This is a genomic window from Amorphoplanes friuliensis DSM 7358 (assembly GCF_000494755.1).
In the GTDB taxonomy this organism is placed as follows: Bacteria; Actinomycetota; Actinomycetes; order Mycobacteriales; family Micromonosporaceae; genus Actinoplanes; species Actinoplanes friuliensis.
The window spans coordinates 6,877,543-6,934,983 of record NC_022657.1 but is presented as its reverse complement, the minus strand read 5'-3'; the positions used below and the strand labels follow the sequence as shown (position 1 = coordinate 6,934,983).

Below are 57,441 nucleotides of genomic sequence, written 5' to 3'. Positions count from 1 at the left end.
GTCCAGCTCCACGACCTGCGCGACGCGGTCACCGTCTGGGCCAAGCGGTACGGCCAGCGCGGCTGGCTCCGGCAGCTGGAACCGCCCGCCACCGCCGCCATGGAGGACAAGGCGCTCAAGACGGTCGCCCGGCTGGACGGCACACCGTTCCCGTCCAGCGCGCAGCTCGCCTGGCGCTGGGCCCGCGGCCGGGTCCCGCAGATCCGCCTCCCCTGGCAGGAGAAGGCGGAAGCCGACGCCGACCTCGAGACGGCGTACTGCGCCGAGGTCGTCGCCGTGACCTACGAAGACATGGGGCTGCTGCCGCGGGGGAAGCAGCCCAGCTGGTACGACCCGGGCCGTTTCTGGAGCGGCGACACCCTGGAGCTGACCGACGGCTACAGCCTCGGCGCGGAGATCGCAGTCCGCACGACCTAGGGTGATGCCGTGGGCTTGGTCGGACGGGTGCCCGAGGTGGTCGCCCTCGACCGGCTGCGTGCTGCCGCCGCTGCCGGGGAGGGCGGTGCCGCGCTGCTCGTCGGCGAGGCCGGCATGGGCAAGACCACGGTGGTCGAGGAGGCGGTGGCCCGGGCTACGGCGGCCGGCGCCACCGTGGCCACCGGTCGGGCGGTGCCCGACGAGGGCGCACCCGCGTACTGGCCGTGGTTGCGGCTGATCGAGGACCTTCCCGGTCTGCCGCCCGAGCTGCTCACCGCGGCCACGGCGGCGGGGGAGTCCCCGGCGGCGGCACGCTTCCGGGTGGCGCAGCGGACCGTGCGCGCGCTCCGCGAAACCGGCCACCTCGTGCTGGTGCTCGAGGACCTCCACTGGGCCGACGCGGGGTCGCTGGCGTTGCTGCGGCTGCTCAGCCGTGAGCTGCCCGGCTCCCGCCTGCTGGTGATCGCCACGGCCCGGCCGCCGTTCCCGCTCGACGACGTGCCGGGTGCGGAGGTGCTGCGCCTCGAGCCGTGGGAGCCCGCGGCCGTGGGTGCGTACCTCGGTCCCGCCGCGCACGCCTCCTGGACGCCGGTCGTGCACCGCCTCAGCGGCGGAAACCCTCTCTACGTCAGGGAACTGACCCGGCAACTGTCCCGTGAGGACAGACTGCGCCGCCCGGCCGGTGGTGTCGGCGTGCCCACCGAGCTGCGCCGCCTCGTCGGCCGGCGGACGGCCCAGCTCGGCGCCGCCTGCCGTGACCTGCTCGGCGGCGCCGCGGCTCTCGGCGCCGAGATCGACGTCGCCGTGCTGCGGGCGGCCGCCCCGGAGCCGGCCGCCGTCGACGACCTGCTCACGGAAGCCCTGGACGCCGGGGTCCTGACCGACGACCCGTGGCGGCCGGCACTGCTGCGTTTTGCGCACGACCTCGTCCGCCAGGCCCGCTACGACGACCTGGCCCGCGCCGAACGCATCGCCTGGCACCACCGCCTGGCCGATGCCCTCGCCGACGCCGGTGCCGCACCCGCCGAGATCGCCCGGCACCGGGTGCGCTGCGCCGTGGACGCCGAGTCGCGGCAGGCCGCCGTGGCGGCCTGCCGTGCTGCCGCCGCGGCCGCGCTGGACTTCGCCGAGGCGATCCGCTGGCACGACCACACGATCGACCTCGCCGACTCACCCGCCGACCGGCTGGCGCGGGCGCTCGCCTCTTATGCGGACGGCCGCCTCGATCACGCCATCGCCGACTGCACCGCCGTGCAACGCGCGGGTGTCCCCACCCTGGCCGTCGAGGCTGCGCTCGTGGTGCGTGGTGTCGCCGGCGCGCACGGCCCGGCGCTCGAGGTCCTGTGTGAACGCGCCCTGGCCCTCGCCGGACGTCATCCGCGGGTGCTCGCGCAGTACGCGTACCTGCTGGCCGAGCGTGGTGACGTGCGCCGGGCCGGCGAGATCAGCGCCGAGGCCATGACCCTGGCCGAGGAGTCCGGTGACCCCGACGACGTGGCCGCGGCCGTTCACGCCCGGCACCAGATCGTCGACCCGTTCGACCAGCCCGAGGTTGTCCTGGCCCTCGCCGACCGCAGCTGCTCCCTCGACCGCCCGGACGCCGAGCTGTGGGGCCGCACGTGGCGCATCGACATGTTCCTGATGCGCGGCGACACCACGGCCGTCGAACAGGAGACCGCGCGGCTGTCCACGCTCGCGGACCGGCTCGGCTGGCCGCTCGCCCGCTGGCACCTGCTGCGCGCCCGGGCCGCCCGCAGCCTCCTCGCGGGCCGGTTCACCGAGGCCGAACAGCTCGCCCTGGAAGCCCGCGACCTGGCCGTACGCACCCAGGACGGCGCCGGCGCCCAGCTCTTCTACGCGTTCGGCGGCGGGCTGGCCCTGCACACCGGCCGGTCGGAGCAGTACCTGGGCCGGGCCGCGGAATGGCTGACCTCGCTCCTGACGGTCCCGATCGCGGCCGCCCAGCTGGGCCGGACAGCGATGGACGCGGGCGACACCACCACCGTCGAACTGTGCTGGCAGAACCTCCGCCCGATCCTCGCCGGCCTGCCCCCGGACGGCCGCCGCACCTACGTGCTGATCACCTCCGGCGAACTGGCCGCCTGGCTGGGCGACCTCGAATCAGCCCGCAAGTGCTACGACCGCACGGTCCGCTACGAACACATCCACCTGAACAACACCACCAGCTGCTACGGCGCGACCGCCCGCTCCCTCGGCACGATCGCCTCCGCCCTGGGCGACCACGACGCCGCGGTCCGCCACCTCACCACCGCGGTCACGATGGACGCGTCCTCACCACCCTTCGAAGCCCACGCCAAACTCGGCCTCGCCCAAGCCCTTATCTCCCGTGCCGCACCGGGCGACCGCCGCCGAGCGCAAGACCTCGCGACCGAGGCAGCCACCGCTGCCCGCCGCCTCGGTATGCCCCCGGTAGCCACCGCCGCCCAAACCCTCGCCGACAAAACCTCCGGCGCCGGCGCCCTCACCACCCGCGAACGCGAAATCGCCCACCTGGTCGCCGAAGGCCACCCGAACCGCACCATCGCCGCCGACCTGGTCCTCTCCGAACGCACCGTCGAAACCCACGTCCGCAACCTGCTCGCCAAGCTGGGTCTGACCAACCGCACCCAGATCGCCACCTGGATACGTACCACCTCTCAGCGGTAGCACTGAGGCCTTTCCCGCCGCGGCCGACCAGGCTTCCCACCATGACACCCGATGTGACCACCACAGCCCGCCCCGGCACTTACCGCATCGACCCGCGCCGCACGACCGTCCACCTCACGGCCACGCACTTCCTCGGCCTGAAACCGGTCGACGCCACCCTGACGGTCCGCTCCGGCACCCTGATGATCGCCGCCGACCCCGAACACTCCACGGTCTCCGCCGAACTCGACGCCACCAGCTTCACCACCGACGACAAACGCCGCGACAAAGACGTCCTCGGCCACCGCTTCCTCGCCACCGACAGCCACCCGGTGATCAGCTTCCGCAGCACCGCCGTGACCCGCACCCCCGAAGGCTGGCAGCTGACCGGCATCCTCGCCCTGCGCGGCGGCTCCGCCCCGATCAACCTGCACCTCACCGAAGCGGTTCCGGTCGCGGACGGCTACCGCTTCACCGCAACGACCACGATCGACCGCATCGCCGCCGGCGTGACAGCAGGCCGCGGCCTGATCGCCCGCCACGTAAAGGTAAGGATCGAGTGCGTCGCGACAGCGGGCTGATCGCAGCCTCGTAGTTGCGACCATCGCTTCCGCCGAGACGGTTTCCGGCTCAGGGCGAAGTTCAAAGTCATGTCGTGCGTGGTTGCATGGCGCCGGCCGTCGCTCCCGCCGAGACCGGGCGGGGGTGGCCAATCGCCTGGCGGCTCATGAGCAGCCACCCCCACCCTGCCAGCTCCGTGCTTCCCAAAACCCGCGCCAGGCAAGGCATCGCAGCACGATGGCCTTTGAGCAGCTGTCCGCTTTGGACACTGTGGGGCCCGTCGTTTCTCGGATTAAAGGCCTTTCTCTACCTCGCCCACCGGGACTTCTGGGGCTCGGAGGCGAGGGCGAGAGGTGGTCCGGCGGCATGGTTGCTGCAGCTTGCTGTCCAGGTCCGCGGGTGCCCGATCCTGCCGCGCCCGATCCTGTCGCGCCCGATCCTGTCGCGCCCGATCGTGCCGCGCCCGATCCTGTCGCGCCCGATCGTGCCGCGCCCGATCCTGTCGCGCCCGATCGTGTCGCGCCCGATCCTGTCGCGCCCGACCCGGCCAGTGCCAGACCCCGTCGCGCCCGGCCCGGCCGGTGCCCGACCTAGCCGATGCGCGTGACCCCGGGCCGGTTATCCAAACCCGGCCGGTGCCGGATTCGGCTGCGCCCGCCCGGCCGGTCCGTGATTCGCACGGCGCGTGACCCCGTCGCGCCCGATCCGGCCGGTGCCCGATCCATCTGGCGCCCGATCCAGCCGGTTGTGCAACCTGGCCAAGCCCGATTCGGCCAGCTGGCCATCCGATCCGGCCGGTGCCCGATCTGGGCGCATCCGATTTGGGCGTTGCCCGATCTAATCGTTGCTGGATCTGGGCGTTACCCGACCCAGCCGACGCGCGCGACCCAAGGGGGCAATACAACGGGGCCGGTGCCCGATCTCGTCGCGCCACCCCGGCCGTTGCCCGACCTGGTCGTTGCTCGATCCGGCCGCGTTTGATCTGGCCGGACATCTGACCCGGCCCGTGCCGGATCCGGCTGCCCGCCCGGCTGGTGCCCGCCCTGGCCGTTGCGCGATCTGGCCGCTCATCCGACCCGGCTGCGCCCGTTCCGGCTGGTGTGGCGCTACTTGGCCGGGTTCTCGACCCGCCCGGTGCCCGACCCGCCCGGCGCGCGACCCAGCCGCGCCGGGTCCAGTCGGTCATCCAATCCTGCTGTTGGTCGGTCTGGTCGCCGGGCCCGGTTCGGCCGTGGCCGCCCCGGCTGGAGCGACCCGCCTGGTGCTCGATCCGGCCGTCGCCGAACCGGCTGGCTGATCGGGCATCGCTGGGCGGATGAGTGTGGGTCTGTGGAGTGGCTGGGCGGTGGGTGGAGGGGGTTTGGTTACGGTGGGTTGGTGGGGCGGAGTGAGGTGGTTTTTCTTGGTGGGCGGTCCGGGGTGGGGAAGAGCAGCGTGGGCAACGAGATCCACGAGCAGCTGTCCGAGGCCCGGATCCACCATTGCCTGATCGAGGGTGACAACCTCGATCTCGCCTATCCGCCGCCGTGGGAGCACAACCTGGGTGCGCGGAACCTGGGCGCGATGTGGGCCAACTACCGGGAGCTCGGTTATCGGCGGATGGTCTACACCAACACGGTGAGCGTCCGGTTTGTCGACGAGCTGACCGCGGCCATGGGTGACGATCCGCGGGTTGTGGCGGTGCTGCTCACGGCCAGTGACGCCACGGCGAGGGTGCGGCTGGCGCGGCGTGAGATCGGGTCGGCGTTGGAGCGGCATGTCGAGCGTAGCGACGTGGCTGCTCGGGAGCTTGATGAGTTCAGCCCGGGGTGGGTGCATCGGGTTGCCACCGACGGGCGGCCGGTCGCCGACATTGCCGCTGAGGTCATCGGGTTGGCGGGCTGGACGTCACAGTCCTGAGGGGATGACAACGGGCGCCCGTCTGCGGCTGCTGGGAGGCAGTCGCGGACGGGCGCCCGGTTGACGATCTAGCGGGCGGCCCGGCTCCGGGAGGAGAAGGCCGCGGCGCCGCCGCTGGAGGACTGGCTGGTGTGGACGGCCGTGGAGCCCGTGCCGCCGCGACGGCCGCGGGAGGCGCCGCCCTGGGAGCGGGTGCCCTGGGTGTGGCCGCTCTGGGAGCGACCGCCGCCTTGGCCGCCGCGGGTCGGCTGGTCGCCGCCCGTGCGGGGCGCACCGGCACCGCGGGCCGCACCGGAGCCGCGAGCGGCTCCCGTGCCGCGGGCTGCGCCGGCACCGCGGCCACCGCCCGTGCCTGCCGGGCGGGGGCGACGGGTGCGACCGCCGGCGTTGTCGGTCTCCGGCTCGGGGACCGGGGAGACCGGCGCGCTGTAGGTGCGCTCGCCCGGTGCCAGCTGGGCGAGGAGGGCGTCACCCGGGCGGGCCTTGGTGGTGGTCGGCTTGATGCCGGCCTTGCGGGTGAGGTCGCGGACCTCACTCTGCTGGTCGTCGGTCATCAGCGTGATGACCGTGCCCTGCGCGCCGGCCCGGGCCGTACGCCCGGAGCGGTGCAGGTAGGCCTTGTGCTCGACCGGCGGGTCGGCGTGGATCACGATGGCGACGTCGTCGACGTGGATGCCGCGGGCGGCGATGTCCGTGGCGACGAGGGTCTGCGCGGTGCCGTCCGAGAACGCCGCCATGTTGCGGTTGCGGGCGTTCTGGGCGAGGTTGCCGTGGAGTTCGACCGCGGGGACGCCGGCCTGGACCAGCTGGCGGGTCAGGGTCTTCGCCCGGCGCTTGGTGCGGGTGAAGACGACCGTGCGGCCCGGCGCCGCGGTCAGGTCGACCAGGACCGGGAAGCGGTCGTCGTGGCGCACGTGCAGGACGTGGTGGGCCATCTCGATCGGGGCTTCGGCGGCCGAGTCGACGTGGTGGGTGACCGGCTTGTGCATGAAGCGCTTGACCAGGACGTCCACGCCGCCGTCGAGGGTGGCGGAGAAGAGCATGCGCTGGCCGTCGCGGGGTGTGCCGTCCATCAGGCGGCGGACCACCGGGAGGAAGCCGAGGTCGGCCATGTGGTCGGCCTCGTCGAGCACGGTGATCTGGACCGCGTCCAGGCTGGCGTAACCCTGCTGGATGTGGTCGGCGAGCCGGCCGGGGCAGGCGACGAGCACGTCGACGCCGGCCTTGAGACCGCGGATCTGCGGGTTGGCGCCGACACCGCCGAAGACGGTGAGGGTGCGCAGGCCCAGCAGCTCGGCCAGGGGTGCCAGCGTCGCCTCGATCTGGGTGGCGAGCTCGCGGGTCGGCGCCAGGATCAGCGCGCGGGGCCGCATCGGGCGGCGCGGGGCCTTGCTCTCCGCGAGGCGGGCCAGGACGGGCAGCACGAAGGCGTACGTCTTGCCGGAGCCGGTGCGGCCGCGGCCGAGGACGTCACGGCCGGCGAGCGAGTCGGGCAGCGTGGCGGCCTGGATCGGGAAAGGAGAAGTGATGCCGAGGTCGGCAAGGGCCGCGGCGAGCTTGGTGGGCACGCCGAGGTCAATGAACGAGGACATGTAGGTGTTGACTCCGAAGTTTGAAGGGGTCGTCCTGCCCGGCGCAGACCTACACGGGTCGCGGCGCGTGGTGGTCGATCCAAAGGCGGCCCGAGGCAGAACTGGGCGGGCCGCGAGATCAAGTGTACGCGCCGATCGACTGCAACCCCCCTGCACCCGTGTGTGACCTGTCCTGCACCCGCTGACGATCACCGTTTCTCCTCAGTGCCGGTCTCCCCCCGCCGGCCGGTACCCGAGGAGTGACCCCCCATGAACGGTGTTGTTGTCTTCGACCGCCGTCGCGAGGACGTCGTACGCGCGCACATGCCGCTCGTCGGCCACCTGGTGCGGGAGATGCTGGCCCGGGTACCGGCCCATGTGAACCGGGACGATCTGCTGTCCGCCGGGTACGCGGCCCTGGTGGCGGCGGCCCGTGGTTTCGACGACGAGCGTGGTGTGCCGTTCGCGCGGTTCGCCGCTGCTCGCGTACGCGGGGCTCTGCTGGATGAGTTGCGCGGCCTGGACTGGGCGTCGCGGTCTGTGCGGCAGCGGGCCCGGCGCACCGACACGGCCCGGCAGGAACTGACGGCCGAGCTGGGGCGGACGCCGACGATCGCCGAGGTGGCGGGGCATCTGGGGTGTTCGGTGGAGGACATCGAGTCCGCCGACGACGACGTGCAGCGGGCCGTGGTGTTCAGCCTGCAGGGTTTTGCGACGGCCGGCGCCGACGACATGGTGACCGAGCCGAGTGCCGGCCCGGAGGAGATGCTGATCCGCCGGGAGCGCCTCGGTTATCTGAAGCACGCCATCGACGTGCTGCCGGAGCGGCTGCGGGCGGTCATCACCGGGTACTTCTTCGAGGAGCGTCCGATGGCGCAGATCGCAGTGGAGCTCGGGGTGACGGAGTCGCGGGTCTCGCAGTTGCGGGCGGAGGCGCTGGCTCTGCTGAAGGACGGCCTCAACACGCACCTCGACCCGGCGCTGGCCGCCCAGAGCCCGGCCAAGGAGGGGTGTGTCGCCCGTCGCCGGGCGGCGTACTACGACCAGATCGCCACCCGTGGTGGCCTGCGTGACCGCCTCGCGGTGACCGGCCTCGACGGCCTCCCGGTAGCGGCCTGAGGCCGGCCCGAACGAAAACGGCGGCCTGAAGCCGGCCCCGAACGAAAGCGGCGGCCTGAGGCCGGCCCCGAACGGGACCGGCCTCAGCAAGAACGGGGGATCACGCGTTGGCGCAGGTCCCGGCCTTCTTCTGGGCCGCGATGGCCTTGTCGGCGCCCTTGGCGTAGAGGGCCAGGCCCTCCTTGGCGGGCTCGAGGCGCCAGCCCTCGGCCTCGTAGACCATGGTGTACGACTGCGCCGCGACCAGCTGCTTCGCGATCACGACGGCGCGGTCGGCGCCCTCCATGCGGGCGCTGCTGAGCTGGATCGCGAGACCCTTGCGGGAGCAGGCGGTGTTGAGCTTTACGTAGTCTTCCTTGGTGATGGCCTTCTTGCCGGCTGCGGTGTACATGTCCCAGGCGCCGGCGAAGTCACCTCCGCTGAAACGGTCGAACGTGATCTGAGCGGCGGCCTTCGCGCCCTCGATGGTCTTGGCTTCGGGCCCGGCTGCTGCCGCGGCGGCCGCGTTGCCGGCGGGGGCGTCGGCCTCGTCGTCGGTGCAGGCGGAGGTGAAGGTGAGTGCGGCGGCGGCGATGAGCGCCAGCGCGCCGAGGCGTCGGAACGGGTGGCTGTGGTTCATGCACCGCTTAATGTCGATGGGCCGCCCGGCGTAACGGGCAAGGCCTTGCGGTGACGGATTCCTTACACTTGCCCGTCCGGCCGTAACCCGGGCAACAGAGGTCGCCGCCCGACACGAGCGTGGGCTATTCTGGCCGTTTCCAGGAAACGAAAAAAGCGACCACAAATGGTCGCTGACCTCGGAATGCTACCACAACAGGGAGTAGCTTTGTCAAGCTCCGCCGCCGGTACGGAAACATTGCGGAACGACGACATCGAGTCCGAAAAGGCCTACCTCGCGACGCTCTACGACCGCCTCGACCTGCTGCGTGACCAGGCCGACGAGCGGCTGCGGGCGATTCTGCTCGAGGCGGGCGGCACGCCGCAGGGCCGCTCCCAGCGGGAGGCGACCCGGAGTCACTGGGCCGAGCAGCTCGCCCAGATGAATGCGGTCGAGAACGGTCTGGCCTTCGGCCGGCTCGATTTTTCGGCCGACAATCCCCGCTACATCGGCCGGATCGGGCTCTTCGCCGAGGACCGTGATCAGGATCCGCTCCTCGTCGACTGGCGCGCGCCCGCGGCGCGGGCCTTTTATCTGGCCACCGCGGTGTCCCCCGAGGGGGTGACCCGCCGGCGCCATCTGCGGACCCGGGGCCGCGAGCTGACCGGCATCGACGACGAGGTGCTCGACCTGGCCGCCGGCACCGACGGCGGTCGTGAGGATGTGACCGGTGAGGCGGCGCTGCTCTCCGCGCTGACCGCCAACCGCACCGGCCGCATGCGCGACATCGTCGAGACGATCCAGACCGAGCAGGACGAGGTGATCCGGGCCGGCTTGCCGGGGGTCATGGTCGTTCAGGGCGGACCGGGTACGGGCAAGACGGCCGTGGCGCTGCACCGAGCCGCGTACCTGCTCTACACGTATCGCGCGCAGCTCACCAAGCAGGGTGTGCTGATCCTCGGTCCGAACGCGACGTTCCTGCGCTACATCTCCCAGGTGCTGCCCTCACTGGCCGAGACGGGCGTGCTGCTCGCCACCCTGGGGGATATGTTTCCCGGCGTGACGGCCCGGGCCGACGAGGCGCCGGCCGCCGCGGCGCTCAAGGGCCGGACGGACATGCTCGACGTGCTCGCGGCGGCGGTCGCCGACCGGCAGACCGTGCCGGACGACTACGTCGAGGTCGATCACGACGGCTTCCCGCTGCGCATCGACCGTGAGGTGTGCGAGGACGCGCGTGCCGAGGCCCGCAACTCGGGGCGCCCGCACAACCTGGCCCGGTCGATCTTCGTCACGTCGGTGATCCACACGCTGTCGCTGCAGATCGCCGAGCGCATCGGCGCCGACCCGCTCGGCGGTGACAACCTGCTGGAGGAGGCCGATCTGGCCGAGACCCGGCGGGAGCTGCGCGAGGACATCGACGTCCAGGCCGCGCTCTTCGACCTGTGGCCGGTCCTCACCCCGCGGCAGGTGCTGCGTGACCTGCTCAGCGACGCCGACCGGCTGGCCTCGGCGGCGCCGGAGCTGACCGGCGACGAGCGGGCGCTGCTGCTGCGCGGTCACCGCGACCGCTGGACCCCGGCCGACGTGCCGCTGCTGGACGAGCTGGCCGAGCTGCTCGGCGTGGACGACACACTGCGGTCCCGGGCGGTGGCCCGCGAACGCGAGCAGGCCATCGAGTACGCCGAGGGTGTGCTCGAGATCGTCGAGGGCTCGCGCTCGCTGGACTTCGAGGACGAGGAAGAAGAGGTGCTGTCCGCGATCGACGTCGTGGACGCGAGCTCCTTCGTCGAGCGGCACGAGGTGATCGACACGCGGACCGCGGCCGAGCGTGCGGCGGCCGACCGCAACTGGGTCTTCGGGCACGTGATCGTCGACGAGGCGCAGGAGCTGTCGCCGATGGCCTGGCGTCTGCTCATGCGCCGCTGCCCGAGCCGGTCGATGACCGTCGTCGGCGATGTGGCGCAGACCGGTGAGCTGGCCGGCACGACCACCTGGGAGCAGGTGTTCGAGCCCTACGTCGCGCAGCGCTGGCGTCTCGCCGAGCTGACCGTGAACTACCGCACCCCGGCCGAGGTGATGGCGGTGGCCGCGGACGTGCTCGCCGCGGTCGACCCGTCGCTGCAGCCGCCCCGGTCGGTCCGGACCGCCGGCGTCGAGCCGTGGGCGGCCCGCGTGCGGCCCGGCGCGCTCGCCGAGGAGCTGATCACCACGGTACGCAGGGAAGCGTCCGAGGTCGGGGACGGTCGTGTGGGCGTACTGGTGCCGGCCGGGCTGGAGGAGTCGCTCGGCCGTGAGCTGACCGCGGCGATCCCGGAGGCGGCCGTGGGGGAGCAGCCCGACCTGCTCAACCAGATCGTGCTGCTGACCGTGCGGCAGGCGAAGGGTCTGGAGTTCGACAGCGTGATCGTCGTCGAGCCGGACCGGATCGTCGCGGAGAGCCCGCGCGGGCTGAGTGACCTCTACGTCGCGGTCACGCGGGCGACCCGCGGGCTCGGTGTGCTGCACACCGCCGACCTGCCGAAGGTGCTGAACGCCCTGGCCTGACAACGGAAGAGGGCCGGCGCGTGTGCGCCGGCCCTCACCGTTGTCGCCCTGGTCAGGCAGCCGTCCGGACCGGGGTGGCCAGGGGCGTGAAGCCCTGCGCGTTGGTCATGGCCAGACGCGAGTGCAGGTTGGTGTTGCCGGCGATGTTGGCGTAGTAGCTGGCGCGGCGGCGCGCGGTGATGCTCTCCGGGTTCTCCGGTGCCGGCGCCAGCTCCGGGTCGAGGTGCGTGTTGAGGCCGTCCTTGAGCAGCGAGAGCGCCTCGGCGCGCAGCTGGCTGATCCGGCTCTCGGTCACGCCCAGGTCGGCGGCGATGTCGGCCATCGGCCGCTCCTTGAGGAAGTACTCGGTGATGACGACCTGGAGCCGCTCCGGCAGCGCGGCGATGGCGTGGTGCAGGTAACCGATCTGCTCGCGGCGGATCAGCATGTCCTCCGGGCCCGGGGTGCGCTCGGTGACCAGGTCGTCCGCGCTGCTGGTGGTGAAGCCCTGCAGCGACAGCACGGTGGCGCGCTGCACGTCGTTGTCCGTCTGGTGCAGGTCCGTCGTCGTGGTGCCGAGCGCCTGCGCCAGCTCCTCGTTGGTCGGGGTGCGGCCCAGCGTCGTCGTCAGCTGCTGACGCGTCGTGTCCGTGGCGCGGGCCTTGGTGCGCACCGAGCGGGTCGCCCAGTCCAGCGAGCGGAGCTCGTCGAGGATGGCGCCGCGGATGCGGGTCGTCGCGAAGCGGTGGAACGGGATGCCGCGGGTCTGGTCCCAGCCGCGGGCGGCGGTCACCAGGGCGTGCAGGCCGGCGCTGGTGAGGTCGTCGCGGTGGATGTGGTTCGGGATGCGGGAGAGCATGTCACGCACCAGGTGGCCGACGAGCGGCATGTGGGTGCGGATCAGCTCTTCCTGCTCGCGGGCGGACAGGGCCGGCACGGCGGTCGCGGTGTCGGCGGCAAGGTCGGCAGCGGTCGTCATGGTGCTGGTCATGTGAATCCCCCGTGTGTTGTCGGTGGCCCGCGGCTGGTGGGCACCGGCTGACAAGGGAGAACTTTGCGTGACGCTGGGTACACCTTCCGGTCGCAATCAGTTGCGTACCGGTTGCACCGGATCTTTTCCTCAAGTGCTCCGGGCGAGGAGGTCGGCGGTCGCCAGGTCCCACACGAAACGGGCCGGGGCGAAGGCCTCGGCGTACCGGACCCGGGCCTGGGCGCCGAAGTGGCGGGCTGTCCCGGTCGGCAGCTCCGGGTCGATCGGGTGCGGCGCCTCGGCCAGCGCGGCCAGCTTGCGCTCCAGGTAGGGCGAGATGTCGACGAACAGCGCCGGGGCGAAACTCAGGGTCGAGTCGCCGGCGTAGTGCAGGATGCGGCCGCTGTGCCGGGCGGCGGCGAGCGTGGCCACCGCGGCGGCCCGGTGCTCGGCGTTCGCGTCGTCGGGCGCGTGCACGTAGACGACGTCGGCGTCGACCCCGGTGAGCACGTTCTCGATGGCGGCGACCGTCATCGCGTCGGAGGCGACCGGGCCGGTGCCCCAGGGCAGCTCGGAACGGTTGTGGCGGGCACGGCGGTCGCCCGGCCCGCGGGTGTTCGCCCGGCGGTCACCGGAACGGCGTTCGGCGGCCTGCGGACCCCAGACGAGCAGGCAGTCGAGGGCGCGGGCGGCGGCTTCGGCCTGCCGGCTGCGTACCGTGTCGGGCCCGTCGCAGGTCAGGACCAGCATGGTGACGGAGTCGCCGGCGGCCCGGTGGGCCGCCAGGGTGCCGGCGCACCCGAACTCGATGTCGCCGGGGTGGGTGCCCACGGCCAGGACGCTGCGGGTCATGCCGGGTTCCTTTTCCGTACGGCGAAGGCGCCGGCGGCGAAGACGATGCTGACCACGAGTGCGCCCACCTGGCCACCGGAGCCGGCACCCAGCGCGACCAGCATCGTGATCACGGCCAGGACAGCCGCCGTGGCACCGGTGACGAGGGCTATCCGTCCGGTCCACGAGGAGAAGACACGAGCCACAGCGGCCTCCGGGGGGACTGCCGCCGCCGAGGGGGTTCGGCGGCGCTGAGTGTCCATCGGCCGCCGGGTCCCCGGGTTGAGGGTTGTGGCGCGGCTACGGCAGGCTGATCGGTATGGATCTGACCGACAGCGGCACCACCGTCAGTCTGATCACCGCCGTGGTCCTGCTCGCCGGGATCCTCGGCGTGGTGATCCCGGTGCTCCCGGGGCTGCTGTTGTGCTGGCTCGCGGTGCTCTTCTGGGCGCTCCTGGGTGACGCCGGCACCGGCCGCTGGGTGGTGCTCGCGCTGGCCACGGTGGTCGCCGCCGGTGGCACGGTCGTCAAGTACCTGTGGCCGGGCAAGCGCCTGAAGAGCACCGGGGTGCCGACCTCGTCGATGCTCGCGGGCGGGGTGCTCGGAGTTGTCGGCTTCTTCGTGGTGCCGGTGGTGGGCCTGGTGCTCGGCTTCATCCTGGGGCTGTGGCTGGCCGAGCGCGTCCGGCTCGGACCCGGCCAGGCGTGGCCGTCGACCCGGGAGGCCCTCGGTGCCGTGGGCCTGTCACTGCTGGTCGAGTTCGCCGCCGCGCTCGCCGTCGCCGTGATCTGGGTCTTCGGTCTCCTCGCGACCTGACCGGATCTCTCAGCGGGGCAGGACCACCGGGTCGCGCCCGGGCCGGCGGCGGAGGCGGCGCCGGCGTCGCTGGGTGAGCAGGAGCAGCAGCGGGGTGGCGGCCAGGATCACCGCGAGCGCCGCGGCCAGGCCGAGTGACAGCCCACGCCCTCCGGCCGCGCGGGCCGCGGCCGGGGCCGGTGCTGACGGGGCCGGCGCGGGCGGAGCCACACTCGCGTCGGCGGCCGTGCCCTTGACGTCGGCGCCGTCGGGCTCGACCAGCTTGCCGACCGAGGCGTCCTTGGGCAGCGAGAAGCCCCAGTCCAGCAGGGCGGCGCCCTGTTGCCAGCCGCGCAGCGGTGCGGCCTCGGCGCCGAGCACGGTCGCGACCAGGCGCCGGCCGTTGCGCTCGGCCCCGCCGACATAACTGTGCCGGGCCAGCGTGGTGAAGCCCGTCTTGCCGCCGAGCGCGCCCTTGTAGTTGTAGATGAGCTTGTTCTCGTTCTGGATCTGGAACCCGCCCTTCTTCAACTTCTTCTGGGCCGGGATCTGCGTCCTCTCCGTCAGCGCGTACTTGCGGAAGTCCGGTTTCTCGAAACACTGCCGCGCGATCAGCGCCAGGTCGTACGCGCTGGTGAACTGCCCGGGCCCGTCGAGGCCGGACGGCGTCTCGGCGTGCGTCTGGTACGCACCCAGCCGCTTCGCCTCGGCGTTCATCGCGGCGACGGTGGCCGGCTGCCCGCCCTTGCCCCCGCCCAGGCGGGCCAGGGCGTTCGCGGCGTCGTTGCCGGACTGCAGCAGCAGGCCGAGCCAGAGCGTGCGGATGTCGTACTTCCCGCCCTTGAGCAGGCCCACCGCGGAACTGTTGACCTCGATGTCGAGGTCGCCCTCGGTGACGGTCATGGTCTGCTTCGGGTCGAGCTTGTCCATGACGGTGGCGACCAGCAGGAGCTTCTGCACGCTGGCCGGGGTGCCGTAGACGTGCGGGCCGCAGCTGCCGAGCACCTCGCCGGTGTCCAGGTCGGCGACCAGCCAGCTGGTGGCGGTCAGGGCGGGTGGCTTTTTCGAGCCCGGCGGCACGATCAGCCCGTCGGTGTCGAGGGCGTCGCCGCCGACAGCCCGCAGCACGGGGTCGTCCGGCGGCGGGACCGGTCGCGGCGGGCGCCCCTTGGGCGGCTTCACCTTCGGCCGCGGACACGGAATGTCGGCCTTGGCCGCGGCGGCCTTGGTAGTGGAGGCCTTGGCCGCGGCGGCCTTGGCAGTGGCCGCTTTGGCGGTGGCGGCCTGGGCCGGGGTGATCCCGGCGGGCAGCACGGCAGCGGCGGCGAACGTGGTCACGGCGGCGGCGAAGGCCGCCACGACACGTCGGCGGGTCGTGGAAGGGGTGTCGCCACTTTTCACGGCCAGACGGCTCCCGCATCGAGTCGGCGCTGCAGCAACTGCGCCAAGGGCATGGTCTCACCGTCGCCGCCGCCCGCGCCGACGATCAGCCGGGGCGTGCTGGGGGACACCTCGGCACCCGTGAAACGGGCCCGCAGCGACGAGGGCACGGTCAGAACGTAGAAACAGCCGTCGTCGCCGACGGCCACCGAACGGTTCGCCTTCAGGTACCACCCGCGCAGGCGGGTGCGGTAGGTCGCGCCGCCGTCGAACGACCGGGCGCTCAGCGGGCCGGGCGGCAGGCCGCGCTCGGCGGCCGCACGGACGAAGCCGGTGAGCAGCTCGCCCGCCTGAGCGGCCTCGGCGGCCCGGCCGGCCTCGAGGGCGGCGGCGTGGCCCGCGACGGCCTGCCGGCGCTGCTCGTGCCAGGCGGCACGGTCGTCGTCGGCTTCCATGGCGACGACCCTAACGGCATCCGGGCGCTGTCAGCCACCCGGGTTTTGCGGGCCCGCGACTCCTCCGATCTCCGCCGGTGGCGATTCCCCGGAATAGGACGGTTGCAATTAGTGAAGGTCACACCACTGATAATTGCCCGCGTCGCCGATATTCTGTGAAATCCCGCAGAACTGTTGCGCGCGGAGTGCGTCACAGGCGAGACTGAGCGCGGTTCTTCGGATTACGTCAGGAGTCGTTATGGCGCGGCAGGTAATCACCACCCTCATCGACGACCTGGACGGAAAGCCGGCCGACCGGACGGTCGAGTTCAGCCTCGACGGGACGAGCTACACCATCGACCTTTCCGAGGCCAATGCCGGCAAGCTCCGCAAGGCGCTGGATCCGTTCATCACCGCCGGAACGCGTATCGGCCGCAGCGGTTCCGGCCGGGGCCCGGGCCGGCCCGCGAGCGTTACACGCACGGCGGGCAGCCGCGACGAAAATCGCCTGATCCGGGAATGGGCGGCCGAGCAGGGCCACCAGATCTCCGAGCGCGGCCGCATCCCGCAGAGCATCAGCAGCGCCTACCGGGCGGCACACGGCCGCTGACCGGGCCACCGGCCGGACACGATCGGACCACATCGACCGCGGCAATGCCCGCGGTCGATGTGTCTGTGTCCATTGCCGGGCCACCGGATCCGTTGCGGCCGGACCGCGGCCCCCGATCCGCTAAACGCCCGGCAGTCGTCGCCGGACCACAGCTTGCGATCCGGTAAAGGCTCGGGCCGCCGCGGGGAAACACGGCCCGGAAAGCCGTCCGGTGTGTTAAGACCGGGTGCTGCGATGCCTTAACGGCAGGGGTGGGCCGGGAAAGGCCCGGCCGCGGCCGAAAGCTCCGCCGGGTCCCCCGGGTGAGCCGGTCGGTGACGGTCATCTAAGTGTGGCCCGGTAAAGGCCGCCGGTGGCGCGAATGGCTGCGGCGCAACGATCCCGGCCGGTATAGGGCCACCCGGAGACGGAATGGCCCGGCCCCGCAAAGATTCCGGTACAGCGGTCCCGCGGGCTCAGGAAGCGCGGAGTTCCGGCAGCATCGGCGCGATCGTTTCCAGCACCTTCTCGTCGCCGGCGTACCAGCTCGTGGCCCGCGGCCAGTGCGTCATGACGTCGGTGAAGCCGAGCCGTGCCGCGCGGCCCACGGCGTCCGTGAAAGCGTCCGGGCTGCTCAGGGAGAGAACCGGCGACGAGTCCAGGTTGAGATAGCGGTCGAGCTTGCGGCCCGCCTGGGCCTCGGCCTCACCGAAACGCTCGCTGACCTCGGCGACCGAGCGCCACCAGGCCTCCTCGTCGTCGACGGCCTGCGCACCCGTGGTCACCCAGCCGTCGCCGAAACGCGCTGCCAGCCGCAGGGCCCGGGGGCCGTTGGCGGCGACCACGAACGGCGGCCGTGGGCGCTGGACCGGCCCGGGAATGCTGCGGGCGTCGACCGCCCGGTAGAACTCGCCCTCGAAGTCGGCCCGGTCGTTGCGCATGAGCAGGTCGAGCACGGTCAGGAACTCCGTGAAGCGGTCGACCCGCCGGCGCGGGGTCAGCTCCGGCTGCCCCAGCACGGCCGAGTCGAAGCCGGTGCCGCCCGCGCCCACACCCAGCAGCAGCCGGCCCTCGGAGATGTCGTCGAGCGCGGTGATCTCCCGGGTGAAGTGCACCGGGTGGCGGAAGTTCGGCGACGCGACGAACGTGCCGAGACGGATCCGGCGGGTCACCATCGCCGCGGCGGTCAGCGTCGGCACCGCGTCGAACCACGGGCCGTCGACCAGGTCACGCCAGCCGAGGTGGTCGTACGTCCAGGCGTGGTCGAAGCCGTACTCCTCGGCCCGGCGCCAGCGGCGGCCCGCCACGGACCAGCGTTCGTCGGGAAGGATCACGATGCCGATGCGCACGCGAGGACGATAGCTCAAGCCGAACGGAGACCGTCCGCGTCACCGTCCGCCTCGGTGCCGGCCGCGATGTCGAAGGCCTCGAGGGCCAGCACCAGATCGGCGCGGCGGGCCGGGCTCATGCGTTCCAGCACCTCGGCGAGGGCCGCACGGCGGCGTTCGCGCAGCTCGTCGAGGAGACGCCCGGCCGCGGGGGTGAGCAGCAGCCGCACCTCGCGCCGGTCGCGGGGGTCCGGCACCCGGCGCAGCAGACCGGTGGCCTCCAGACGGTCGCAGAGCCGGCTCGCCGACGACGGCACCACGTCGAGGGCCTCGGCCAGGCGGCTCATGTTGGTGTGCTGGGAACGCGAGATGATCGTGAGGACGCGCAGCTGGGCCGGAGGGACCGCCGGTGACTGCGCGAGCCGGGCCGTCTCGAAGACGCCGAGCAGCGACTCGACCGTCGACTCCACCGCCGCGGCGACGTCTGTGACGCGCTCCATGCCGGTCCTCTGTGTGCTGGAACTGGGAATGCTGGAACTGGGGGCGGGCTGGCGTACCAGGTTCATCGGATTCCTCAAGCCTGGACCACGATGGTCATCGCCGCCAGTCGAGGCACACGGTGACGGCGTCGTCCTCCGGTTCGGTGCCGGCGTGATATTCGCGGAGGCCACGCATCACCGTACCGACTGCCTCGGTGGCGGGCTGCAGGCGCGTCCGGCGCAAAGCAGTCAACAGGGCAGATTCACCGTAGGGAGCCCGGCCGCCGGGTGACGCCGCGTGCACGCCGTCGCTCACCACCAGCAGCCGGTCGGCCGGTTCGAGCAGGAAGCGCTGCGTCTCGTACCGCGTCTCGCCGAACATGCCCAGCGGCAGCTGCTGTTCCAGGGTCACCGGCCGGATCTCGCGTTCGCGGGCCAGCACGGCCCGCGGCGAGCCGGCGTCCACGGCCTCGACCCGGCCGCCGACCAGGTCGATCTCGAGCAGCAGGGTGGCGGCGTGCGCGGCTCCGCCGTACCGGGAGTAGAGGGCGTCGGAGGCGAGCTCGGCCTGCTCGACGATGTTGGCACCGGAGCGGCGGGCGTTCCGCATGGCGTTGACCGCCACGGTGGTCAGCACCGCGGCGTCGAGACCGTCGCCGTGACCGTTGAGCACGGTCAGCGTCAGCCGGTCACCGATCAGCGACCAGTCGTAGTGGTCGCCGAACACGGCGTACGCGGGCTGCAGCTGACCGGCGACCAGGAAGCGGTCGTCGCCCAGTGAGCGGCCCGGGAGCATCTCCCATTGCAGCTCGGCCGCCATGGTGAGGCGCTCGCGCCGCGTGACCTGCCTGTACCGGTCGGTGACGACGTCGGCGGCGCGCAGGGCGACGGCGAACTCGTCCGCGATCACGGACAACTCGTCGGTCAGTCCCGTGCCGGACGGCAGAGTGGTCTGCACGACCAGGACGCCGAGGCGTTCGCCCCACGCGGTCAAGGGCAGATAGACCCGGTTGGCGTCGTGGGCGATGTCCACGACGGGCCGCTGGCTGCCGAAGCAGCGCAGCGCGAGGGTGTTGCCGGAGGGCCCGTCGCGGTCCAGCACGGGCCACAGGCTGGAGAGCATGAGGTCACCGAGCAGCACCTCGGTCCGGCCCGCGGCATAGTGCCGGCGCAGATGGTCCGCCACCACCTCGGGAAGCCGATCGGGCGGCGCCGCGCGCAGCAGCGCGCCGACTGGCGTCGGACGGTCGGACAAGGTCGGGTCTCCCTCCGGCATTGGTCGTACGGCAATATTTGCTGTACGGCAAGAATGATAGGGGTGGGCGCGTCTCAGCGCGGTGAGGGGCAGCGAGGTGCCCCGGGGGTGATGACGACTCAGAGTGAGCCGGGGCCTCCGGCCAGTGCGAACGTCTTCTCGAAGTGGATGAGGCTCCCGTTGCGCGGGGTCGACTGCATCCGGACGTTGTCGCTCAGGGCCTTGATCAGGAACAGCCCGCGCCCGTGCTCACCGGTCTCGTCCGGCTCGGCCACCGCGAGGGCGTCGAAGCCCGACCCGTTGTCGGACACGTCGATGGCGCAGCGGTCCGCACCGACGTCGAGGCTGACCTCGATGGCGTCGGCACCGGAAGCGTGCTTGACGACGTTGGCGCAGGCCTCGGTCAGCGCGATCTCCAGGTCCTCGCCGTCCTGGCGGGGCACGTGGAAAACCGCCAGCGCACAGCGGAGCAGGCGGCGTACGGCAGGGACGCTGTCGACCTCGCGGGGCAGATTGAGCTTCAACGAGATGCGCATGAGATCCTGCCCCCCTCCGAAGCTGATGTCGTCCGTGCTGATGCCTTGGTGTTCCCTCTGCGGGCCGGGGCTAACCCCGGGTGTGGTGCGGAACGCGCTGAGGAGTCCCGGAACCGGCCGTCCGAACTTCTTGTTATCGCAGGCCGTTCGGTCCGTCTCCCTATCCGTGGTCGGCAAAAGGCCGGACGCGAGCAATGATCGATGCTCCACGGAGAGGTCACGACACCCATGGCGTTTCAACCGGACACCGCGACGGTCGTCGCCGCCCGCGCCGGCGACCCGGCCGCGGTCGATCGCCTCGTCGCGGGGTACCTGCCGCTCGTCTACACGATCGTCGGCCGGGCCCTGGACGGGCACGCCGACGTCGACGACGTCGTGCAGGACACCATGCTCCGGGTGCTGCGCAACCTAGGTGACCTGCGTGAACCCGAGGCGTTCCGGTCCTGGCTGGTGGCGATCACCGTGCGCCAGGTGCGCGAGCGGTACCGCGTCCGCCGGGCCTCACCCGACGCGCTGCTGCCCGACGACGTCCGCGACCCGGGTGCCGATTTCACCGATCTGGCGATCACCCGCCTCGAGCTGGCCGGCCAGCGCCGCGAGACCGCCGAGGCCACCCGCTGGCTCGACGAGGACAACCGCGAGCTGCTCTCGCTCTGGTGGCTGGAGGCCTCCGGTGAGCTCACCCGCGACGAGATCGTCTCCGCGATCGAGGTGACCCGCCAGCACGCCGCGGTCCGCATCCAGCGCATGAAGGGCCAGCTGGAGACCGCCCGGGTGGTCGTCCGGGCGCTCGCCGCCTCGCCGCCCTGCGCCGATCTGGGCCTGCTCACCGCCGACTGGGACGGGCGGCCCGGCGCGCTCTGGCGCAAGCGCATCGCCCGGCACACCCGCGACTGCCGGCAGTGCTCGCCGGCCTGGTCAGGGCTGGTCGCCGCCGAGAAACTCCTGGTCGGCATGGCCCTCGTCCCGCTGCCGCACTCCCTCGGCGGTGGCGGCCTGGCCGCACTCGGCGGGGCACACACCGCGGCCCACGCGGCGGGTTCGCACGTTGCCCACGCGGTCTCCGGCAAGGCCCTGGCGGCCAAGATCGCGGTCAAGGGCGGCGTCGGTGTCGGCCGCCGCGTGCTGACCGCCATGCTGGCGACGGGCGCCGTGGCCGGTGGTGGCGCCGCTGCGGTGGTCTACACCAACGACGACAAGCCGGCCGCCAACGCGGCCGTCGTGTCGACGGCGGCACCCGCCCCGAAGCTCTCCCTGCCGGCACCGACCCCGAGCGCAACCTCGGTGTCACCGTCCGCGAAGCCGTCACCGACCAAGAAGAAGACCAAGGCGCCCGTCGTACCCGTGCCGCCGACCGAGACCTCGGCCAAGAAGGGCGTCGGCACCTGGCAGTTCGCGGGGATCAAGGGCGCGCTCGACGACGTCGGCGCCGGTTGGTACTACAACTGGGCACCGGACAACGACTCCATGCCGGCCCCGTCGGACGTCGAGTTCGTGCCGATGATCTGGGGCAAGGCGAACGTCACCTCCGCCACCTTCGCCAAGGCGAAGAAGGAGGGCGACGTGCTGCTCGGCTTCAACGAGCCGGACATGGGCGGGCAGGCGAACATGAGCGTCGAGGACGCCCTCGCCGACTGGCCGAAGCTCCAGGACACCGGGATGCGCCTGGGCAGTCCGGCGGTGGCGTACGGCGGTGACACGGACGGCGGCTGGCTCGACCGCTTCATGAAGGGCGCCAAGGCGAAGAACCTGCGCGTCGACTTCATCACCCTGCACTGGTACGGCTCCGACTTCAGCGACGCCGCGGTCGGGCAGTTCCTGGGTTACGTCGACGCGGTGCACAAGAAGTACGACCTGCCGATCTGGGTCACCGAGTACGGCCTGATGAACTTCACCGGCTCGCCGAAGTACCCGACGGGCGCCCAGGAAGCGGCGTTCATCAAGGGCACCACGGCCGGCATGGAGAAGCGCTCGTTCGTCGAGCGGTACGCCTGGTTCGGCCTGCCCGCCGTGGGTGACAGCGTCGACTTCGGGCTCTACAAGGACTCGTCGACTCCGACCGAGGCGGGTAAGGCGTACAAGGCCGCGGGATAGGGTCGGATCATGATTCGGTTCGGCTACAAGGCATCGGCGGAGCAGTTCGCGCCGCGTGAACTCCTCGGGTACGGCATCGAGGCGGAGCGCCAGGGCTTCGACTCGGTGTTCGTCAGCGACCACTTCCAGCCGTGGCGGCACGACGGCGGGCACGCGCCCGCCGCGCTGCCCTGGCTCGGCGCGCTCGCGACGAGCACCGAGCGGGTGCTGATCGGCACCAGCGTGCTCACCCCGACCTTCCGGTACCACCCGGCAGTCGTGGCGCAGGCCTTCGCGACCCTCGGCTGCCTCGCGCCCGGTCGTGTCATCCTCGGCGTCGGCTCGGGGGAGTCGCTCAACGAGGTGCCGCTCGGCCTCCACTGGCCGGACGGCAAGGAGCGTTTCGCCCGCCTCAAGGAGGCGGTGACCCTGATCCGGCAGCTCTGGACCGAGGACCGGGTCACCTTCGACGGCACGTTCTACCGCACCGAGCTCGCCACGATCTACGACAAGCCCGAGCAGCCGGTGCCGATCTACATCGGCGCGTCCGGCCCGGCGGCGACCCGGCTCGCCGGCCGCATCGCCGACGGCTTCATCACCACCAGCGGCAAGGGGAGCGAGCTCTACACGGACACGTTGCTCCCCGCCGTGCGCGAGGGGGCGGAGAAGGCGAACCGCTCGCTGGACGACGTCGACCTGATGATCGAGGTCAAGGTCTCCTTCGACCCCGACCTGGAGAAGGCGCGCAACGACACGCAGTACTGGGGTGCGCTGGCGCTGTCGCCGGACGAGAAGACCGGCGTCGAGGACCCGGTCGAGATGCAGCGGCTGGCCGACGAGCTCCCGGTCGACCGCACCGTGACCCGGTGGATCGTCTCCTCCGACCCGGAGGAGCACGCCGCCAAGGTGACCGAGTACCTCGACATGGGTTTCAAGCACCTGGTCTTCCACGCGCCCGGCCCCGACCAGGACAGGTTCCTGCGCGTTTACGGCGAGGAGATCCTGCCCCGCCTCCGCGATCGCGTTCAGTAGTTCCGGAAGTTCTCCCCCGGGACGGCGCGCAGGTGCGTCGTGCCGTCCCAGCGGTCGTCCCGGCCCTCGCCCTGAATGACGGTGAGGTCGGGACGTCGCCGTCCGCGCCGGCCACCGTCACGGTCGCGCGGGGGCGGCGGCACCGAGTGGCGGGCGGCATGACGGCCCGTGGGCTCGTTCTCGTGAAGCGGCCGGAGCGGCTCGGACAGGCGGCGTTGCGGCGCCGGGCGGCGGCCGATCTTCCAGCGGCGTACGTATTCGGAGTAGGCGGTCCGCACCGCCCGCACCGCGGCCGGCAGCACCCGGCGCGGCCGGTCGCCGTCCAGGCGCGGGTATCCGACCGTGGCCACCTCGACCACCCGGAGTCCCTGCGCGGCCATCCGGATCGTGGCCAGCGTGTCGATCTCCGGGCCCTCGCCCCAGGCCAGGCCGCGTTTCGGGCCGCGGACGTCGGGTGCGGGCAGGTCGAGCGCCGGGACCAGCGCACGCCAGTAGGCGTTGTAGCCGCAGCTGAGGTCGGTGAACCGTGTCCCGAAGAAGAGGTTGACCAGACGGCTCAGCGCCTGGTGCCCGGTGCGCTCGAGGGCTCCGGCGTCACGGTGGTCACCGCCGGGGCGGAAACGGGAACCGTGCGCGACCTCGGCGCCGGAGAGCAGCGCGTCGACGAAGCGGGGGATCTCCTGCGGGTCCGCCGAGCCGTCGGCGTTGAGCGTGACGATGATGTCGCTGGTGCTCGCGGCGAAACCGCAGACGAGCGCGTTGCCCTTGCCGGTACGGGTCTGGCGGATCACGACCACGTCGGGGCGTACCTCGCGGGCGACCGCGACGGTGTCGTCGTGCGACCGGCCGTCGACCACGATCACCTCGTCGACCGGCGGGAGGTTCTCGAGGATGAGGGGCAGGTTGTGCTCCTCGTTGAGCGCGGGGATCACCACGGTCACGGAGGGGGTCGACCACTGGTCGTGGCGCGGCGCGGGAGGCATGGCGGTGGCTCCTCGGCGGGTTACGGGGGTCTGCGGGGTGGGACCGGTCAACAACTTACCAATCGATTACGGTGCGTCAACTCGGCAGATCGGTGACCATGGCGAACCGACCGGCCCATCGGGTATTTGCAGCTCCTGTGCGCCTTAAACGGTTGAGTGTCCATCCTGTGGACCTGAATAAAACTACGGAGAGTTACAAAGCGGCCGTCGATAAAGGGCAATCCGGGCGCGAATGCAGCAGGATAGTGTTCTTCGCGGGGATCACCCCACCGTCCGAGAGGAACCGTCGCAGTGAAACTGGGTCTGCACATCGCCGATTTCACCTGGCCGGAAGGCGCGCCCCGGCTCGGGCCCGTGCTGGCCGACGTGGCCTCGGCCGCCGACGAGGCCGGCTTCGACCGCATCAGCGTCATGGACCACCTCTGGCAGATCTTCGGTACGCCGGAGAACGAGATGCTCGAGGCGTACACGACGCTCGGTTTTCTCGCTGCGCACACCAGCCGGGCCAAGCTGCTGACCTTGGTGACCGGTGTCGTCTACCGTGACCCCGGCCTGCTGGCCAAGGCGGTGACCACCCTGGACGTGCTCTCCGGTGGCCGGGCGATGCTCGGCATCGGCGCCGCCTGGAACGAGGAGGAGTCCCAGGGTCTGGGTCTGCTCTTCCCGCCCACCGCCGAGCGTTTCGAGCGCCTCGAGGAGGCTCTGCAGATCTGCCTGCAGATGTTCCACGGCGACGAGACCGCCTTCCACGGCAAGCACTACCAGCTGGGCCGGCTGCTGAACTCGCCGCTGCCGCTGTCCCGGCCGCACCCGCCGATCCTGATCGGTGGTGGCGGTGAGAAGAAGACGCTGCGCTTCGTCGCGAAGTACGCCGACTCGTGCAACCTCTTCGACAGCCACGAGGTCGCGCACAAGCTCGACGTCCTGCGGGAGCACTGCACCGCCGAGGGCCGCGACTACGACACCATCGAGAAGACCGCGATCCTCAACCTGGACCCGGGCGCCAAGGGTGAGCGGGTCGGCGAGGTGATCGCCGATCTGACCCGGCTGGCCGCTCTCGGCATCACCGTCGGACACGGCATGGTCGCCGGCGTCCACGATCTCGGCAAGATCGAGACGCTGCGGACCGAGGTCATGCCCGCGATCGAGGCGCTGTGACGGTGCGGGCGGTCGTTTTCGACCTCGACGGCGTCATCATCGACACCGAGGAGGTCTGGGAAGAGGTACGCCGCGGTTACGTCCTCGAGCACGGCAAGGCGTTCCTCCCGGACAGCCAGAGCCGGATGATGGGCATGAGCACGCCGGAGTGGTCCACCCACCTGAGCGCCGAGGTGGGCGTGCCCCGCAGTCCCGAGCAGGTCGCCGCGGACGTCCTGGGCCGGATGGCCGAGCGCTACCGCGCGGACCTGCCGCTGATCCCGGGCTCGGTCGACGCGGTCCGGCGCCTGGCCGCGCACTTCCCGGTGGCGCTGGCCAGCTCGTCCGCACGGATCCTCATCGACCAGGTCCTCGAGACGGCCGGACTGACCGGCACGTTCCGGGTGACTCTGTCCACCGAGGAGGTTCCGCGCGGCAAGCCGGCGCCGGACGTCTACGTGGCCGCCTGTGAGCAGCTGGGCTTCGCTCCGGAGGCCTGCGCGGCGGTCGAGGACTCGAGCAACGGCCTGCGCTCGGCCGGTGCCGCCGGGCTCGCGGTCATCGCCGTTCCGCACGGTGTCTACCCGCCCGCCGACGACGCGCTCGCGCTGGCGAGCCTGGTCATCGACGGCCTGGACGAGCTGACGATCGAAGTGGTCGAGAAGCTGCGCTGAGGCGACCGGCGGCGGTGTCGTAATCCGGAAGGTCGATGCCGCCGCTGCGGTCGCCCGCGATCCGGTAGGTCAGCTTCAGGAACCAGCCCTGGTTGTGCAGCCAGTTGCGGATCCGCAGACCACGGGCCGTGCGCGGCGCCAGGAAGTGTCCCGCGCCTGACCCGCCCCGCTGGGCCCGCCGGGCGAAGGGCTTGATGCGGGCCTCGTACCGGGCGAAGGCGACGGTGTGGTCACCGCCCGCGGCGGCCAGCTCACCGGCCAGGGTGTACGCCGCCACGACCGCCGTCCCGTTCCCCATGCCCCCGATCGTCGCGCCGCACGCCGCGTCACCGACCAGCACGATCCGCCCGCGCGACCACGGGTTGATGTCGACCCGGCAGATCTGGTCGAAGTAGAGGTCGCCGGCGTGGTCGAGGGCGTCGAGCAGCTCGGGCACCCGCCAGCCCAGCCCCGCGAAGTGCTCGCGCACGATCTGCTTCTGCGCGTCGCGGTCGTGCCGGTCGTAGGTGAGCTCCGGCGCCGAGAACGCGACGAAGGCCTGGTCGTCGCCGAGTGACGCGAGCCGTCCCGGAACGTTGTAGCCGACGGCTTCACGACCGGGAGCTTCCGGCACCTTCCACCCGGCGACGTAGTACCCGAGGTGCCGCACGAACTGCCGTTCCGGCCCGAAGGTCAGCCGCCGGACGTTCGAGTGCACTCCGTCTGCCCCGACGACCAGGTCGAACGTCCTGCGCAGCCCGCTGGCGAAGGTGACGTCGACACCGTCCGGGGTCTCGTCCAGCGCCGTGATGCTGTCGCCGAAGAGGTATTCCGTGCGGTCACCCGCAGCGGCGCAGAGGATCCGGGACAGGTCGCCGCGCAGGATCTCGATGTCCCCGCCGGCGAAGTCGGCCGGCATCTCCATCACCCGGTTGCCGTTCTCGTCGACAAAACGCATCACCGTGCCCCCGGTCTGCACCGCGCGCAGATCGTCGAGGACACCCATCTTGTCCAGCAGGCCCAGGTGCACCGGACCGCGGAAGTCGACCGCGTTGCCGCCCGTCCGCAGCTCCGGGGCGATCTCGACGATGGTCGGCCGGTAGCCGTGCCGGCCCAGCCAGTAAGCCAGCGCGGGCCCGGCGATGCTCGCACCGGAAATCAGGACGTCCATGGTTTCCCCAAACTGTGTCCGTCGGTATCAGTAATTTCTGTGTACGGTAGAGACAGTTGTCGCACAAGCGCAAGAGGGTGACCGGATGTCGGTGGAATTCCTGTGGGGTGACCGCGCTCGGCCCACCCGCGGCCCGAAGCCGACCATGAGCCTGGAGAGCATCGCCGACGCCGCGATCGTGCTGGCCGACGCCGAGGGTCTGGCCGCGCTCTCGATGCAGCGGGTCGCCGCCGACCTGGGCTTCACGAAGATGTCGCTCTACCGCTATCTGCCGGGCAAGGCCGAGCTGGTCGCGCTGATGGTCGAGCGGGCCATCGGCGAGCCGCCCGAGCTGCCGGCCAGTGGCTGGCGCGAGGGTCTGGTCGCCTGGTCGGAGCTGCTCTTCGCGGCCTACCTGCGGCACCCGTGGACGGTCGAGGCCACCGTGGGCCGCCGCCATCTGGGCCCGAACGAGCTCGGCTGGATGGAGTGCGCGCTGGCCCGGTTCGGTGCGGACTCACAGCTGACCGGGGCGGAGCGGCTCGACGCCATCGCGGTGCTGGCCGGTCACGCCCGGATGCTCGCCCAGCAGTCGGCCGCGCAGCTGGGGGAGGCGGAGATGACGCGCGCGATGGGTGAGGTCATGCAGGTGCACGGCGACCGCTTCCCGCACCTGACCGCCGCGATGCTGCAGACGGCCGCCGAGGGCGGGCAGAACCAGGCTTTCACCTTCGGCCTGCACCGCATCCTCGACGGCCTGGAAACCCTGCTCAGCCGGCGCAGCTGACCTTCGCGTCGGCCCAGTCGGCGTGGTCGAAGTTCTTGCCGTCGCCGCCGTCCGTCGCCCGCAGGGTCAGAATCTGCACGCCGGTGACGTCGGCCGCCAGGGTCGCGGCGGGGTCGGCGCTGCGCCGCACACCACTCGCGGCCAGCGCCCGACCATCGCCCAGGACCTGGAAGTCGGCCGAGCCCGACTGTGTCACCTCGTCGTCGATGCCGACCAGCGCGGAGAAAGCCGTGCAGGCGCCCCCGAGCCAGATCGTCACCTCGCCGGGTGAGTGCATCCCGAGGCCCTTCGCGTACGCGGTCCCGCGCAGCGTCAGGGGCCGGCCGTCGCCGCTGTCGGCCTCGCCGTTGGACTGGTCGCGCTCGACGGGTCCGTAACCGTTGCTCTCGGTCAGGAACGGCAGGTCGCTGACGGCTGCGGTCCCGGCCGGGTTCGCGGGGGGCACGAGCACGCGGACTGCCTGCTCCACGTGCACCGGGCGCTTCCCCGGGGTGTCCGGTGAGCCCGGATCGCCGGTGAAGGTGAACTCGGCGGCCACGGGCAGGTCGGTGAAGCCGGTCGCGAGGTCCGCCGGAGCGGTGAGCCGCCAGCTGCCGCGGAGCGAGTCACCGCCTCGCATGGACGAGTCGCGGACGGTCGCACCCGACACGGTCCAGCCCGCGGGCGGTGCGGGCGCCAGCGTCACACCGGTGATCGGACCGCCGGCCGGCAGGGTGAAGGTGGCCGCCACGGTGACGGTCCCACCTGGACGGACGTCGGCCGAGGCGGGGTCCACGGTGAGCGTGGTGGCGGGCACCCGCCGCACGGGCCGGTCGCACGTCGCCGATCCCGTGTAGGCGCACAGCACGGTCACGAAGCCGCCGTTGGCCCGCTCGGGGACCGAGAGGGTGTCGGTGCGGCGCACGATCCGGCTCTCCCGGACCAGCCCGTCGTCACCGTCGCGCAGGGTCTCCGCGAGGAAACGACCGTTGCCGAGGAAGTCGAGCTCGGTCGAGTACGTCTTGGCGGCGACCGCCGAGATGCCGCCGACGTACCAGCGGTCGTCGTGCCGCCGGGCGAACACCGTCTCCTGCCCCGGTGCTCCCGAGAGGAGCTTGCTCTCGTCCCACACGGTCGGCAACTGGCTCAGCGTGCGCAGTGCCTCGGGATGCGCCTCGTAGGTCTCCGGCCGGTCGGCGAGGTGCTGCCAGCCCGACTCGTAGACCAGCGCCAGGGCGACCTCGTGCGCGTCGGTGGTGTCGCGGTCGGTGACGGCCCAGGTCACCGGGGTGTAGTCCATGCCGCCGACCACGTTGCGGGTGAACGGGAAGATCGTGTTCTGCGCCGCCCGCGTCCGGAACTGCTCGGCGCCGCGGATCGCCTCGAGCGTCATGACGTGCGGCCAGGTGCGCTGCAGCCCGCGCGGGATCGTCGCACCGTGGAAGTTGATCATCAGGTGCTGCGCGGCGGTCGCGGCGAGGATGTCGTCGTACCAGCGGAAGCGGGCCTGGGAGTCGGAGTCCATGAAGTCGACCTTGACGCCGGCGACTCCCCAGGACTTGAGCAGCGGCAGCATCCGGTCGCGTTCCTGCACGGTGTCGAGTGAGGTCCAGTGGAACCAGAGCAGCACGTCGACGCCGCGGGCCCGGGCGTACCGGACGACGCTCGGCACCCACTCGGCGTTCCAGCCCTCGTCGATGAGCACGTAGGGCCAGCCGTTGCGGGCGGCGAAGTCGATGTACTGCCGCTGCCGCGCCGGGTCCGACGGGCTGCTGTGCTCGGACAGCCAGGACCAGGCGACCATGCCGGGACGCACCCACGAGGTGTCGGTGAGCTTCGACGGCGGCGCCAGGTCGTCGGTCAGCATCGACCCGGTCACCGTGGCGAGATCACCGACCGCGGCCGTCCGCCAGGGGGTCGCCAGCCGGCCGGTCGCGGTGATCTGCGCGTCGTCCAGCCTGATCCTGTACGCGCTCTCGCCGGCCACGTGGCTCAGCCGCGCCCCGTCGTAGCGTCCGTCCACGTCGGACTCGCTGAGCAGCACGTAGTCGGCTCCCACCTGCGCCAGCAGCGGGAACCCGTAGTCGCCGGTGGCGGCCGCACCCGCGGTGGTCTGCACCCGCGCGTTCTCGTAGTTGCTGTTGTACGGCAACACCCACGCCGGTGCCGCCACCGGCAGCGTGAACGAGGACGTCTCCCCGGTCACCGTCCCGCCCGACGGCAGCACGTACCGGTACGCGGCACCCTCGGCCGAGACCCGCACGACCACGTCGAGGTGCGCTCCGCGCGTACCGGTGAAGGAGAAGGTGGATTCGGTGAGGGTGACATCCCGTCGGAGCTGTTTGCCGGTGGTCTTCGTGTAGCGCTCGCGGACGGTGCGGTCGGCGCGCGAGACGAAGCTCAGCCCTGCGCTGAGATCGGCGTCCGTGGTGGTGATGCCGATCGGTGCGGGCGCCAGAACGGGGCTGCCGCGCAGGTCGACACCGAAGCTGAGGTGCCCGGTGTCGTCGAGGGCCAGCCGCGCGGTGACGGCCGCCCCCGGACCGGCGACGGACCAGGCTTGCGGGGCCGCGGCCGTGGCAGAACCAGGGATCAGGGCGGCGATGAGCGCCGCACCGAGCACAGTGGAGGACAGTCGCCTGAGGCGCATCGGATCTCCTTCGCGTCGAAGGTGACCATATTTCACGCGCGTTACCGAACTCCAGAAAAAATTGATGAACACCGATCCCGGCGCGTCCGGGAAGGACGCGCCGGGAGGGTGGCGTTACTGCGGGAGCTGCAGGCGCGGCTGGGCCTTGCGCTCGGCCGGTGCGATCGGGGCGGTGGTGACCACCGTGCCCGCCGGCGCCGGCTGCAGGGTCGCCTTGCCGCTGATCGGCAGTGTGAGGCGACTGGTCGCCAGATCCACCTTGACGGTCGCGCCGGTGTTCGCCGCCTCGGTGAACTCCGGGTCGCTCTGGGTCAGGACGAGACCCAGCGTGTGCCCGGCGGCCACGGTCGTGTCGGAGGCGCTGATCGGCACGGTCACCGTGTACCACCGGCCGGGCTGCAGCGGCGTGGTGAAGCGCAGCGACCGGTGGTGCGCCGCGTCGAGCCAGCCCCGGGTCAGCACCTCGTGGTCGGCGGTCGCGGTGCGCTCGGCCACGTCGAGGTAACAGGCGTCGTCGGCGGGTGTCGAGGCACCCCAGCAGGACTCCGTCGCCAGCGTCCGGACACCCTCACCGCGGCCGTAGTCGACGCGGGTCGCCGTGCCGTAGTCGACGAGCCGGGCCGTGAGCTGGGTCGTCGGCCGGTCGACCTGCACACGCAGGCGCACCGACGGCGTACCGGAGAGGCGCAGCGGGCTGGTCAGCGGGCCGTAGAGCAGGGCGATCCGGCCCGGCACCTCGGTCGAGGGTGACGCCACCGCGGCGTCCTCGGAGAGCGACTCGTCGGTGTACGAGACGACGGACGAGCCCAGACGCGCCGACACCGGCCGCGTGCCCGGCAGCGGCCAGTCGCGGGCCGAGGTGAACGTGCCGGGTGCGGTCTCGACGGTGGCCCGGGGCGCCCGCATCACGCCGTTGGGCAGGCCCTGCAACCAGAAGTCGAACCACTGGTGGAGCGTGTCGACCCACTCGGCCCGCCGCAGGTCGAACGGGTCCACGTGCCCGGTCTTGTGCAGCCAGATCTTGCGGGGCACGTGGTGCGCGGCCAGGTCCTGCCACCACTCCGCGAACTGCGGCGTGGTCACGTTCAGGTCGTTGACGCCGTGCACGACGAAGACGCTCGCGTGCACCTGGCCGGCCGACGGGCGGTAGTCGCGGGCCCGCCAGAAGGCGTTGTAGTCACCGGTCTCGTCGGCGCTGTCGTTCGCCAGCGAGGCCGTCACCGCCGCGCACTCCGCGATCCGGTCGCTGACCACGCCCTGCAGATAACCGGGGTAGCCCGACGAGCGCAGCGAGCCGTTGTAGCGCATGTAGTCGTACCAGCTGGAGATGGCCGCGATCGGGACGGTGGTCTCCAGGCCGCGCACCCCCGTCGCTGCCACGCCGTTGGCGATCGAGCCGTCCCAGGACTTGCCGATCATGCCGACCTTGCCGGTGCTCCACGCCCGCGCGGAAACCGGCGTCCCGTCGGCGGTGAAGCCCGGCGCCCGGCCGTTCAGCCAGTCGATCGCGGCCTTTGCCCCGGCCACCTCGGCCGGTCCGCCCACGTCCTCACAGCCGGTCGAGCGGTTGGTCCCGCTCAGATCCACACCGGCGAACGCGTACCCGCGGGGGACGAAGTAGTTGTCGTAGAAGAGCGGCTCCTTGCTGATCACGCCGTTCTCGTCGTACTCCTTGAGCTCGCCCTCGTTGCCGCGGCCGCAACAGGCGTAGTAGGGCGAGGCGTCCATGATCACGGGCACCTTGACCCCGGGTGCCGTCCGCGGGCGGACCAGGTCGACCGCCACCCGGTCGGGCACGCCGTCCTCGTCCGCGTCGGTCGGCGTCTGCACCCAGACGCTCTCCCGGATCGCGTCCGCGTAGTCGTAGACCGGCACCGTCTCGCCGCCACGGACGAAGGGTGGTGCGGCGGACGCGGGTGGGGGAGCGGTCAGGAAGCCGCCGAGAACAACAAGTGCCACGAGCAGAGCACGGGGTACGGCAACGGGCATGGTGGTCCTTCCGCCGTCAACGGGACATCCACCCCATTCGATCGCATCCGGGCGTACCAGAGAAGGCGATCTTCCGGTTTATCTGTCTGACACATACAAGGTGTGAATGATCTTCACGACGGGTATCCGCGTCTCCGACCGCACAGGAGGTGCCCGTGGAGACGCTTGCAGCTGAAGGGCTACGGCTGGATCTCGACGTATTCGACTACCTGATCCTCGCGATCTACTTCGCGACCGTGCTGGGCATCGGCTTCGCGGCGCGAAGAGCGATCAAGTCCAGCGCCGACTTCTTCCTCTCCGGCAGATCGATGCCGGCCTGGGTCACCGGCCTGGCCTTCGTCTCCGCCAACCTCGGCGCGCTCGAGATCATCGGCATGGCCGCCAACGGCGCCCAGTACGGCCTGATGACGCTGCACTACTACTGGATCGGCGCCGTGCCGGCCATGGTCTTCCTCGGCATCGTGATGATGCCCTTCTACTACGGCTCGAAGGTCCGCAGCGTCCCGGAATTCCTGCGGCTGCGCTTCAACCGCCCGACGCACCTCTTCAACGCGCTCAGCTTCGCCGTCGCCCAGGTGCTCATCGCCGGTGTCAACCTGTACGCCCTGGCACTCGTCCTGGACGCGCTGCTCGGCTGGCCGCTCTGGTTGTCGATCGTCATCGGCGCCGCGATCGTGCTGATCTACATCAGCATCGGCGGCCTGTCCTCGGCCATCTACAACGAGGTGCTGCAGTTCTTCGTCATCCTCGCCGGTCTGATCCCGATCACGATCGTCGGCCTCGTCAAGGTGGGCGGCATCGACGGGCTTTTCGACGCGGTCCGCGACAGCAAGCTCGGCGACGCGGCCCTGCACACCTGGCAGGGCACGGCCAGCTCCGACAACCCGCTGGGCGCCAACTGGATCGGCATCGTCTTCGGCCTCGGTTTTGTGCTGTCGTTCGGGTACTGGACGACCAACTTCGCCGAGGTGCAGCGGGCGCTCTCGGCCAAGGACATGAGCGCGGCCCGGCGGACCCCGATCATCGGCGCCTTCCCCAAGCTGCTCATCCCGGTCGTCACGGTCATCCCCGGCCTGATCGCGATCATCACGGTCAAGGGGCTGGGCGCCGACGAGGGCGACCTCGTCTACAACAACGCCATCCCGTTGCTGATGCGCGACCTGCTGCCCAACGGTGTGCTCGGTGTCGCGGTGACCGGTCTGATCGCCTCGTTCATGGCCGGTATGGCCGCCAACGTCAGCGGCTTCAACACCGTCTTCACCTACGACATCTGGCAGACCTACGTCCGCAAGGAACGGTCGGACGAGTACTACCTGCGGGTCGGCCGGTACGCCACCATCGGCGGCATCGTCGTCGGGATCGGCACCGCGTTCATCGCGGCCGGCTTCAGCAACATCATGAACTACATCCAGACACTCTTCTCGCTCTTCAACGCCCCGCTGTTCGCCACGTTCATCGTGGGCATGTTCTGGAAGCGGATGACCGCCTGGGCCGGCTTCTGGTCGCTGCTGCTCGGCACCGCCTCGTCGCTCACGCTCTACCTGCTCTACCTGGCCGACGTGGTGAAGTTCAACTCCGACCTGGAGGAGAGCTTCTGGGGCGCGGGCCTGGCCTTCGTCACCGCGGTGCTGGTCGCCGTGGTCGTGACGCTGGTGACCGAGTCCAAGCCCGAGAACGAGCTGCGCGGCCTCGTCTACGGCCTGGCCGGCACCACCACCGACGGCACCACGATCCTGGCCGCCGACAAGGTCTGGTGGCGCAACCCGGCGCTGCTCGGCGGCATCGCCGTGGTGCTCGCCTTCGTGCTCTACATCCCCGTCTGGTGACCTGCGCTCAAGAGAGGAGTTGTCATGGTTGAGGAGCCATTGGCCGAGGACCAGAAGAAGGTGTCCGCGGCGGCCCGCCTGTTCGACGTCCGCCGGGTCATCGGAGGCCTGTTCGTGGTCTACGGCGTGATCGTCACGCTGCTCGGCATCTTCGACAACAGCGCCGAGATCGACAAGGCGCAGGGGGTCCGGATCAACCTGTGGATGGGCCTCGCGATGCTCGCGCTGGGCGCGTTCTTCCTGGTCTGGCTCTGGTTGCGGCCCACCGAGATCCGGCCCGCGGCGGAGGAGAAGGAGTCCGACGGTACCCCGGAGGGCTCACCCGGGACCTGAATGGCAACCGGGGCAGGCCGTTTGATGGAGAAGCCGGTGCTGCTCGGGTGCAAGCGGGTTGCACAGGGTCCCGGAACCTTCCTGCCGGGACCCTGTGCTTCCGATACTCAAGGCATGGAACCCCTCGCCTCAGTAAGCCTCGCCAGCGGCGCCGCACAAAGGCCCGCCGGGTGGCAGATGCAGATTCGCGTCGACTACGCGGTCAACAAGGTCATGCAGACGCATCGCGGCCAGTCCGAGGATGCGGTTGCCCAGGCCATCCAGGATCAGCTTCGCAGTGTCGGCGTGGTGCCGAACGGCAGGCAGATCGCCCAGTACGCAGCGGTCATCAGTGCCTTGCCGCTGCTACCGCCCAACAACCGTACCCAGTGACCGCGTTTCCCCGGCTCAGCGGCGAGCGGGGAAGCGCAAGATCTTGTCGTCGCCATCCTGTACGTCGCCACGGCCGTCCGTGTTCGACGTGGTGAGCCACAGAGCGCCGTCCGGCGCGACGGCTACGGTTCGTAGCCGCCCGTACCGCTCGGACAACTCGGCCTTCGGCTCACCGCCGTCGAGCGGTACCGTCCACAGCCGCTGTCCCCGCAGCGCGGCGACGTACAGGGTGTCGCCGGCGATGGCCGCCCCGGACGGGGACGCCTCGTCGGTGGTCCAGGTGACGATCGGCTCCACGTACTTGCTGTTCTTACCCTTGCCCTTGCCCTCGACCTCGGGCCAGCCGTAGTTCCTGCCCGGCTCGATCTTGTTGACCTCGTCGAACCGGTTCTGGCCGAACTCGATGCCGTACATCGTTCCGTCCTCCGCCCAGGCGAGTCCCTGCACGTTGCGGTGACCCAGGCTGTAGACCGGCGAGCCCGCCTCCGGATTGCCCGGCGCGGGCTTGCCGTCCGGCGTGAGCCGCAGGATCTTGCCGTTGGTGTCGTCGGCATCCTGCGACGCGGTGCCGTCACCCGCGTCCCCGGTCCCCACGTAGAGCATCTTGTCCGGGCCGAAGGCGATCCGGCCGCCGTTGTGGATGCCGGCCTTGCCGATCCCGTCGAAGATCACTTCCGGGCGCCCGCCACCGAGCTTGAAGCGCACGATCCGGTTGTCGTCCTCCGCCGTGTAGTAGGCGTAGACCCATTCGGTCCTGGCGTAGTCCGCTGCCACCGCGAGCCCGAGCAGCCCGCCCTCGCCCGCCGCGGACACACCCGGCACCTCGAAGACCTTCTTCTTGCGGCCGTCCTTCACCTGGAGCACCTCGCCGCTGTCCCGCTCGGCCACCAGCGCGCTGCCGTCGGGCAGGAAGGCGAGCCCCCAGGGCGCCTCCAGCCCGGTGGCGACCGTCTCGGGCGCACCCAGATCCGGCGTCCCGCCGGTCGCCGACGGGGCTGCCGAGACCGATGGGGCCGGCGCGGCCGAGGTGGTCACCGGTGCGGCGGGAGCGGCCGCCTCGTCACTGGAACACGCGGCCAGAAATGCGGCGCTCGCAGCGATGATGGCTGTTCCCCAGCGAGTTTTTGTCCTGGTGGCGGTTGACATGAGTCCCACCGTGCCTCGCAGTCCTGGGAGAAACCTGAACAGGTACGGACCGTTATCAGATCTTCACCGATCCAGTCATTTGCATGCTTGACAGCCTCTCGGGCCCGCGGGAAGGGTCCACACACGACCTTGAATTCCCTGGAGGCTCACACCATGACCTCAGCCCGCTGGGCTACCGCCTGCGCTTTATCTCTCGTGACGGCGGCCGCAACGGTCCTGTCCGGGATCGCGCCGGCCGCCGCCGCACCACCCGAGGACACCCTCGCGGTGTACGTCGGCACCCTCGACTCACCTCAGCTCGAACGCCTGCGTGCGGTCGGCATCGACCATGACGAAAGTGCGGTGACCGCTGCCGCCGGTGGCAAGGTCGCCGTCGAGACCATCCTCGGCAAGCACCAGGCCGACCGGCTGATCGCCGCCGGTGTGCCGCTGACCGAGAAGCGCACCTCGTCGGCCATGCGCAAGCAGGCCGCCGCCGCGCCGACCGTCTTCCGGCAGTACAACACCCCGGGCGGCATCCGTGACGAGCTCGCCGCCACGGCCGCCCGCAACCCGCGCCTGGCCAAGCTCATCACGATCGGCAAGACGCGCAAGGGCGTACCGATCCAGGGTGTGAAGGTCACGCGCGACGCGCGGATCGTGCCCGACGGCCGGCGCCCCGCCGCGATCTACCTCGGCGGCCAGCACGCCCGCGAGTGGATCACCCCGGAGATGAACCGCCGCCTGCTGCACTACGTGCTCGACAACTACGGCAAGGACGCGGCGCTGACCCGGCTGGTCGACACCACCGAGCTGTACTTCCTGCCGGTGGTCAACCCGGACGGCTACGACTTCACCTTCACCGAGGGCAACCGCCTGTGGCGCAAGAACCTGCGTGACAACAACGGCGACGGCCAGATCACCCCGGGCGACGGCGTCGACCTCAACCGCAACTTCGCGGAGAAGTGGGGTTACGACAACGAGGGTTCGTCGCCCGACCCGGCCAGCGAGACCTACCGGGGCCCGTCCCCGGGCTCCGAGCCGGAGACCAAGGCGCTCGACGGGTTCTTCAAGAAGGTCCAGGCCGAGTTCCTGGTCAACTACCACTCGGCCGCCGAGCTGCTGCTCTACGGCATCGGCTGGCAGGTCAGCACGCCGAGCCCGGACGACCAGATCGCCATCGCCATGGCCGGCGACGACGCCCACCCGGCGATCGCGGGTTACGACCCGGACATCTCCGCCGAGCTCTACACCACCAACGGCGACACGGACTTCCACGCCCAGGTGCGGACCGGCGCGATCGGCTTCACCCCCGAGATGAGCACCTGCGAGACCATCTCGAACCTGTACCCGGACGACCAGTGGAACGCCGCCGACTGCCAGAGCGGCTTCAACTTCCCGGACGACGAGAAGCTGATCCAGGACGAGTTCGTCAAGAACCTGCCGTTCGCGTTGTCGGTGGCCAAGTCGGCGCAGACCCCGGACAACCCCGTCTCGGTCGTCGGCCGCAGCACCGCGGACCTCACCGTCGACGCGTTCGACACCTCGTACGGCTCGCGTCAGCAGGTGGCCGTCAGCGCACGCCGCAGCCTGCGCGACGTCACCCTGCACTACAAGGTCAACGGTGGCCGTGAGCGCACCGAGGGCACCCGTGAGTGGAAGGGCGGCGAGCGTTACGGCGACGGCATCGACAAGTACTTCGCCGAACGCCGGGGTGTCGTGCCCAAGGCGCGCGCCAAGGACAAGGTGCAGGTCTGGTTCACCGCCCGCAAGGGCCGCCAGACCGTGAAGTCGGCACCCTTCACCTACACGGTCGCCGACAAGATCGGTGGTGACGTGCTGGTGCTCGCCGCCGAGGACGTCACCGGTGTCTCCCCGGCGAACACCGACGGCGCGACCAGCGCCCGGTACGCCGACGAGCACGTGGCGGCGCTCAAGGCCGCCGGCAAGCGCGCCGACGTCTACGACATGGACCTCAACGGCCGCAAGGCACCGCACCCGCTGGGTGTGCTCTCGCACTACAAGGCCGTCGTCTGGGAGACCGGCGACGACATCATCCCGCGCGCGTCCGGTCAGCCGGGCGGCACGGTGGCCCGGTCGGCGCTCGAGACCGAGCTGTCCGTCCGTGACTACCTGAACGAGGGCGGCAAGCTGCTGCTCAGCGGCAAGTACGCCGGCTTCGCCCAGGGCGCCAACGGTGCCTACGTCTACAAGCCGGAGGGGCCGGGGGAGTGCACCGACGCCGCCGACCCGACCTGTCTGCCGATCGCGAACGACTTCCAGCAGTACTGGCTGGGGGCGTACTCGTACGTCGACGACGGCGGCACCAACGCGGACGGTGTCCCGAACCCGGTGGTCGGCACCTCGGGCGCCTTCACGGGGTACAAGGGCACGCCGGCCGGTGACCACACCGCGGCGTTCCTGTCCACGTCGAGCTTCCTGCCGAAGGCGGAGTTCCCGCAGTTCAGCAGCGAGGCACCCCTCGACTGGCAGACCTCCGGCGCCTCGCCGTACGACCCGTACGACGGTGACTGGTACCTGTGGAGCGGTCAGGCCGACGTCTCCTACAAGCGGCTCACCAAGACGGTCGACCTGAGCGCCGCGACGGCCGCACGCCTGAAGTTCCAGACGTCGTTCGACACCGAGGCCGGCTGGGACTTCATGTTCGTCGAGGCCCACGAGGTCGGCACCGACAACTGGACGACACTGCCCGACGCGGGTGGGCTGACCACGACCGAGACCGGTGACAGCTGCCAGTCCGGCATCGAGACCATCCACCCGTTCCTCACCCACTACCAGGGCGCGGAGTGCAGCCCGACCGGCACCACCGGCACCTGGAACGCCGCGACCGGCTCGAGCAACGGCTGGAAGCAGTTCGACGCCGACCTGTCCGCGTACGCGGGCAAGCAGGTCGAGCTCTCGATCTCGTACATGTCCGACTGGGGCACCCAGGGCCTGGGCGTCTTCCTGGACGACGTGCGCGTGGAGATCGGCGGCGCCGTGGCGCAGCAGACCTCGTTCGAGACGGACCTCGGCGGCTGGACCGTCGCCGGCCCGCCGCCGGGCTCGGGTGTGAACAGCTCGGACTGGTCGCGGAGTCAGCTCGCGTTCGACTCCGGCGCGGGTACGACCACCGCGGACAGCGTCTACCTGGGCTTCGGCCTCGAGGGCCTGACCGTGGCGGAACGCAACGACCTGGTCCGCCGGGCCCTGCGTCACCTGAAGGTGTAACCCCTTTCGGCTGGATTTCCGCTCAACCGCAGACCGCGCCGCGCGCTTGCTCTAGACAGGAGGCGCGCGGCGCGCCTGCCGTGCAGGGCGGAGAGACAACCGGTGCGAGCAACGACACGGCCGATCCTGGCCGCGTTCCTTACTGTCCTGGCAGCGGTGGCCTCGGTCGCGGCCCCCGCCCGCGCGGCGCGGGGAGCGGCACCCGTCTGGAAACCCTGCGCCGAGGATGCGACCGTGCAGTGCGCCTCGCTGAAGGTCCCGGTCGACTGGGCTGCCCCGTACGGTCCGTCGATCCAGGTGGCGGTGGCCCGCCGGCCGGCCGCCGATCCGAAGAACCGCATCGGCACACTGCTGGTCAACCCGGGTGGTCCCGGCGGCTCGGGGGTCGACTTCACCCTCGACAGCACCTCGTACTTCAGCCCTGAGCTGCGCAAACGTTTCGACATCGTCGGCTTCGACCCGCGCGGTGTCTCCCGCAGCAACCCGATCGTCTGCACGACCACGCTGCTGACGGCGGCGCCGCCGATCACGATCGACACCGCCGCGCAGTACACGACGGCGGTCGCGTACAACCGGCGGCTGGCGGACGACTGCGCCGAGCAGACCGGCCCGCTCTTCGGGCACGTCGACACGCTCAGCATCGTGCGGGACACCGAGGCGCTGCGGGCCGCGCTCGGCGAGGACAAGATCAGCTTCTACGGCGCGTCGTACGGGACCCTGCTGGGTGAGCAGTACGCCGCCCGCTACCCGCAGCGGATCCGCGCGCTGGTCCTGGACAGCGTGATGGACCACAGCCGCGACATCGACGGTTTCCTCAGCGCCGAGGCCCTCGCCGTCCAGGGCTCGTTCGACCAGTTCGTCCGGTGGTGCGACCGCAGCACCGAATGCGCGGTCCACGGCCGCGACGTGCGCAAACTCTGGGACGGCCTGCTCGCCTCGGCCCGCCGCGGCACGCTGAAGGACCCGTACTCGCCGACGTACAAACTCAGCGTCTACGAGCTGACCAACGTCGCGTTCGGCTCCTTCTACGACCCGCAGTGGCACTCGCTGGGAATCTTCATCAAGGAAGCGGTCGCCGGGGTCGCCGGCAAACGCGCCCGTGCCGTCGTCGACGTCAGCGAGCACATCTTCCCGGCCGCGTTCTGCGACGACTGGGTGGTGCCCGTCACCGGGTACGCGGATCTGCGCTCCCGGATGGCGCGGGCCGCTGGCCGCGCCCCGCAGATGGGCTTCTCGCCGCTCGCGCTCTCCTCGGTCAACGGCTGCCTGGGCTGGACCCGCGGCACGAGCAACCCGCAGGTGCGGCTCCCGACCGCGCGGACCGGCCCGGTCCTGCTGGTCAACGCCCGGTACGACCCAGCCACGCCGCACGTCTGGGCCCGTAACGTCGCCGCCCAGCTCGGGCCGAAGGCCTCGCTGCTGACCTACGAGGGCTGGGGCCACACGGTCTACGGGCGCAGCGACTGCATCAACGCGGTCGTCGACCGGTACCTGCTGACGCTCAAGCCGGCCGCGACCGGGGCGAGCTGCCCGGCGATCGAGCCCAAGGCGGCGGGCGTAGGCTAGGGGTATCGTTAGCCTGGCTAAGTACCCAGGAGGAGGCGTCGTGCCCGATTCCCCCGCACCGGCTCGACTGCTCGCACCGGCTCGACGGTGAGCCGCCGCGCGCCCAGGGCCACCATCGATCCCGACGTTCGCAAGACCTGGCTGCGCCGTGCGCTGCCGATCGTCAAGGCCCACCGCGGCCTGCTGATCACCTCGCTGGTGCTGAGCTTCGCCGGCCTGGTCGTGCAGGTGCAGATCCCCAACCTGGTCCGCATCGGCATCGACAAGGCCATCGTCGACCGCGCCGCCGACCTGCCCGTCTACGTCTGGTGGATCGTCGGCCTCGCCCTGCTCCAAGGCGTGATCAACTTCCTGGCCCGGCTCTACCTGCTGCGCACCGCGTACGAACTCGAGTACGACCTGCGCAACATCGTGTACGCCCACCTGGCCCGGATGCCGTTCGGCTTCTTCGACCGCGTCCAGTCCGGCGAGCTGATGTCCCGGTCCAGCTCCGACATCCGCGCCGTCCAGATGTACCTGTCGTTCGGCCCGTCGATCCTGGTCCAGTGCCTGATCGCGGTGGTCGCGTTCGGGCTGATGCTCTCGATCAACGTGCCGCTGGCGATCGTGGCGATGGCGACGATGCCGGTCATCGGGTTCCTCGGTGTCGGCATGCGCAAGGCCATCTTCCCGGTGTCGTGGCTGATCCAGGCCCGGCTGGCCCGCCTCGCCACCGTCGTCGACGAGAACATCCAGGGTGTCCGCATCGTCAAGGCGTTCGCGGCCGAGGGGCGGCAGCTGCGCATGCTCGCCGAGGCCGCCGACAGCATCCGGTGGGCGTACCTCCAGGACGCCCGGATCCGCAGCCGCTGGAACCCGGTGCTCGACAACCTGCCCCGCCTCGGGCTGGCGCTGGTGCTGCTGGTCGGCGGTCTGATGGTCATCGACGGCAGCACCACGGTCGGCACGATCGTCGCCTTCAACTCCTACGTGCTGATGCTCCAGCCGCCGTTCCGGATGCTCGGCATGATGATCATGATGGGTCAGCGGGCTTCGGCGTCGGCCCGGCGCATCTACGAGATCCTCGACACGCCCAGCGACGTCGTCGACCCGGCCGCCCCGGTCGACGCCGTGCTGCGGGGCGACGTCCGGTTCGAGGGCGTGCGGTTCGCGTACCCGAACGGCACCCCGGCCCTCGACGGCCTGGACCTGCACGTCAGGCCGGGCGAGACGGTCGCCGTGGTCGGCGCGACCGGCTCCGGCAAGTCGACCCTCGGGCGGCTGCTCGCCCGCTACTACGACGTGACCGGCGGGCGGGTGGTCATCGACGGGCACGACGTCCGCACGTTGCGGCTGGCCGGGCTCCGGGACCAGGTCGGCATCGTCCCCGACGAGCCGTTCCTCTTCTCCCTCTCCCTGCACGACAACATCGCGTACGGGCGCCCGGACGCGAGCCGCGACGACGTGATCGCCGCCGCGACCGCCGCGGGCGCCGACGACTTCGTCCGGGACCTGCCCGAGGGTTACGACACGGTGGTCGGCGAGCGCGGCTACACCCTCTCGGGCGGCCAGCGGCAGCGGATCGCCATCGCCCGGGCCCTGCTGGTCAACCCGCCGGTGCTGGTCCTCGACGACGCGACCAGCGCCATCGACGTAACGGTCGAGCAGCGCATCCACCGGTCGTTACGCGAGCAGCTGCGCGGCCGGACCACCCTGATCGTCGCGCACCGCCTCTCGACGATCGGCCTGGCCGACCGGGTCGTCCTGGTCGAGGGCGGCCGCATCGTCGCCGACGGCACCCACGAGTCCCTGCTCGCCACCGAACCGCGGTATGCCCGCGTCCTCGCCTCCTCGGAGGTGACGGCATGAGCATGTTCGGCGGCGGCTTCGGCGGTTTCAACCCGGGCGGGCGCCCGTCCATGGGTGCCGCCGGCCGCAAGGGCAACGGCCTGCCGTTCGCCGGCATCCCGCCGGACCTGGCCGAAGGTGTCGCCAAGCTCGAAGCCCGCGAACCCGGCCACGGCGACCCGCAGGCACCCTTCGACCCGGTCGCCGACACCGGGCGCAAGGTCACGCTGCTCCGCCTGGTGATCGGCCGGAAGGGCCTGCTCGTCGCGGCGCTCCTGGCCATCCTCGTGGAAACGCTGCTGCTCCAAGCCGGCCCCTACCTCGTACAGGTCGGCATCGACCACGGCATCGCCGCCCGCAACGTCACCGTCCTGTCCGTCGCCACGGGCGCCTTCGTCGCGGCGGTGCTCCTGACCGGCCTGGCCACGGCCGTCCGCATGCGCCAGAGCGGCCGCCTCGCCGCGTCCGCCACCCGCGACCTGCGCATCCGCATCTTCGCCCACCTGCAACGAATGTCCCTCGACTACTACACGTCCGAGAAGGCCGGCGTCACGATGACCCGGATGACCTCCGACGTGGAGTCACTGCAGTCCCTGCTGGCGGACGGCTTCGCCCAGTTCGTCATCCAGGCCCTGACGATGGTCGTCGTCACCGGGGTGCTGTTCCACTACAACGCCGGGCTCGCCGTGATCACGCTGCTGCTGGTCGTACCGCCCCTGCTCCTCGCGTCCCTGTGGTTCCGCCGCGCCGCCGACCAGGGCTACAACCGCCAGCGCGACGCCATCGCCACCATGTTCGCCGACCTCTCCGAAAGCCTCAACGGCGTCCGCGTCGTCACCGCCCACAACCGCCAGGACCGCAACATCGTCGCCCACCGCGAGGTCGTCGGCGGATACCGCGACGCCAACGACTTCACCGGCCGCATCAACGCCGTCTACGGCCCCGGCACGTCCGTGATCGGCCTCCTCGGCATGGCAGCGTTGCTCCTCATCGGCGGCCGCATGGTCCTGCGCGGCGAGCTGAGCATCGGCGAACTCACGGCCTTCGTCCTCTACCTGAACGCCTTCTTCCAGCCGGTCCAGCAGTTGGTCCAGCTCTACACCCAGTACCAGCAGGCCCGAGCCGCAGTAGGCAAGATCAACGGCCTCCTGGGCACGCCCTCCACGATCGTCCAGCGCCCCTCCGCCACCGATCTCCCTCCGGTACGCGGTGAAATCGTCTTCTCCGACGTCACGTTCGCCTACGTCCCCGGCCGCCCGGTCCTCTCCGGCGTCAACCTCCACATCGCGCCGGGCGAAACCGTCGCCTGCGTAGGCCCGACCGGCGCAGGCAAGTCAACCCTGGCCAAGCTGGTCACCCGCCTCTACGACCCCACCGCCGGCGCGATCCTGATCGACGGTTATGACCTCCGCGACGTGACCCTGGCGTCGCTGCGCCGCCAGATCGGCGTCGTGCCCCAAGAGCCGTTCCTCTTCGCAGGCACCCTGCGCGACAACATCGCCTTCGCCCGCCCCACGACCACGGACGCGGAGGTCTGGGCCGCGGTCGACGCCGTGGGCCTCCGCGACCTGGTCGAACGCTCACCCGAAGGCCTGCTGACGCCCTTGCACGAGCGCGGCCAATCGGTGTCGTCGGGGGAGCGTCAACTGTTGGCGCTGGCCCGAGCCTTCCTGGCCGAACCGCGCGTGGTCGTCCTCGACGAAGCAACCTCGAGCCTGGACCTCAACACCGAGCTTCGGGTGGAGGCCGCCCTGGACCGTCTCCTCCAAGGCCGAACAGCGATCCTCGTCGCCCACCGTTTGTCCACCGCGATGCGCGCCGACCGCATCATCGTCGTCGACAACCACCAGATCCTGGAAACAGGAACCCACACCGAACTGCTATCCGCGAACGGCCCCTACGCCCACATGTACGCCACCTGGTCCTCCCACTCCACGCCCTAACTCGGTGCCCAGCTGGGCTCCTCGGTCTGCTCCTCGAAGATTTCGGCCTGCTTCAACTCGAGCAGCGCGCCGAGGAACCGCACGACGCGCCAAACACCGAGGGCAACCAGCGTGACGGCTCCGACCAGCAGGCCCAGCCCGGCCGAGGTCGTGAAGAGCCCGGCGAGTGCCGCCATGACGATCGTGATCAGCGTGTCGAACCAGGTGACATTGGTGCGCAGAGTCATCCGGACCAGTAGTAGGAAGTGCTTTATCCGACCTCGCACGCGCTGGACACGATCGAGGGGGTCGATCCGGTCGCTGATTTGGGCGGGCTGATGGGAGCACGGACCTGGCAGGGGTCGGGTGGCTGTTCACGAGCCCTGGGCGAGTGGCCGCCCGGCCCCGGTCCCCGCGGGAGCGACGGCCAGGGCCACGCACGGACCGTGGCAATGAAGCTCTTGACCTTGGTGGAGACGAGCCCGTCCCCGCGGGAGCGATGGTCGGTGCCATGCACCCACCGGGGCAATGAAGATCTGAAGCTCCTCCGCTTGTGGGTTGATGCTGGTAGCGGTAGGCAGGAGATCTGTCCACTCTCCTCGGAGGCAAGATGCGCCCGTCCGCGCTGGCCATGGCGGCCACGCTTTCCCTGACCACCGTCGCGTTCGTGCCCGCCGCAGCGTCTGCGCACGGGAGTGCGCCGCCGTTGACGCCTACTGCCAGTGGTTATGGCGGGGCGGTTTCGACTGTTGATCCGACGGCGACCGCTGTCGGGCTCGATGTTCTGCGGCGGGGTGGTAATGCTGTCGACGCCGCGGTGGCTGCTGCGGCCACGTTGGGGGTGACGGAGCCGTTCTCGGCCGGTATCGGTGGGGGCGGGTTCTTCGTCTATTACGACGCCAAGCACAAGAAGGTGCACACGATCGACGGGCGTGAGTCGGGGCCCGCGACAATGACTGAGGACATTTTCATCGATCCGGCCGATGGGCTGCCTTACGACTTCCAGGAGGCCCGTGTCAGTGGGCTTTCTGTCGGTACGCCCGGGACGCTCGCCACCTGGGAGGCGGCCGCCGGGAAGTGGGGGACGCGGTCGCTCGGGAGTTTGTTGCAGCCGGCCGCGAAGGTTGCCGACAAGGGTTTTGCGGTCGACAACACGTTCCGGCAGCAGATTGCTGACAATGCTGCTGCGTTTGCGCAGTTCGGGTCGACGAGTGAGCTTTATCTGCCGGCCGGGGCGCCGCCGGTGGTCGGGTCGACGCAGCGGAATCCGGATCTGGCCGACACCTATCGGCTGATCGCGAAGCGGGGGACCGGCGTCTTCTATCGGGGTTCGGTCGGCGCCGACATTGTGCGGACCGTGCAGAATCCGCCGGTGGCCGGCGCGCCCGGGGCACCGTGGGCCTATCCCATTCGGCCGGGTGATCTGCGGCTTTCCGACCTGGCGAATTACCGGCTGCGTTTCCCGGCGCCGACAAAGTCCGGATACCGCGGGCTCGACGTCTACGGAATGTCCACGCCGTCCAGCGGTGGCACCGCCGTCGGTGAGGCCCTCAACATTCTCGAGAAGACCGACCTTTCCAAGGTCTCCATGACCCAGGCCCTTCACCGGTACGCCGAAGCCTCCGCACTCTCGTTCGCGGACCGCAACCGGTACGTCGGCGCCTACACGCCGCAGTCCACGCTGGACAAGCTCATCAGTGACGGATGGGCGACGCAGCGGGCGTGTCAGATCAACCCCGCGAAGGCGCTGACCAAGCCGGTCCCGCCGGGTGACATCAACGCTTCCGGGTGCACGCCGGCGGCTGTCGGCGGGCCCGTCGAGGACGGTCAGAGCACGACGAACCTGACCGTGGCCGACAAGTGGGGCAACGTCGTCGAGTACACGCTGACGATCGAGCAGACCGGTGGCAACGCGATGGTCGTGCCGGGGCGGGGCTTCCTGCTCAACAACGAGATGACCGACTTCAACTTCACCGGTACGCAGGGAACCGCGCCCGACCCGAACCTGCCCGGCCCGAACAAGCGCCCCCGGAGTTCCATGTCGCCGACGATCGTGCTCAAGCACGGGAAGCCGTTCCTCGCGCTCGGCTCGCCCGGTGGCGCCACGATCATCACGACGGTGCTGCAGGTGCTGATCAACCGGGTCGACCTGGGTATGACGCTGCCGGAGGCGATGGCCGCGCCGCGGGCCTCGCAGCGCAACACCGCCGGCATCCAGGCCGAGCCGGCGTTCCACACGCAGTACGGCCCGGGTCTGGAAGCGCTCGGTCACTCCTTCAGCGCGGACGTGCCCGAGCTGGGTGCGGCCACCGCGATCGAGTTCCGGCCCGGCGGCGGCATGATCGCCAGCGCCGAACCGGTCCGCCGGGGCAGCGGAGCAGCCGGAGTGGTGCGGGTCAGGCGGTGAGCGCGATGGTCAAGGCTCCCGCCGCGACCATCACGCCGGCCCAGACCTTGTCCATGTTGAACCAGGCCCGGCGCAGCACCTTGAGGCCGACGAACTCGTAGACCAGCAGCGCACAGGTCGCCATCACGGCGAACATCGCCAGAGTGTGCACGCCCGCCGCGAACAGCCCGTCCAGGGCCGCGGCGGGCGTGCCCGCAAGTCCGTCCGGTGCCGCCCCGGCCAGGTGCGCGGCATGACCGCCTCCGGCCGTGACCGAGGTCGTGGCCAGGACCGGCAGCAGCATCAGGCCGGCGCCGTGCGCGGACGACATCAGGAACGACCAGCCGGCGAGCTGGGCCGACGACAGGCGCATCCCGGCCCACCGGAAGTGCCGGGCCGACAGCAGCCGCCACAGGCCGAAGCCGACCAGGACCGCACCGCCCCCGATGGCCACGACGTTGCCGGCGACCACCGACTGCGTCGCCGAGACGACCGCGGCCACGATCGCCACCGAGGCGAGGTGCCCGGCGGCGATCGGTGGCAGCGACCGCAGCAGCACGGCACGGCTGAGCTCCTGCATGCCCCGGGCCACGGCGAAGAGCCAGCCCATCGCGGGGTTCAGCCCGTGGAAGGCGCCGAGCGCGGCGAGCACCGCCAGCTGCCCACCCGTCACGGGAAGCAGTACGAGTCGGACGACGCGTCGCCGCCCTGCAACCGTGTCTGGTGCACACGGCGGCCGCGGAACTCGTCGCCGTGGGGGAAGAACCGCGGGTCCAGTGTCATGCCGCCGTTCTCGATGTCGACGTCGATCTTCGCCATCCACGCGCCGACGCCGTCCGGGTAGAACTGGTCGTCCCACGAGCCGTAGAGCGAATTGGTCACGTAGACGCGGCGGCCGTCACGGGACACCTCGACCATCTGCGGGCCACCGGCCAGCCGCTCGTCCGGGAACGACGGGTGCGCGACGCGGCCGACAACACCGCCGAGGCGGATCGAGCCCGTCTCGACCGGGTGCAGCGGGTCGCTGACGTCGAACTGCTTCAACTCGCCCGTACCCCAGCAGCTCACGTAGAGGAAGCGGTCGTCGACCGAGAGGTCGATGTCGGTGATCAGTGGTGGCACGGCGCCGAACGGCTGCAGAGCCGGGGGCAGCTCGGTGGCGTCCGCGGGCTCGGCCGGCACGTCGATGACCTTGGTGACCGTGAACTCGCCGCCGGCCCGCTGCCACACCCAGACCGACGCGGACAGGTCCTCGACGCTGGTGACCACACCGAGGAAGCCGTACTCCTTGCGCGGGTCGTGGGCCGGGCGCAGTTCGAGGGCCATCTGGTACTGGTCACCGAGGTCGACCGTCTGCACGAGGGTCCGCTTGGCCAGGTCCCAGAAGTGCAGGCGGTGGCCGTACTTGCGGCCGAGCAGCAGCTCCGGCACCAGACCGTCCTCGATCATGGACGGTGTGCCCCACTCGGACGAGACGAGCACGTCACGGGTCAGGTGCCACCAGAAGTCGTACGCGAGGTACTGGTCGCCGCGGTCGTTCTCCCACTGGCCGCGTACCTCGAAGGTGGTGTGATCCAGCACCGCGATGCCGCCCGGGCCGTCGGTCGAGCCGCCGCCGAGTGCCGAGACGTAGATCCCGTCCGGGCCGCAGTGGATCGTGTGCGGCCGCGAGTAGCCGGCCTTGCTCGCCAGCTCCTCGGCCGGGATCTCCTTCACCAGGACGGGACTGCGCGGGTCGTCCTTGGTGTCCAGCACGTAGATCCGCGACGACCGCAGACCGGGAACGATGAGGTAGCGCCGCTCGACGTGCGGGTGCGGCGCGGTCGGGCACAGGGCGCTGCTGCACGCGTTCCAGCCGAAGTGGTGCAGCTCGTCGCCGGTGTGCGGGAGGTCGGTCCAGCCGACCACCGAGCCGTACCGGTCGGATGCCGGATCGGTGTCCACGACGGCGATCGCGTCCGGCTGCCGGGCGGAACGGTCGAACGCGGCGACGTACGCCAGCTGCTCGGCGGGAGCACCCGCCGCGTCGCGCGGAGAGGGATAGAAGGTCGGGTCAGGAGTCCACCGAGTCATGACCGTCATCCTTCTCCGGCTGCGCCCCTGTGAACAGGGTCACAACTGTCAAGGAGTTGTCAACGAGCGTCGAGCGGCAGCCGGACCAGCACCGTGGTGCCCGGTCCCTCGTGGTCGGTCAGCTCGATCGTCCCGTGGTGCCGCTCGACCACTGCGCGGCTCAGCGTCAGGCCGAGGCCGCTGCCGGGGATCGCCCGGTCCCGGGCCCGGCTGGTGCGGTAGAGGCCGGTGAACATCTTCTCGCGTTCCTCCTGCGAGACCCCGATGCCGGTGTCGGAGACGGCGAGCTCGGCCGTCCGGCCGACGGTCCGCAGCGTGACCTTGATCCGCCCGCCGTCGGGGCTGTACTTGACCGCGTTGCCGAGCAGGTTGTCGAGGACCTGCCGCAGCCGCTTGCGGTCGCCGGGCAGCACCAGCTCGGCCGGCAGGTCGTCCACCAGGGTGACCGGCTCGTCCGCCACGGCGTCGCGCGTGCCCTGCACCGACTCGCGCACCACCTCGGCCAGGTTGACCGGTGTGAGCTGCACCGAGGCGTGCCCGGTGTCCAGCGCGGACAGTTCCAGCAGCTCGTTGATGATGTGCCGCAGCTGCGTGGAGTTGCGGTCGATGACCTCGAGCAGCCGCGGCCCGTCCTTGATCAGCGTGTCGGCGTCGGCGTCGCGCAACAGCTCCGTGTACGCCGCGATCGACGTCAGCGGCGTGCGCAGCTCGTGCCCGACCAGCGCGAGGTACTCGTTCTTGCTGCGCGTCAGCTGCAGCGTCAGGTCCTCGACGACCCGCCGGTCGATGAACTGCGCGATCTGCGCGGAGATGCCCGACATCAGCGCGACCAGCTCGTCCTCGGGGTCCTCGATGGTGTCCGCGAACGCGACCAGCACCCCGAGCGGCTCCAGCCCGTTGCGCACCGGGATGGCGAGCGCGGTGTGCAGCTTCGACGACGCAGCGGTCTCCGGCGAGATCAAACTCTGCGGGCGCCCGACGTCGCGGATCCACAGCGGCTTCCCGGCCTGCCACGCCCGGCCCGGCAACCCGGTCCCGAACGGCAACTCCTCCGGTACGTCGATGTCCGCCTGCCAGCTGGGGGAATGCCAGCTCGCGGCGGACCGGATCACCCCGGCCGGCTCGTCGACGAGCCACAACTCGGCGTGGGTCCAGCCCAGCGTGCGCACGACCGCCTCGAGCACCCGCGGCCCGGCCGCCTCGACCGTACGCGCGGCCGCCAGCGCGGTGACCACGGCGAGCTCGCACGTCCGGAACCGCTCGGCCCGCCGCCGCCGGGTCACGTCCTGCACGGCCTGCACCGCGCCGACGGTCCGCCCGTCCGGTCCCAGGATCGGCTGGGCGTCGACCAGGTAGTACCGGGTGCGGCGGCCGCGCCCCTGCAGCACCAGCTCCTCGTCACGCAGCCGTTCGCCGCGCAGAGCCCGGAACAGCCCGATGTCGTCCCGCCGGATCGGATTGCCGTCGGCATCGGTCAGACCCGCGATCGCCGCTTCGTCGTCCAGGCCACCGGGCACCTGCGCGCCGCCCCAGAGCTTCTGCATCCGCGCGTTGACCAGCACGATGTTGCCGTCGGCGTCGCAGGCGGTGACACCGTCGTGCAGGCTGTCGACCACCGCGTCGAGGAACCGCCGCTGCCGGTCGATCTCCAGCCGCGCGATCTGCTCAGTGATCAGCAGCGTGCTGACATGGGCCGCCTCGGCCACCGCGGCGACGTCGTTGTCGGTCCACTCGTGCGGCTCCGTGTCGAGCGCGCAGCAGATGCCGACGATGGTGCCGGTGTCGTCGCGTACCGGATAACCCAGATAGGCGCCCGTCATCCCGTGCGCCCGGATGGGCGAACCGGGCGGAACGCGCGGATCGGTGGCCAGGTTGCCGATCACCAGCGGCTCCCCGGTCTCGATCAACAGACCGGCCAGGGTGTCCTTGAGCTGCGTGTCGGCGACATCCTCCCACCGCACGGCCAGCCCGTAACCGCCGTAGATCCGCAGCCGCTCACCCTCGACGAAGTGCACCAGCCCGGCCGGCGCCCGCGCGGCCCGTGCGATGAGAGCAGCCAGCTGATCGGCGGCGCCGCTGGTCAGCAACCCCCGGTGCGGGGTGGAGTCATGATGCCAATCCCCGGTACGCGGCGTCCAAGGCTCCTCGCCGCGCGCAGGCGGAAACCGCACCGGCCCAGCCGGCGGGACGCTCGGCGCCCCCAACCCGGGCAGACGCTCGAGGCCAAGATCACTTCGCGGCATGCTCCGACCTCCGCCGACAAGCCTACGGGCGCGATACCCGCGAAACCGGCAAATCGGAAGTTAAGGATACCCGCGGCGAAACATCAGATCGAAGATCTCCCGCCCCGAGGCAACCCCGCGCCGCTCGAACTTCGTCTCCGGCCGCCTGGCCTCGTCGTCGGGAGCGGCAACCAGCCCGGGATCGGCCTCCAACGTCTCGGCCATGCTCTCCGCGTAATGCGCCCAGTCCGTCGCGCAATGCAGAAGACCACCGGCTCGGAGGCGATCCCTGAGCAGGGCAACGTTCGCCGGCTGGATGAGCCTCCGCTTGTGATGGCGGGCCTTCGGCCACGGATCCGGGAAGAACACATGCACGGCATCAAGGCTGCTCTCCGGGATCCGATGCACCAGCTCCATCGCATCACCGTGTGCGACCCGGACGTTGGTCAGGCCCCGCTCGCCGACGAGGGCGAGCAGATTGCCGATACCCGGCGTGTGCACTTCAACGGCCAGGTAGTCGCGGCCCGGATCCGCCGCGGCCATCTCGGCGGTCGCGTCCCCCATGCCGAAGCCGATCTCGAGCACGCGCGGCGCCTCACGCCCGAACAGCGTCTCAAGATCCAGGGGAGTGCGGTCACCGTCGAGGACCGTGAGCCCGTACGCAGGCCAGACGTGGGTCATCGCCTCGGCATGCCGACTCCCCATCCGACCCCGCCTCGGATGAAACGTCCGAATCGGCCGCGCGCTCGTCTCACTCATCAGGCCGCCCAGAATAGCCGCGGGGTTGCGCTCGTCCGGCTTCCGGTCAGATGGTGCTGCTCGGCGGCTTGCGGATGGGGTGGTTGGTGCTTTGCCGGGGTCTCGTGCTGATTCCTTGGTTAGTAAGCACTTACCAACCGGGTCCGTTTTGAGAATCCGCTGCCCGGTCTCGGTGAGCCGGTTCTCTACGCCCGGCGTTACTGGTCTTCGGTAGGTCTCGGCCGTCGGGCTCGGGTGGCTTCCCTTGGCCTGGCGCCGACTCGCTCGTCCTTGGCCCGCCCAACCCCGCATTGAGTCGCCAAAATGCCAGCCCTCCCGGCCCAGGCTCGCCCGGCTTCAGCGGCTCGCCCGGTCGGACTGCGCCGCGCGCTCGGCTCGCGTCCCGCGCTTGCCCCCTGCTCGGCCTCAGGCCGCGTCTCCTCGGGGTTTATCGAGTCCGCGGTGACCATGTCGTCGGCCGAGCCGCCGGTGAAACCCTGCAGCGACAGCGCCGCGGCGCGCTGCACGTCGTCGGCGACGTTCGCCAGCTCGGCGACACCGCGCTCGCCCCACTCGGCCTCAGGCTGCGTCGCCTGGGAGCGGGGGAGGCCGGCCGTTGGCCACAAGGTCACCACAACTTCAAGGAAGTCGGGCCTACCGAGGGCGCCTACCCCGCCAGCTCGGCCTCAGCCCGCCCGAGCGTGCCGTGCCTGTCCTTCCCGCCCTGCGTGATCCGGGCCGCTTGATCCGCCGTGCCCGCTCGGCCCCGCGCACCCGCCGTGCCCGCTCCGCCCGCCGTGCCCGCTCCGCCCGCCGTGCCCGCTCGGTCCGCGCGCCCGCCGTGCCCGCTCGGTCCGCGCGCCCGCCCTGCTCGCCGCGCGCGCTCGGCCCGCGTGCCCGCCAGACGCGCTCTGCAGCAGCCTGGTGGTCAACACAGCTTCGGCCCGCCCTATCGACGCCAAAGCTGGGAAGCCCGGCGCGGACTAACGATCAGTGCTACCAGCAGTCTTGGACAGTGCGCACCCGCCGCGCACGGACCAAACGCGGCCGGACACGAAAAGGCCGGCCAGGTGACCCGGGCCGGCCTCAAACAACAATCACTTACCGCTGCGGCTGCACGCTCGGCTGCGAGCCCTGGTGGAACGGTGTCCGCACGCCCGTCGCCAGGTTGACGAGCATGATCCAGGAGCCGTTGCGGTAGGTGCCGGTCGCGACGCCGCGGGTGGTGTCGACGTAGGCGAGTTCGCGGTCCTGGTTGGCGCCGATCGTGCGCTTCGTGCCGGTCAGTGTGTCGTATTCGACGACGTGGAGGGGCTGGTTGTCGGCGAGGGTTTCGCCTTTCTGGTACGCGGTCCAGGCGAGTTTGGCGCCGTCGGTGCGCCAGTGGGGGATTACGGCGAAGCCGGTTGTCTGGAGGCTGCCGCCGCCGTAGGCCGCGACGGTTTTTTCGGTGCCGGTGGCGACGGTGCCGATGGTGAGGCAGGCGTCGTAGGTGGATTCGCAGTCGCCGCCGCGGAAGGCGACCTTGGTGCCGTCCGGGGACCAGGCGACGGCGTCGTCGGCGCGGAGGCGGTCGCTGAGGGAGCCGGCCGGCTGGGCGGTTCGGGCGGTGACGGGCTCGGCGGGGAGTTCTTCGTCGCGGCAGTAGGCCGGGAAGACGACCTCGGGGGCCGCGTTGACCGTGGTGGCCGAGATGCGGTAGACGCCCGGGCCGCCGGAGCAGGACAGGGAGGCGAAGGCGATCGACGAGCTGTCCGGCGCCCAGGACGGGCCGGAGGCGGCGCGGGTGGTGAGGCGGCGCTTGGCGGTGCCGTCGGCTTTCATGGTCCAGAGCTGGCCGCCCTTGAGGAGGGCGATGGAGGCGCCGTCGGGGGAGAAGCGGGGGCGGGACCAGCCGCCGCCGGTGGTCAGCTTCGACTCGGTGGCGCCTTTGCTCACCCAGACGTCGCCGGAGCGGACGTAGGCGACCAGGGCCGGCATCGCCGGGGTGGCCGCCGCGGCGGGTGCTGTCTGGAACAGCGCCCCCGCGGCGACCCCCGCCACCGCCAGCGAAATGTTGCCCGCGACCCGCGTGACTGCCTTCATGTCCGACGCCCCCCGACGTTGTCCCCCGCTTACACCTGGAAGACATCGTCGCAACCGGGCTGCACCTAAGAAGTTCCCACGCCGAAACCTGGAAAAATCTGGACCGTTCCGGCAAGTGGGGCGGCCGTTCGGTCAGGCGGCGGTGGCTGTCCACATCGCGGTGAAGGCGGCTGCCTCGCCGGCCAGCCAGCGTTCGACGTCACCGGTCTTGGCGCCGGGGTCGATCCGGTGTGTGGTGCCGCGGCGCAGGTCGACCAGGACCGGCTCGGCGTTGGGCAGGATCTGGTCCATGTGGCGGGCCATCAGGTGCAGCGTCGCGGTGATGGCCTCGGGGGTGGGTGGCTGCTCGTCGAAGTGGAGGCGGACGGCTTCGCGGGTGCCGTCCGCGTACCGGAGGCCGAAGTGGGGGTTGATCTTGACGGCGAGGGGCCCGACGGAGGCGAGGGCGTCGCGGGTCTGCGCGAGGCCGACGTCCTCCGGGTCGCCGAGGGAGTGCAGGTAGGTCGTCGCGCCCGCGCTGACCGCCTCGTAGAGGGGCTTCCACCGCGGCTTGACCAGATCGGGGACGGCGTTGAGGTAGCTGCCGCCGGTGCGGAAGGCGATGTCGGCCTTGAGTGCCTTGACCAGCTGGCCGTGCGGGTTGAAGCCGGAGCGGCGCTCGCGCTGACGGCGGAGGCCGCCGACGAACGTCGCCTTCGCCGGGCCGGTGCGTGCGACATAGCGGGTAAAGCCGAGCATCGTCGCGTAGGGCGGAATGGTGGTCAAAACAGGCGTCGTCACAGTGATCTCCCCGCAGCTCAGCGCTTGTTTTAGTACACACATACTAATCGACGGGTACGACATTCCCCAAATCTTGAGTGACGGCGCCGCTGCGTACAGTGATCAATGAATACTGGGGTCCATGGCACTGATCCGCTGTGACTTCTCGTCCGAGACGCTCGAGCTGGGCACCTCCATCACCGTGCTGCTGCCCGAGCAGAGGCCCGCCGGGAGCGCCCCGCCGCCGGTGCTCTATCTGCTGCACGGCCTGACCGACGACCACACCGCCTGGACCCGCTACACGTCCATCGAGAGGTACGCCGCCCAGCGCGGCCTGGCCGTCGTGATGCCCCAGGTCCACCGCAGTTTCTACGCCGACGAGGCGTACGGGGGAAAGTTCTGGACCTTCCTGTCCGAGGAGCTGCCCGAGGTCGTCTCGTCGTTCTTCCGCGTCTCGACGCGCCGTGAGGACACCTTCGTCGCGGGCCTGTCGATGGGCGGTTACGGCGCTTTCAAGTGGGCGTTGCGGCAGCCGGAGCGGTTCGCGGCCGCCGCGAGCCTGTCCGGCGCGGTCGATCTCGCCTACATGGCCGAGAAGGACGACCGCCCGCACATCACCGCGCTCATCGAGACGGTCTTCGCCGGCCGGCCCGTCGAGGGCACCGGCGACGACCTGCTGCACCTGCTGGCCACCAGTGGCGGGGACCTGCCGCGGCTCATGCTGCGCTGCGGCACCGAGGACCATCTCCTCGTTCACAGCGAGCGTTTTGTGGCGGCCGCCGGGAAACACGGCGTCGAACTCGACGCCGCGTTCGGCCCGGGCGCCCACGAGTGGAGCTACTGGGACGCCCAGATCCAGGCCGTACTCGACTGGATCTAGGCCTGCAGGGCGCTGGCCATCCGGGCCTGCTCCTCGAGCACCTCGTTCATGCGGGCCTGGACGGCGTCCATCTGACCGATCGTGTCGCTGGTGGTGAGGATGCCGGCCGACACCGTACGCGCGCTGTTCTGGATGCCCGTGATCTGTTCCGCGACCCGCTGTGTGGCCTCGGCGGTCTCCCGGGCCAGGTCCTTGACCTCACCCGCCACGACGGCGAAGCCGCGGCCGACCTCGCCGGCCCGGGCCGCCTCGATGGTGGCGTTCAGGGCGAGCAGGTTGGTCTGGTCGGCGATCGACGAAATGATCTTGATGACGTCACCGATCGCCGTGGACGCGTTGGTCAGCGCCTCGACCTCGTGGGTCATGTCCGAGGCGCGGTTCACGGCGTCCTGGGCGACCCGGGTGGCGTCGTCGCTGGCCGCGCGGAGCCGGGACACCGTGTCGAGCAGGGACCGGGCGTTGTCGTCCGCGATCTCGTTGCCGCGCACGATGTCGAGCCGCTGTGACACCAGTTGCTGGACGTTGCGCAGGGCGGAGGCCCGTGAGTCGGACAACTCGATGAAGTCGGTGGTGAAGAAGTCCATCGTGCCGATGATCCGGCCGTGGCTGATCAGGGGGAAACACACCCCCGAGCGCACGCCGGCACGCTGGGCGGCGGGTGCGCGCACGCAGTCCGTGAGCTCGCCGATGTCCCGGACGAAAACGAGGTCCTTGGCCCGCCAGGCCCGCCCGGAGAGGCCGACACCCTCGGCGAAGGTGGCGGCCAGCGTCACCTTGCGGAACTCGTCACCGGCGGAACCCGACTCGACCTTGAAGCGCAGGACGTTCTGCGCCTCGTCGACCTCCCAGTACGAGCCGTACGCCCAGCCGAACGCCGTGCGTACCGACTCGAGGGCGGTCCGGAGGGCGGAGGAGGAGTCGGACGCGGTGCCCAGGGCGGTGACCACGTTCGTCACGGCGAGCCGGTCGTCGGCGACCTGGCGCAGCTCGGCGGCGGCGACGGCGGTGAAGCGGGCCTGCTCGGCGATGCGGGCGATGGAGGCCCACTTCTCACCGCGCGGCCCGTCGATGTAGAGCGGCTCGGCCGAGTAGTACTCGAGCACCGCGACGTGCTGGTTGCCCCGCATGACCGGGATCACGACCGCCGCGGTCATGCCGGCCCGGCTCGCGGCCTGGCAGCGCAGGCAGTCGTCGCAGTCGGCCATCGAGCCGAGGTACACGAACTGCTTGGTGCGCCAGGCCTTGCCGACCAGGCCCGCGTTGGCGGGTACGGGTTTGCCGGCCACCACGGCCTGGAGCTCCCGCGCGATCGGTCCTGTCTCGTACGCGACGTTGACGTTGCCCTTGCCGTCCGGCAGCCAGACCGCGCCGTAGCTGAAGTTGTGCGACTCCACGGTGCTGTCGACCGTGATCCGCCAGGTCGACGGCTCGTCGGTGGCCCGGTCCAGATCCATGATCAATTTCTCGAGGCTCTCGACGTCCCGCGGAATGGGGCGCAGAGCGGCCTCGGCCGCACGCGAGCGAAAACGGGCCACGGTGTCAACTCCCATGCTGTTCATCACGAACCCTCGCAACTCACCAATCATCGGGCAGGGCGGCCCGGCGGGGGGCGGGATTGCCGAAGCCTGTGACCCGCCTGCACCTCACGACCTCTCATGCAGCGCTCCCGCGAACCGATTGATCGGGCTGACAGGGACGGACGACGAGGCGAGGAGTACGTGTCATGCGCGC

The 57,441-nt window shown here is 70.9% G+C and carries 47 protein-coding genes (2 of these 47 cut by a window edge); 23 read left to right on the top strand and 24 right to left on the bottom strand.

The genetic code is table 11. The annotated features are described in order from the left end of the window. From AFR_RS32040 to AFR_RS32025, 4 genes are all read left to right on the top strand, one after another. On the top strand, positions 1 to 417 hold the 3' portion of the coding sequence (locus AFR_RS32040; RefSeq protein WP_023560973.1) for a hypothetical protein. 228 nt of this gene lie to the left of the window's left edge; the window shows 417 of its 645 coding nt (coding positions 229–645); its start codon lies beyond the left edge, outside the window; it ends in the stop codon at positions 415 to 417. 9 nt (positions 418 to 426) lie between these two features. Continuing rightward, positions 427 to 3,084: an AAA family ATPase gene (locus tag AFR_RS48510; RefSeq protein WP_023560972.1), complete on the top strand. Its 2,658-nt coding sequence runs from the start codon at positions 427 to 429 to the stop codon at positions 3,082 to 3,084. 41 nt (positions 3,085 to 3,125) lie between these two features. Further along, on the top strand, positions 3,126 to 3,644 hold the full coding sequence (locus AFR_RS32030) for a YceI family protein (protein ID WP_041841297.1): 519 nt from the start codon (positions 3,126 to 3,128) through the stop codon (positions 3,642 to 3,644). A 1,414-nt stretch (positions 3,645 to 5,058) separates the two neighbouring features. After that, a complete protein-coding gene (locus AFR_RS32025) occupies positions 5,059 to 5,523 on the top strand; it encodes a hypothetical protein (RefSeq protein WP_023560970.1) in 465 nt (154 codons plus the stop codon). 68 nt (positions 5,524 to 5,591) lie between these two features. Here AFR_RS32025 and AFR_RS32020 read toward each other — a convergent pair whose 3' ends face one another. Further along, a complete protein-coding gene (locus AFR_RS32020) occupies positions 5,592 to 7,115 on the bottom strand; it encodes a DEAD/DEAH box helicase (protein WP_023560969.1) in 1,524 nt (507 codons plus the stop codon). A 249-nt stretch (positions 7,116 to 7,364) separates the two neighbouring features. Between AFR_RS32020 and AFR_RS32015 the strand changes: the two genes are divergently transcribed. Beyond that, a complete protein-coding gene (locus AFR_RS32015) occupies positions 7,365 to 8,213 on the top strand; it encodes a sigma-70 family RNA polymerase sigma factor (protein ID WP_023560968.1) in 849 nt (282 codons plus the stop codon). A gap of 100 nt (positions 8,214 to 8,313) precedes the next feature. Here the strand turns inward: AFR_RS32015 and AFR_RS32010 are convergent, their stop codons facing one another. Further along, positions 8,314 to 8,832 carry a hypothetical protein gene (locus tag AFR_RS32010; protein WP_023560967.1) on the bottom strand — a complete coding sequence of 173 codons (519 nt, stop codon included), beginning with the start codon at positions 8,830 to 8,832 and terminating at the stop codon, positions 8,314 to 8,316. Between the two features lie 165 nt (positions 8,833 to 8,997). Here AFR_RS32010 and AFR_RS32005 point away from each other — a divergent pair, with 165 nt between their 5' ends. Next, positions 8,998 to 11,355 (top strand): HelD family protein, encoded by a 2,358-nt coding sequence (locus AFR_RS32005; RefSeq protein ID WP_084298205.1) that lies wholly within the window; start codon positions 8,998 to 9,000, stop codon positions 11,353 to 11,355. A gap of 52 nt (positions 11,356 to 11,407) precedes the next feature. Here the strand turns inward: AFR_RS32005 and AFR_RS32000 are convergent, their stop codons facing one another. The 3 genes from AFR_RS32000 to AFR_RS31990 all read right to left on the bottom strand — a co-directional run bounded on the left by AFR_RS32000 (position 11,408) and on the right by AFR_RS31990 (position 13,341). Next, positions 11,408 to 12,325 carry a sigma-70 family RNA polymerase sigma factor gene (locus tag AFR_RS32000; RefSeq protein WP_023560965.1) on the bottom strand — a complete coding sequence of 306 codons (918 nt, stop codon included), beginning with the start codon at positions 12,323 to 12,325 and terminating at the stop codon, positions 11,408 to 11,410. Between the two features lie 129 nt (positions 12,326 to 12,454). Then, positions 12,455 to 13,156 carry a PIG-L deacetylase family protein gene (locus AFR_RS31995; protein WP_023560964.1) on the bottom strand — a complete coding sequence of 234 codons (702 nt, stop codon included), beginning with the start codon at positions 13,154 to 13,156 and terminating at the stop codon, positions 12,455 to 12,457. After that, a complete protein-coding gene (locus tag AFR_RS31990) occupies positions 13,153 to 13,341 on the bottom strand; it encodes a hypothetical protein (protein WP_023560963.1) in 189 nt (62 codons plus the stop codon). The genes AFR_RS31995 and AFR_RS31990 overlap by 4 nt, the downstream gene beginning before the upstream one ends. A gap of 113 nt (positions 13,342 to 13,454) precedes the next feature. Here AFR_RS31990 and AFR_RS31985 point away from each other — a divergent pair, with 113 nt between their 5' ends. After that, entirely contained in the window at positions 13,455 to 13,952 is a 498-nt protein-coding gene (locus AFR_RS31985; protein ID WP_023560962.1) for a DUF456 domain-containing protein, read from the top strand. Between the two features lie 9 nt (positions 13,953 to 13,961). Here AFR_RS31985 and AFR_RS31980 read toward each other — a convergent pair whose 3' ends face one another. Together AFR_RS31980 and AFR_RS31975 are read right to left on the bottom strand one after the other, a co-directional pair. Further along, a complete protein-coding gene (locus AFR_RS31980; protein WP_438829949.1) occupies positions 13,962 to 15,245 on the bottom strand; it encodes a D-alanyl-D-alanine carboxypeptidase family protein in 1,284 nt (427 codons plus the stop codon). A gap of 83 nt (positions 15,246 to 15,328) precedes the next feature. Beyond that, a complete protein-coding gene (locus AFR_RS31975; protein ID WP_023560960.1) occupies positions 15,329 to 15,766 on the bottom strand; it encodes a hypothetical protein in 438 nt (145 codons plus the stop codon). Positions 15,767 to 16,004: 238 nt separating this feature from the next. Here AFR_RS31975 and AFR_RS31970 point away from each other — a divergent pair, with 238 nt between their 5' ends. After that, positions 16,005 to 16,355, top strand: a complete 351-nt coding sequence (locus AFR_RS31970) for a histone-like nucleoid-structuring protein Lsr2 (protein ID WP_023560959.1) — start codon at positions 16,005 to 16,007, stop codon at positions 16,353 to 16,355. A gap of 455 nt (positions 16,356 to 16,810) precedes the next feature. Here the strand turns inward: AFR_RS31970 and AFR_RS31965 are convergent, their stop codons facing one another. From AFR_RS31965 to AFR_RS31950, 4 genes are all read right to left on the bottom strand, one after another. Continuing rightward, positions 16,811 to 17,683 (bottom strand): LLM class flavin-dependent oxidoreductase, encoded by an 873-nt coding sequence (locus AFR_RS31965; protein ID WP_023560958.1) that lies wholly within the window; start codon positions 17,681 to 17,683, stop codon positions 16,811 to 16,813. A gap of 14 nt (positions 17,684 to 17,697) precedes the next feature. Continuing rightward, a complete protein-coding gene (locus AFR_RS31960; protein ID WP_023560957.1) occupies positions 17,698 to 18,162 on the bottom strand; it encodes a MarR family transcriptional regulator in 465 nt (154 codons plus the stop codon). A gap of 94 nt (positions 18,163 to 18,256) precedes the next feature. Then, complete coding sequence (locus AFR_RS31955; protein ID WP_041841296.1) at positions 18,257 to 19,417, bottom strand: PP2C family protein-serine/threonine phosphatase; 1,161 nt, start codon at positions 19,415 to 19,417, stop codon at positions 18,257 to 18,259. Positions 19,418 to 19,515: 98 nt separating this feature from the next. Further along, the gene (locus AFR_RS31950) at positions 19,516 to 19,932 is read right to left on the bottom strand and encodes an ATP-binding protein (protein WP_023560955.1); all 417 of its coding nucleotides are present in this window, start codon (positions 19,930 to 19,932) and stop codon (positions 19,516 to 19,518) included. A gap of 228 nt (positions 19,933 to 20,160) precedes the next feature. On the opposite strand from AFR_RS31950, the gene AFR_RS31945 reads away from it, so the two are divergent. Both AFR_RS31945 and fgd read left to right on the top strand, forming a co-directional pair. After that, positions 20,161 to 22,026 (top strand): sigma-70 family RNA polymerase sigma factor, encoded by a 1,866-nt coding sequence (locus AFR_RS31945; protein WP_041841295.1) that lies wholly within the window; start codon positions 20,161 to 20,163, stop codon positions 22,024 to 22,026. Between the two features lie 9 nt (positions 22,027 to 22,035). Beyond that, the gene (gene fgd / locus AFR_RS31940; protein ID WP_023560953.1) at positions 22,036 to 23,037 is read left to right on the top strand and encodes a glucose-6-phosphate dehydrogenase (coenzyme-F420); all 1,002 of its coding nucleotides are present in this window, start codon (positions 22,036 to 22,038) and stop codon (positions 23,035 to 23,037) included. On the opposite strand, the gene AFR_RS31935 is transcribed toward fgd, so the two are convergent. Then, positions 23,031 to 24,020: a glycosyltransferase family 2 protein gene (locus tag AFR_RS31935; RefSeq protein WP_023560952.1), complete on the bottom strand. Its 990-nt coding sequence runs from the start codon at positions 24,018 to 24,020 to the stop codon at positions 23,031 to 23,033. The two genes, fgd and AFR_RS31935, sit on opposite strands and share 7 nt — an antisense overlap. A 291-nt stretch (positions 24,021 to 24,311) precedes the next feature. Between AFR_RS31935 and AFR_RS31930 the strand changes: the two genes are divergently transcribed. Continuing rightward, positions 24,312 to 25,178: an LLM class F420-dependent oxidoreductase gene (locus AFR_RS31930; RefSeq protein ID WP_023560951.1), complete on the top strand. Its 867-nt coding sequence runs from the start codon at positions 24,312 to 24,314 to the stop codon at positions 25,176 to 25,178. After that, positions 25,175 to 25,831, top strand: a complete 657-nt coding sequence (locus tag AFR_RS31925) for an HAD family hydrolase (protein WP_023560950.1) — start codon at positions 25,175 to 25,177, stop codon at positions 25,829 to 25,831. The genes AFR_RS31930 and AFR_RS31925 overlap by 4 nt, the downstream gene beginning before the upstream one ends. Here the strand turns inward: AFR_RS31925 and AFR_RS31920 are convergent. Continuing rightward, on the bottom strand, positions 25,779 to 26,981 hold the full coding sequence (locus tag AFR_RS31920) for an FAD-dependent monooxygenase (RefSeq protein ID WP_023560949.1): 1,203 nt from the start codon (positions 26,979 to 26,981) through the stop codon (positions 25,779 to 25,781). The genes AFR_RS31925 and AFR_RS31920 overlap by 53 nt on opposite strands. 85 nt (positions 26,982 to 27,066) lie before the next feature. Here AFR_RS31920 and AFR_RS31915 point away from each other — a divergent pair, with 85 nt between their 5' ends. Beyond that, on the top strand, positions 27,067 to 27,747 hold the full coding sequence (locus tag AFR_RS31915) for a TetR/AcrR family transcriptional regulator (protein ID WP_023560948.1): 681 nt from the start codon (positions 27,067 to 27,069) through the stop codon (positions 27,745 to 27,747). On the opposite strand, the gene AFR_RS31910 is transcribed toward AFR_RS31915, so the two are convergent. Continuing rightward, complete coding sequence (locus tag AFR_RS31910) at positions 27,731 to 30,376, bottom strand: NPCBM/NEW2 domain-containing protein (protein WP_023560947.1); 2,646 nt, start codon at positions 30,374 to 30,376, stop codon at positions 27,731 to 27,733. The two genes, AFR_RS31915 and AFR_RS31910, sit on opposite strands and share 17 nt — an antisense overlap. A gap of 114 nt (positions 30,377 to 30,490) precedes the next feature. After that, positions 30,491 to 32,365 (bottom strand): Xaa-Pro dipeptidyl-peptidase, encoded by a 1,875-nt coding sequence (locus tag AFR_RS31905; protein ID WP_023560946.1) that lies wholly within the window; start codon positions 32,363 to 32,365, stop codon positions 30,491 to 30,493. A 155-nt stretch (positions 32,366 to 32,520) separates the two neighbouring features. On the opposite strand from AFR_RS31905, the gene AFR_RS31900 reads away from it, so the two are divergent. From AFR_RS31900 to AFR_RS31890, 3 genes are all read left to right on the top strand, one after another. Continuing rightward, positions 32,521 to 34,191, top strand: a complete 1,671-nt coding sequence (locus AFR_RS31900) for a sodium:solute symporter family protein (RefSeq protein WP_023560945.1) — start codon at positions 32,521 to 32,523, stop codon at positions 34,189 to 34,191. Positions 34,192 to 34,215: 24 nt separating this feature from the next. Then, a complete protein-coding gene (locus tag AFR_RS31895) occupies positions 34,216 to 34,524 on the top strand; it encodes a hypothetical protein (RefSeq protein WP_041841293.1) in 309 nt (102 codons plus the stop codon). A gap of 114 nt (positions 34,525 to 34,638) precedes the next feature. After that, positions 34,639 to 34,896, top strand: a complete 258-nt coding sequence (locus tag AFR_RS31890) for a hypothetical protein (RefSeq protein WP_238547163.1) — start codon at positions 34,639 to 34,641, stop codon at positions 34,894 to 34,896. Positions 34,897 to 34,911: 15 nt separating this feature from the next. Here the strand turns inward: AFR_RS31890 and AFR_RS31885 are convergent, their stop codons facing one another. Continuing rightward, positions 34,912 to 36,042, bottom strand: coding sequence for a PQQ-dependent sugar dehydrogenase (locus AFR_RS31885; protein ID WP_041841292.1), 1,131 nt, complete (start codon positions 36,040 to 36,042; stop codon positions 34,912 to 34,914). A 153-nt stretch (positions 36,043 to 36,195) separates the two neighbouring features. Here AFR_RS31885 and AFR_RS31880 point away from each other — a divergent pair, with 153 nt between their 5' ends. The 4 genes from AFR_RS31880 to AFR_RS31865 all read left to right on the top strand — a co-directional run bounded on the left by AFR_RS31880 (position 36,196) and on the right by AFR_RS31865 (position 44,588). Continuing rightward, positions 36,196 to 39,252, top strand: a complete 3,057-nt coding sequence (locus AFR_RS31880; RefSeq protein WP_041841291.1) for a M14 family zinc carboxypeptidase — start codon at positions 36,196 to 36,198, stop codon at positions 39,250 to 39,252. Positions 39,253 to 39,354: 102 nt separating this feature from the next. Further along, a complete protein-coding gene (locus AFR_RS31875) occupies positions 39,355 to 40,818 on the top strand; it encodes an alpha/beta hydrolase (protein WP_041841290.1) in 1,464 nt (487 codons plus the stop codon). Positions 40,819 to 40,905: 87 nt separating this feature from the next. Continuing rightward, on the top strand, positions 40,906 to 42,666 hold the full coding sequence (locus AFR_RS31870; RefSeq protein ID WP_023560939.1) for an ABC transporter ATP-binding protein: 1,761 nt from the start codon (positions 40,906 to 40,908) through the stop codon (positions 42,664 to 42,666). Further along, positions 42,663 to 44,588 carry an ABC transporter ATP-binding protein gene (locus AFR_RS31865; RefSeq protein ID WP_023560938.1) on the top strand — a complete coding sequence of 642 codons (1,926 nt, stop codon included), beginning with the start codon at positions 42,663 to 42,665 and terminating at the stop codon, positions 44,586 to 44,588. The genes AFR_RS31870 and AFR_RS31865 overlap by 4 nt, the downstream gene beginning before the upstream one ends. On the opposite strand, the gene AFR_RS31860 is transcribed toward AFR_RS31865, so the two are convergent. Next, positions 44,585 to 44,815, bottom strand: coding sequence for a hypothetical protein (locus AFR_RS31860; protein ID WP_023560937.1), 231 nt, complete (start codon positions 44,813 to 44,815; stop codon positions 44,585 to 44,587). The genes AFR_RS31865 and AFR_RS31860 overlap by 4 nt on opposite strands. A gap of 362 nt (positions 44,816 to 45,177) precedes the next feature. Here AFR_RS31860 and ggt point away from each other — a divergent pair, with 362 nt between their 5' ends. Next, entirely contained in the window at positions 45,178 to 46,974 is a 1,797-nt protein-coding gene (ggt, locus tag AFR_RS31855) for a gamma-glutamyltransferase (protein WP_041841289.1), read from the top strand. Here the strand turns inward: ggt and AFR_RS31850 are convergent. The 6 genes from AFR_RS31850 to AFR_RS31820 form a co-directional block, all read right to left on the bottom strand. Continuing rightward, positions 46,964 to 47,626, bottom strand: coding sequence for a hypothetical protein (locus AFR_RS31850; RefSeq protein WP_023560935.1), 663 nt, complete (start codon positions 47,624 to 47,626; stop codon positions 46,964 to 46,966). The two genes, ggt and AFR_RS31850, sit on opposite strands and share 11 nt — an antisense overlap. Beyond that, entirely contained in the window at positions 47,623 to 49,026 is a 1,404-nt protein-coding gene (locus tag AFR_RS31845) for a selenium-binding protein SBP56-related protein (RefSeq protein WP_023560934.1), read from the bottom strand. The genes AFR_RS31850 and AFR_RS31845 overlap by 4 nt, the downstream gene beginning before the upstream one ends. Positions 49,027 to 49,085: 59 nt before the next feature. Further along, the gene (locus tag AFR_RS31840; RefSeq protein WP_238547162.1) at positions 49,086 to 51,197 is read right to left on the bottom strand and encodes an ATP-binding protein; all 2,112 of its coding nucleotides are present in this window, start codon (positions 51,195 to 51,197) and stop codon (positions 49,086 to 49,088) included. Positions 51,198 to 51,329: 132 nt separating this feature from the next. Next, positions 51,330 to 52,007: a tRNA (guanosine(46)-N7)-methyltransferase TrmB gene (gene trmB, locus AFR_RS31835; RefSeq protein ID WP_041841288.1), complete on the bottom strand. Its 678-nt coding sequence runs from the start codon at positions 52,005 to 52,007 to the stop codon at positions 51,330 to 51,332. Between the two features lie 1,080 nt (positions 52,008 to 53,087). Further along, a complete protein-coding gene (locus AFR_RS31825; RefSeq protein ID WP_023560930.1) occupies positions 53,088 to 54,071 on the bottom strand; it encodes a TolB family protein in 984 nt (327 codons plus the stop codon). A 132-nt stretch (positions 54,072 to 54,203) separates the two neighbouring features. After that, entirely contained in the window at positions 54,204 to 54,893 is a 690-nt protein-coding gene (locus AFR_RS31820; RefSeq protein ID WP_148308122.1) for a hypothetical protein, read from the bottom strand. Between the two features lie 79 nt (positions 54,894 to 54,972). On the opposite strand from AFR_RS31820, the gene AFR_RS31815 reads away from it, so the two are divergent. Beyond that, entirely contained in the window at positions 54,973 to 55,710 is a 738-nt protein-coding gene (locus AFR_RS31815; RefSeq protein ID WP_023560928.1) for an alpha/beta hydrolase, read from the top strand. On the opposite strand, the gene AFR_RS31810 is transcribed toward AFR_RS31815, so the two are convergent. After that, positions 55,707 to 57,260 carry a methyl-accepting chemotaxis protein gene (locus tag AFR_RS31810; protein WP_023560927.1) on the bottom strand — a complete coding sequence of 518 codons (1,554 nt, stop codon included), beginning with the start codon at positions 57,258 to 57,260 and terminating at the stop codon, positions 55,707 to 55,709. The two genes, AFR_RS31815 and AFR_RS31810, sit on opposite strands and share 4 nt — an antisense overlap. Before the next feature lie 173 nt (positions 57,261 to 57,433). Here AFR_RS31810 and AFR_RS44165 point away from each other — a divergent pair, with 173 nt between their 5' ends. Continuing rightward, positions 57,434 to 57,441, top strand: the 5' portion of a protein-coding gene (locus tag AFR_RS44165) for an IPT/TIG domain-containing protein (RefSeq protein ID WP_023560926.1). 2,245 nt of this gene lie beyond the right edge of the window; 8 of the gene's 2,253 nt are visible here — the first part of the coding sequence; it begins with the start codon at positions 57,434 to 57,436; its stop codon lies off the right edge, out of view.

Excerpts from the sequence above, each read along its gene's own strand:
- AFR_RS32010 (WP_023560967.1), bottom strand. The coding sequence starts at position 8,832 with ATGAACCACAGCCACCCGTTCCGACGCCTCGGCGCGCTGGCGCTCATC.
- AFR_RS31865 (WP_023560938.1), top strand. The coding sequence starts at position 42,663 with ATGAGCATGTTCGGCGGCGGCTTCGGCGGTTTCAACCCGGGCGGGCGC.
- AFR_RS31915 (WP_023560948.1), top strand. The coding sequence starts at position 27,067 with ATGTCGGTGGAATTCCTGTGGGGTGACCGCGCTCGGCCCACCCGCGGC.
- AFR_RS32015 (WP_023560968.1), top strand. The coding sequence starts at position 7,365 with ATGAACGGTGTTGTTGTCTTCGACCGCCGTCGCGAGGACGTCGTACGC.
- AFR_RS31910 (WP_023560947.1), bottom strand. The coding sequence starts at position 30,376 with ATGCGCCTCAGGCGACTGTCCTCCACTGTGCTCGGTGCGGCGCTCATC.
- AFR_RS31815 (WP_023560928.1), top strand. The coding sequence starts at position 54,973 with ATGGCACTGATCCGCTGTGACTTCTCGTCCGAGACGCTCGAGCTGGGC.
- AFR_RS31845 (WP_023560934.1), bottom strand. The coding sequence starts at position 49,026 with ATGACTCGGTGGACTCCTGACCCGACCTTCTATCCCTCTCCGCGCGAC.
- fgd (WP_023560953.1), top strand. The coding sequence starts at position 22,036 with ATGATTCGGTTCGGCTACAAGGCATCGGCGGAGCAGTTCGCGCCGCGT.
- AFR_RS32030 (WP_041841297.1), top strand. The coding sequence starts at position 3,126 with ATGACACCCGATGTGACCACCACAGCCCGCCCCGGCACTTACCGCATC.
- AFR_RS31935 (WP_023560952.1), bottom strand. The coding sequence starts at position 24,020 with ATGCCTCCCGCGCCGCGCCACGACCAGTGGTCGACCCCCTCCGTGACC.
- AFR_RS32020 (WP_023560969.1), bottom strand. The coding sequence starts at position 7,115 with ATGTCCTCGTTCATTGACCTCGGCGTGCCCACCAAGCTCGCCGCGGCC.
- AFR_RS31975 (WP_023560960.1), bottom strand. The coding sequence starts at position 15,766 with ATGGAAGCCGACGACGACCGTGCCGCCTGGCACGAGCAGCGCCGGCAG.
- AFR_RS31890 (WP_238547163.1), top strand. The coding sequence starts at position 34,639 with ATGGAACCCCTCGCCTCAGTAAGCCTCGCCAGCGGCGCCGCACAAAGG.
- AFR_RS31820 (WP_148308122.1), bottom strand. The coding sequence starts at position 54,893 with ATGTGTGTACTAAAACAAGCGCTGAGCTGCGGGGAGATCACTGTGACG.
- AFR_RS31810 (WP_023560927.1), bottom strand. The coding sequence starts at position 57,260 with ATGGGAGTTGACACCGTGGCCCGTTTTCGCTCGCGTGCGGCCGAGGCC.
- AFR_RS31995 (WP_023560964.1), bottom strand. The coding sequence starts at position 13,156 with ATGACCCGCAGCGTCCTGGCCGTGGGCACCCACCCCGGCGACATCGAG.
- AFR_RS31860 (WP_023560937.1), bottom strand. The coding sequence starts at position 44,815 with ATGACTCTGCGCACCAATGTCACCTGGTTCGACACGCTGATCACGATC.
- AFR_RS31895 (WP_041841293.1), top strand. The coding sequence starts at position 34,216 with ATGGTTGAGGAGCCATTGGCCGAGGACCAGAAGAAGGTGTCCGCGGCG.
- AFR_RS31950 (WP_023560955.1), bottom strand. The coding sequence starts at position 19,932 with ATGCGCATCTCGTTGAAGCTCAATCTGCCCCGCGAGGTCGACAGCGTC.
- AFR_RS31880 (WP_041841291.1), top strand. The coding sequence starts at position 36,196 with ATGACCTCAGCCCGCTGGGCTACCGCCTGCGCTTTATCTCTCGTGACG.
- AFR_RS31985 (WP_023560962.1), top strand. The coding sequence starts at position 13,455 with ATGGATCTGACCGACAGCGGCACCACCGTCAGTCTGATCACCGCCGTG.
- ggt (WP_041841289.1), top strand. The coding sequence starts at position 45,178 with ATGCGCCCGTCCGCGCTGGCCATGGCGGCCACGCTTTCCCTGACCACC.
- AFR_RS31825 (WP_023560930.1), bottom strand. The coding sequence starts at position 54,071 with ATGAAGGCAGTCACGCGGGTCGCGGGCAACATTTCGCTGGCGGTGGCG.
- AFR_RS31955 (WP_041841296.1), bottom strand. The coding sequence starts at position 19,417 with ATGCCGGAGGGAGACCCGACCTTGTCCGACCGTCCGACGCCAGTCGGC.
- AFR_RS31945 (WP_041841295.1), top strand. The coding sequence starts at position 20,161 with ATGGCGTTTCAACCGGACACCGCGACGGTCGTCGCCGCCCGCGCCGGC.
- AFR_RS32005 (WP_084298205.1), top strand. The coding sequence starts at position 8,998 with ATGGTCGCTGACCTCGGAATGCTACCACAACAGGGAGTAGCTTTGTCA.
- AFR_RS31960 (WP_023560957.1), bottom strand. The coding sequence starts at position 18,162 with ATGGAGCGCGTCACAGACGTCGCCGCGGCGGTGGAGTCGACGGTCGAG.
- AFR_RS32000 (WP_023560965.1), bottom strand. The coding sequence starts at position 12,325 with ATGACCAGCACCATGACGACCGCTGCCGACCTTGCCGCCGACACCGCG.
- AFR_RS31885 (WP_041841292.1), bottom strand. The coding sequence starts at position 36,042 with ATGTCAACCGCCACCAGGACAAAAACTCGCTGGGGAACAGCCATCATC.
- trmB (WP_041841288.1), bottom strand. The coding sequence starts at position 52,007 with ATGAGTGAGACGAGCGCGCGGCCGATTCGGACGTTTCATCCGAGGCGG.
- AFR_RS31905 (WP_023560946.1), bottom strand. The coding sequence starts at position 32,365 with ATGCCCGTTGCCGTACCCCGTGCTCTGCTCGTGGCACTTGTTGTTCTC.
- AFR_RS31920 (WP_023560949.1), bottom strand. The coding sequence starts at position 26,981 with ATGGACGTCCTGATTTCCGGTGCGAGCATCGCCGGGCCCGCGCTGGCT.
- AFR_RS31970 (WP_023560959.1), top strand. The coding sequence starts at position 16,005 with ATGGCGCGGCAGGTAATCACCACCCTCATCGACGACCTGGACGGAAAG.